At 69.4% G+C, this 57,671-nt stretch carries 40 protein-coding genes and 2 pseudogenes (1 of these 42 running past the window's edge); 26 read left to right on the top strand and 16 right to left on the bottom strand.

Features of this window, described 5'->3' with window-relative positions; all coding sequences use genetic code 11:
- Together LLH23_24055 and LLH23_24050 are read right to left on the bottom strand one after the other, a co-directional pair.
- Positions 1-500 carry the 5' portion of a hypothetical protein gene (locus tag LLH23_24055; GenBank protein ID MCE5241550.1) on the bottom strand. Its footprint begins 2,821 nt before the window's first position, so the window shows 500 of its 3,321 coding nt (coding positions 1-500); its start codon is at positions 498-500; its stop codon lies beyond the left edge, outside the window.
- A gap of 150 nt (positions 501-650) precedes the next feature.
- Complete coding sequence (locus tag LLH23_24050; GenBank protein MCE5241549.1) at positions 651-4,001, bottom strand: hypothetical protein; 3,351 nt, start codon at positions 3,999-4,001, stop codon at positions 651-653.
- Positions 4,002-4,166: 165 nt separating this feature from the next.
- Here LLH23_24050 and LLH23_24045 point away from each other — a divergent pair, with 165 nt between their 5' ends.
- Together LLH23_24045 and LLH23_24040 are read left to right on the top strand one after the other, a co-directional pair.
- Positions 4,167-7,982, top strand: a complete 3,816-nt coding sequence (locus tag LLH23_24045) for a DUF6067 family protein (protein ID MCE5241548.1) — start codon at positions 4,167-4,169, stop codon at positions 7,980-7,982.
- A 276-nt stretch (positions 7,983-8,258) separates the two neighbouring features.
- The gene (locus LLH23_24040; GenBank protein ID MCE5241547.1) at positions 8,259-11,036 is read left to right on the top strand and encodes a heparinase II/III-family protein; all 2,778 of its coding nucleotides are present in this window, start codon (positions 8,259-8,261) and stop codon (positions 11,034-11,036) included.
- Between the two features lie 69 nt (positions 11,037-11,105).
- Here LLH23_24040 and LLH23_24035 read toward each other — a convergent pair whose 3' ends face one another.
- Entirely contained in the window at positions 11,106-12,083 is a 978-nt protein-coding gene (locus LLH23_24035; GenBank protein MCE5241546.1) for a hypothetical protein, read from the bottom strand.
- A gap of 267 nt (positions 12,084-12,350) precedes the next feature.
- On the opposite strand from LLH23_24035, the gene LLH23_24030 reads away from it, so the two are divergent.
- From LLH23_24030 to LLH23_23990, 9 genes are all read left to right on the top strand, one after another.
- Positions 12,351-13,640, top strand: a complete 1,290-nt coding sequence (locus tag LLH23_24030) for a Gfo/Idh/MocA family oxidoreductase (protein MCE5241545.1) — start codon at positions 12,351-12,353, stop codon at positions 13,638-13,640.
- Between the two features lie 165 nt (positions 13,641-13,805).
- Positions 13,806-15,638: a carbohydrate binding domain-containing protein gene (locus LLH23_24025; protein MCE5241544.1), complete on the top strand. Its 1,833-nt coding sequence runs from the start codon at positions 13,806-13,808 to the stop codon at positions 15,636-15,638.
- Positions 15,639-15,732: 94 nt separating this feature from the next.
- Positions 15,733-17,043 (top strand): hypothetical protein, encoded by a 1,311-nt coding sequence (locus LLH23_24020; GenBank protein ID MCE5241543.1) that lies wholly within the window; start codon positions 15,733-15,735, stop codon positions 17,041-17,043.
- Positions 17,043-18,272, top strand: coding sequence for a lactate racemase domain-containing protein (locus LLH23_24015; GenBank protein ID MCE5241542.1), 1,230 nt, complete (start codon positions 17,043-17,045; stop codon positions 18,270-18,272). Before LLH23_24020 ends, LLH23_24015 begins: the two co-directional genes overlap by 1 nt.
- 33 nt (positions 18,273-18,305) lie before the next feature.
- Positions 18,306-19,166, top strand: a complete 861-nt coding sequence (locus tag LLH23_24010) for an AraC family transcriptional regulator (protein ID MCE5241541.1) — start codon at positions 18,306-18,308, stop codon at positions 19,164-19,166.
- A gap of 118 nt (positions 19,167-19,284) precedes the next feature.
- Positions 19,285-20,094 (top strand): hypothetical protein, encoded by an 810-nt coding sequence (locus LLH23_24005; GenBank protein MCE5241540.1) that lies wholly within the window; start codon positions 19,285-19,287, stop codon positions 20,092-20,094.
- Positions 20,095-20,099: 5 nt separating this feature from the next.
- Positions 20,100-21,167, top strand: coding sequence for a hypothetical protein (locus LLH23_24000; GenBank protein MCE5241539.1), 1,068 nt, complete (start codon positions 20,100-20,102; stop codon positions 21,165-21,167).
- Positions 21,168-21,227: 60 nt separating this feature from the next.
- Positions 21,228-21,983: a hypothetical protein gene (locus tag LLH23_23995; protein MCE5241538.1), complete on the top strand. Its 756-nt coding sequence runs from the start codon at positions 21,228-21,230 to the stop codon at positions 21,981-21,983.
- A 41-nt stretch (positions 21,984-22,024) separates the two neighbouring features.
- Positions 22,025-23,389: a radical SAM protein gene (locus LLH23_23990; GenBank protein ID MCE5241537.1), complete on the top strand. Its 1,365-nt coding sequence runs from the start codon at positions 22,025-22,027 to the stop codon at positions 23,387-23,389.
- A 12-nt stretch (positions 23,390-23,401) separates the two neighbouring features.
- Here the strand turns inward: LLH23_23990 and LLH23_23985 are convergent, their stop codons facing one another.
- Positions 23,402-24,196 (bottom strand): hypothetical protein, encoded by a 795-nt coding sequence (locus tag LLH23_23985; protein ID MCE5241536.1) that lies wholly within the window; start codon positions 24,194-24,196, stop codon positions 23,402-23,404.
- Between the two features lie 171 nt (positions 24,197-24,367).
- Complete coding sequence (locus LLH23_23980; GenBank protein ID MCE5241535.1) at positions 24,368-26,674, bottom strand: hypothetical protein; 2,307 nt, start codon at positions 26,672-26,674, stop codon at positions 24,368-24,370.
- A gap of 131 nt (positions 26,675-26,805) precedes the next feature.
- Between LLH23_23980 and LLH23_23975 the strand changes: the two genes are divergently transcribed.
- The 3 genes from LLH23_23975 to LLH23_23965 all read left to right on the top strand — a co-directional run bounded on the left by LLH23_23975 (position 26,806) and on the right by LLH23_23965 (position 35,132).
- Positions 26,806-28,584: a sugar phosphate isomerase gene (locus tag LLH23_23975; GenBank protein MCE5241534.1), complete on the top strand. Its 1,779-nt coding sequence runs from the start codon at positions 26,806-26,808 to the stop codon at positions 28,582-28,584.
- 30 nt (positions 28,585-28,614) lie between these two features.
- On the top strand, positions 28,615-30,465 hold the full coding sequence (locus tag LLH23_23970; GenBank protein ID MCE5241533.1) for a beta-N-acetylhexosaminidase: 1,851 nt from the start codon (positions 28,615-28,617) through the stop codon (positions 30,463-30,465).
- A gap of 80 nt (positions 30,466-30,545) precedes the next feature.
- Positions 30,546-35,132 (top strand): discoidin domain-containing protein, encoded by a 4,587-nt coding sequence (locus tag LLH23_23965; GenBank protein MCE5241532.1) that lies wholly within the window; start codon positions 30,546-30,548, stop codon positions 35,130-35,132.
- A gap of 18 nt (positions 35,133-35,150) precedes the next feature.
- Here the strand turns inward: LLH23_23965 and LLH23_23960 are convergent, their stop codons facing one another.
- The 11 genes and pseudogenes from LLH23_23960 to LLH23_23910 form a co-directional block, all read right to left on the bottom strand.
- Complete coding sequence (locus LLH23_23960) at positions 35,151-35,708, bottom strand: hypothetical protein (protein MCE5241531.1); 558 nt, start codon at positions 35,706-35,708, stop codon at positions 35,151-35,153.
- 77 nt (positions 35,709-35,785) lie between these two features.
- On the bottom strand, positions 35,786-36,592 hold the full coding sequence (locus LLH23_23955) for a hypothetical protein (GenBank protein ID MCE5241530.1): 807 nt from the start codon (positions 36,590-36,592) through the stop codon (positions 35,786-35,788).
- A gap of 118 nt (positions 36,593-36,710) precedes the next feature.
- Positions 36,711-37,244: a ubiquitin-conjugating enzyme E2 gene (locus LLH23_23950; protein ID MCE5241529.1), complete on the bottom strand. Its 534-nt coding sequence runs from the start codon at positions 37,242-37,244 to the stop codon at positions 36,711-36,713.
- 118 nt (positions 37,245-37,362) lie between these two features.
- A complete protein-coding gene (locus LLH23_23945) occupies positions 37,363-38,028 on the bottom strand; it encodes an HAD family phosphatase (GenBank protein ID MCE5241528.1) in 666 nt (221 codons plus the stop codon).
- 82 nt (positions 38,029-38,110) lie between these two features.
- Entirely contained in the window at positions 38,111-39,079 is a 969-nt protein-coding gene (locus LLH23_23940) for a hypothetical protein (protein MCE5241527.1), read from the bottom strand.
- A gap of 197 nt (positions 39,080-39,276) precedes the next feature.
- Positions 39,277-39,948 (bottom strand): 5'-nucleotidase C-terminal domain-containing protein, encoded by a 672-nt coding sequence (locus LLH23_23935; protein ID MCE5241526.1) that lies wholly within the window; start codon positions 39,946-39,948, stop codon positions 39,277-39,279.
- Positions 39,935-41,063 (bottom strand): peptide chain release factor 2 gene (gene prfB / locus LLH23_23930; GenBank protein ID MCE5241525.1). Its coding sequence is split into 2 segments (ribosomal slippage): positions 39,935-40,990 and positions 40,992-41,063, totalling 1,128 coding nucleotides; the frame shifts between segments, so codons are not numbered across the junction. Before prfB ends, LLH23_23935 begins: the two co-directional genes overlap by 14 nt.
- A gap of 218 nt (positions 41,064-41,281) precedes the next feature.
- Complete coding sequence (locus tag LLH23_23925; GenBank protein ID MCE5241524.1) at positions 41,282-41,977, bottom strand: SEC-C domain-containing protein; 696 nt, start codon at positions 41,975-41,977, stop codon at positions 41,282-41,284.
- Positions 41,978-42,424: 447 nt separating this feature from the next.
- Positions 42,425-43,318: pseudogene (locus LLH23_23920) on the bottom strand (preprotein translocase subunit SecA).
- Between the two features lie 636 nt (positions 43,319-43,954).
- Positions 43,955-45,124, bottom strand: a pseudogene (locus LLH23_23915) (preprotein translocase subunit SecA).
- A gap of 155 nt (positions 45,125-45,279) precedes the next feature.
- The gene (locus LLH23_23910) at positions 45,280-46,842 is read right to left on the bottom strand and encodes a hypothetical protein (GenBank protein MCE5241523.1); all 1,563 of its coding nucleotides are present in this window, start codon (positions 46,840-46,842) and stop codon (positions 45,280-45,282) included.
- A 422-nt stretch (positions 46,843-47,264) separates the two neighbouring features.
- Here LLH23_23910 and LLH23_23905 point away from each other — a divergent pair, with 422 nt between their 5' ends.
- The 12 genes from LLH23_23905 (at position 47,265) to LLH23_23850 (ending at position 57,621) form a co-directional block, all read left to right on the top strand.
- The gene (locus LLH23_23905) at positions 47,265-49,331 is read left to right on the top strand and encodes a hypothetical protein (GenBank protein ID MCE5241522.1); all 2,067 of its coding nucleotides are present in this window, start codon (positions 47,265-47,267) and stop codon (positions 49,329-49,331) included.
- A gap of 80 nt (positions 49,332-49,411) precedes the next feature.
- Complete coding sequence (locus tag LLH23_23900; protein ID MCE5241521.1) at positions 49,412-49,909, top strand: hypothetical protein; 498 nt, start codon at positions 49,412-49,414, stop codon at positions 49,907-49,909.
- 104 nt (positions 49,910-50,013) lie between these two features.
- Positions 50,014-50,985, top strand: a complete 972-nt coding sequence (locus LLH23_23895) for a phosphoglycerate dehydrogenase (protein MCE5241520.1) — start codon at positions 50,014-50,016, stop codon at positions 50,983-50,985.
- Positions 50,986-51,023: 38 nt separating this feature from the next.
- The gene (locus LLH23_23890; protein MCE5241519.1) at positions 51,024-52,058 is read left to right on the top strand and encodes a glycoside hydrolase; all 1,035 of its coding nucleotides are present in this window, start codon (positions 51,024-51,026) and stop codon (positions 52,056-52,058) included.
- A gap of 61 nt (positions 52,059-52,119) precedes the next feature.
- Positions 52,120-52,482: a response regulator gene (locus LLH23_23885; GenBank protein MCE5241518.1), complete on the top strand. Its 363-nt coding sequence runs from the start codon at positions 52,120-52,122 to the stop codon at positions 52,480-52,482.
- Positions 52,483-52,491: 9 nt separating this feature from the next.
- The gene (locus tag LLH23_23880; protein MCE5241517.1) at positions 52,492-52,866 is read left to right on the top strand and encodes a response regulator; all 375 of its coding nucleotides are present in this window, start codon (positions 52,492-52,494) and stop codon (positions 52,864-52,866) included.
- A 44-nt stretch (positions 52,867-52,910) separates the two neighbouring features.
- Positions 52,911-53,705, top strand: a complete 795-nt coding sequence (locus tag LLH23_23875) for a sugar phosphate isomerase/epimerase (GenBank protein ID MCE5241516.1) — start codon at positions 52,911-52,913, stop codon at positions 53,703-53,705.
- Positions 53,706-53,722: 17 nt separating this feature from the next.
- Entirely contained in the window at positions 53,723-54,583 is an 861-nt protein-coding gene (locus LLH23_23870; protein MCE5241515.1) for a hypothetical protein, read from the top strand.
- Between the two features lie 69 nt (positions 54,584-54,652).
- Positions 54,653-55,435 carry a sugar phosphate isomerase/epimerase gene (locus LLH23_23865; GenBank protein MCE5241514.1) on the top strand — a complete coding sequence of 261 codons (783 nt, stop codon included), beginning with the start codon at positions 54,653-54,655 and terminating at the stop codon, positions 55,433-55,435.
- Positions 55,436-55,503: 68 nt separating this feature from the next.
- The gene (locus LLH23_23860; protein ID MCE5241513.1) at positions 55,504-56,112 is read left to right on the top strand and encodes a hypothetical protein; all 609 of its coding nucleotides are present in this window, start codon (positions 55,504-55,506) and stop codon (positions 56,110-56,112) included.
- A 42-nt stretch (positions 56,113-56,154) separates the two neighbouring features.
- Positions 56,155-56,880, top strand: coding sequence for an amidohydrolase (locus tag LLH23_23855; protein ID MCE5241512.1), 726 nt, complete (start codon positions 56,155-56,157; stop codon positions 56,878-56,880).
- Entirely contained in the window at positions 56,881-57,621 is a 741-nt protein-coding gene (locus LLH23_23850) for an amidohydrolase (GenBank protein MCE5241511.1), read from the top strand.
- Positions 57,622-57,671: the final 50 nt, after the last annotated feature.

Here is a 57,671-nt window from a genome sequence, read left to right as displayed (position 1 = left end):
ACCACCGCGTCGCCGAAGCCCAGGTTGGCCCGGAGCATCTTGAGGGGGTCCTTCTCCGTCCCGGTCAGGACCAGTTGGTAGTCGGTCTTGTCCCCGTACATCTTGTCGAGCAGGAAGGCCGTCGCGTAGCCCTCCAGTTCGGGTTTGGGGCATAGCCATAGCTCGATGGTGAAGGCCCCCGTGGGCGACAGGGCGCGGTCGTTGGCGGCTATGGCGCAGTGGGCCTCGTCCTTGTCGGGCCAGCCGCGGAAGCTCTGCAGCCCCCCGCCGAAGCGCCCCTCGGCGTTCAGCCGCGCGCCTCGCAGCGTCAAGTCATGGCCCTTGCCGGAAGCGTCCTTCAGCTCCGTCCCCCGCTCAAACTGCCACAGGGCGATGACATGGGGGCCGGTGGCGTCCTCGCCCTGGTAGGCATGGCGCCAGTCCTCGACCAGTCGCGGCGCGGGCGCCTGGGCCAGCGCGAGGGTGCAGACGAGGAGGGACAGAGGCACGAGAGATCGCATGATATCACCCCGATGAGGGAGGTTGGCGACGCTTGTTGGTGGTGGGGTCAGCCCCCTGCGGCCCGGCTGACGCCGGCCCTGCGGGGACAGACCCCAACGTTCCGGGGACACACCCCTGCGGTCGGGCTGGCCCCGTAGTCAGTCTGCTGCCTACTTCACCCGACCCACCTGCGGCAGGCTCAGGCTGAAGGTGAGTCGCTCGCCCGTGCGGCCGAAGTACCCGCCCCACCCCACGCGCACCTCGCGGATCGCCCCCAGGTCCAGCTTGCCGTCCGGGTCCTTCGACCAGCCGGCCGCCCGGAAGGCGCTGAGGGGCACGAACATCTCATGCCGCCCGGCGACCCCCAGGAAGCACCCGGTGTTCGCCATGTAGTCGCCCCCATCCTCGTCCTGGAGGATGACCAGCAGTTCGGCCGTCGTACGCTGTCCTGCCGGGGCCCATGCCTCCAGGGCCAGGCACACCGCGCCGCTCATGTCCACTGCCTGCGGGTACTGGAAGCAGGCGAACAGGTGCGTATCCACGCCGCCCTCGGCGAGCGTCCCCGCGATCTCCCAGGCCGGGCTGTCCGGACCGCTGTGGGCTGCGTCCTGGGTCTGCTGTTGCTGCACCTTCGGGTTGCCGGCGAGCACAGGCACGACGGCCGGCAGGCGGGTGAAGTTCAGGCCGGGCAGGGCCTCACCTGTCGGTCGGTTACGCCGGGGGAGGCGGGCCTGCGGGAAGCGCAGCAGCGTCGCGCCATAGGGCTGCAGGCTCAGCGACAGCTTCGGCGCGGCCGGGGTCATCTGGCCGGTCACCGGGTCCCATTGCTCGCCGTCGCCGGTGGCGCAGACCGACACCTCGCCCGTCCACGACGCCGGGCTGTCATTGATGACGAAGTACACCTCCCGGCCGTCCAGGCGCCGGTGTGTAGCGCGGATCGGGCTGCCGGGGGCGGTCTGCACATCAGGCTCCAGCAGCCCCCCAAGCGCCAGCGACAGCAGCGCCTCGGAGCCGGGTGGCAGGTACACGCCCGCACCGCCGGCGGCATTCGTGACCACGCCGGGGCCCGTGGGCTGCCCGAACATCTCGCGGGCCAGCGCCTGCACCGCCGCTGACGGGAACTCGCTCTCGCTGTTGGTGGGCAGCGCCCCGAGGGCGACGACCGCTCCGCCCTGCCGCCAGAAGCGGGCGAGGTTCTCCCACGCCGCCATGGGCAGCGTGTCCACCCTGGGCAGCACCACCAGACGCCACTGCAGCGCCCCGTGTGTGAGCACGCCATCCCGTACCTGCGCGTCCGCCAGGGCCTGGCTGTCCACATACGTGAAGTCGCGGCCATCGGCATACAGGGCGCGAGAGGCGGCGAAGTACGCCTGCTCCACCTGTCGCGCGCCGCCGGCGTCCGTGGCCCACAGGTGCGAGGGGACCGTATGCCGCCACAGCGTCTCCGACGGGTACAGGACCGCCACGTCGGTGACCTGGTGGCCGCCGGTCAGCATCGTGCAGCAGCGGCCGATGTGCTCGTTCAGCCGCCGCAGTTGGGCGGAGGTCAGCCCGACGAACCTGTAGTAGCTGGTGATGACATTCACGCCGCCATAGATCAGGCGGTTGCAGGTCCCCCGGATCTGCTCCTCGGACACCACCACCGCCGGCCGGGTATCGCCGGCGGGCCGGTACTGCTGAGCATGGTCGGAGGTCTCGCACATGACGACCGTCTTGCCGGTCAGGTCGCCGGCGCTGGCCAGCAGGCGGGCGACATGCCACGGCACCTGTTCGGGCACGCTGGTCAGGCAATCCAGGCTCGGGGCGTCCAGCCGCCGGATGCAGCGGAAGAAGTCGCCATACAAACCGGGGTGGGCCGCGACCGACTCTTCGGCCAGCAGGTGCCCGCCCGACAGCACACCATGCCGATGGCACCACTCCTGTATCTGGCCGAAGAAGCTCTCCGACACCAATTCGCCCACGGTCTGCCAGTAGTCGTAGCGGGCCTTCAGCCCCCGCGAGCCGCAGTCGGCCACCAGCCCCGGGAGGAACGGGGCGAGTTCATAGCCCCGGCGCTTCGCGAACTCGGTCGGCAGGTTCGGCGACCACGGCAGCGGCCGGTAGGGCATCTTGCGCAGGAAGACGCTCATCAGTGACGGCTCATCGGTGAAGGTCGAGATGAACGTCTGCCCCAGGTCCTGGCCCAGACGGGCGGCGTACTGGTCGTGCGTGACCTGCAGGAAGCGCGCGGTCGGCTCGGGCATCAGCAGGTTGATGTAGGGGATCTTCTCATTGAGGCTCATCTGGGCGTGGGTGCCCTCGTACAGGCGGCCCTCAGTCAGGGCGAGGACGTGCCAGTCGCCCGCCGGAGCCTGCCAGGACAGCTTGCCCTCGGCGACGCTTCCGCCCAGGTCAACAGCGTGCGCCAGGTCCAGTTGCCCCTCGCGCACCGGGTAAGCCGCGGCGCTGACGAAGCGGCCGGGCGGGAGGTCGAGCTTCACCTCCCCCGCACCGGTCTCCACCTCCGCCACGAACAGCCCACGCGCTTCCCAGTCCGGGTGCAGCGCCGGCGGCGGGGGCAGGGCCGTCCGGTCCCGCCACTGCGGCACCGGCTTGCCCTCCATCGTGATCCCCCCGGCGGCGCCGGAGGGGTAGGCGCGCTCGTCATAGAGCCACAGCGCCATCCCGGCCTGCTTCGCCTGGGCGACCCCCCGCAAGAAGGCAGTCCACTTGTCCTCGCTGGACGGGTAGTCGGTGAAGGACACGTTGCTGACCACCCCGCCGAAGCCCTGGGATAGGAGCGTCTCGATGAGATCGTCCTGGGCGGGCAGATGGTCGGGCCAGTTGTGGATGATCTTGATGATCCGCGCACACGCCGGGGGATCGGCGAAACGCTCGGCGAGGGGGCGGTCGGGCTGGGGGTGTTTGGGCATGGTGCTCAGCGCCTTGGGAGGGAGTAGCGACAGGCTGGGGCCGGGGATGCCGCCCGGTCCGCCGCCGTCGAGCACGCGGACGGCGATCACGTTCTCCGCGCCGGCCCGCACCAGCGCCGCGGGCACGACGTAGCGTCGCATGGCCTGCACGGACCGGACGGTCAGCGGGGGGGCGCCGGGCCGACGGTCGGGCGTGGCCCCCACGAGTTGCCCATTGACGAACGTGCGGTCCTCGTCATCCACGCTGCCCAGCCGCAGCAGCAGGTCCTGCCCGGCCCAGGCGGCGGGGATCAGCACATGCAGCCGGTACCACGCCACCCCGTCATAGTCCGAGTACGTCATGCCGTTCCGGGGATGCGGGACTTCGCCGGGGCGCGGGTCGGTGATCCCCTGCGCCTCCCAGCCGCCGGGGGCACGGATCGTCCGCCAGTCCGCGTCAGCGAAGGCGAGGGCCTGCCAGCCCTCCTGCTCCCCGACGTCGGAGGGGTCGGTGTGGAAGAGCCACAGACCCTCCAGATTGCCGGGCTCCACGGCGAGCGCCAGGGGTGCCGCGCAGACCGGCAGGACAGCCATGGCCAGGAGCACAGGAGCCGGGAAGAGGCGTGTCATCGGCGAGAACCTCGGGTGATGCTGGCTGGCCCCCACTTCGCCGCAGCGGCGGCGATTCCTGTCCGTCCCGCCGTACGGGGCAGGAGGCGGCGACAGCCCCAACGGTGAACTCCGTGCAACGAAGCTGCTGTGAGCCGCCAGTCCCGACGACGGAGTCACTGCACCATGCCTCGGTTCGCCTGCCTCGCCCTGCTGTCGCTGACCCTCCTGCCCGCTGCCGTCTGCCTCGCCGCCCCGCAGGTGGCTGTGCCGATGTGCACCGCCCCGCCGGTCATGGATGGCGCGCTGTCCCCCGGCGAATGGGACGCCGCCTGCGGCCCCGGCGGGTTCACTCTCCCCGACGGCATGGCAGCCCCCGTCCAGGCCGAGATGTTCCTGACCTACGACGCCAACGCCCTGTACATTGCGGCGCGGCTGCCGATGCCACAGGGCCGGCGACCCCGGACGGCCGTGACCGAGCGCGACGGCGCCGTGTGGACCGACGACGCCTTTGAGATCTTCCTCGACCCGACCGGGAAGCGCGGCTCGTACTTCCAGCTCATCGTGACTGCCGCCGGCGTGCAGTACGACGCCATCAGGATGGACGCGGGCTTCAATGCCGCCTGGACCGCCCGGACTCGCATCGCCGCTGACGGCTGGACGCTGGAAGTGGCCGTACCGTTCGCGGCGCTGAAGGCTGACCTGCCGACGGACGGGCAGTCCTGGGCCGCCAACTTCGCCTGGGACTGCACCGCGCCCGGGCAGCGTGGCGGCAGTTGGTCGCCGATGCCCTCGGGCTTGCACCAGCCGGCGGGCTTCGGCACGCTCGTCTTCTCCCGCCAGGCGGCGCCGGTCGTGCTGCGGGGGCCGAAGGTGCTGAGCACGGCCCTGGAACTGCGCGGGCAATGGGGCCCTTCTGCTGCTCCCCTGCAGGCCGAGGCGACGCTGACCGCGATCCAGGGCGGGAAGACTGTGCCGGCGGGGACGGTGCGCGCCACCGGGGGGACGCAGCGCGAGCCGTTGCTGCTCACCGTGCCCCTCCCGCAGACACAGGGGCTGCCCACGGCTGGCGACTACCGCGTGACGGCGCAGGTCAGGGCCGGGGCGCAGGTGTTGTGGTCGGCGACGGCCGCGGCGACGGTCAAGCCGCCTCTGACCGTCGAGGTCGAGAAGTACTGGCTGAGCGGGAAGGTGGTTGCGCGGCTGTCCGGGCCGACGCTGAGCGCCGCGCCCGAGCAACTGACCGCCCAGGCCAAGCTCGTCAGTGCCGCCGGGCAGGCGGCCGGGGAGGCGACGGGGCAACTCTCGGCCGAGGGTGAAGCCAGCCTCACGCTGCCGGTGGCCGCGCTCGCCCCCGGCAAGTACGACCTGCAAGTGGTGGTGTCGGGCCCGGGGCGCGCTGAGCCCTACGCCGTGACTGTGGCCCTGGAGAAGCCCGAGAAGCCGGTATGGCTGGGCAGCCGGGCGGGGATCAGCGACGAGGTGCTGCCGCCGTGGACGCCGGTGCGGGCTACGGGGCAGCAAGTGGCGTGCTGGGGCCGCACGTACAAGTGGGGGGCGCTCCCCTTCCCCGCGTCGGCGCTGACGCGGCAGACGGAGGTGCTCTCCGGGCCGATCGCCCTGGTCGGCAGCGTGGGGGGCAAGCGGCTCGTGTGGAGCGGGGCGGGCTGCAAGGTGATGTCGGCCCGGCCGTCTATGGCGAAGCTCGCTGGGCGGGCGCAGGCGGGTAGCCTCACCTGCGACGGCACCGTGGTGGTCGAGTATGACGGCATGATCCGGTCGGACTTCAGGCTGACCCCCACCGGGCAGGCGTCCGTGGACAGCCTCGCCCTGGAGATCCCGCTGAAGGCGGAGTATGCCCGGTATCTGTACTGCTGGCCGGGGCGCTGGGGGAAGTCGAGCAACGCCGGGGCGCTGCCTGCCGAGGGCTACCGGGGGCCCTTCAAGCCGTTCTTCTGGCTGGGGGACGAGGCGCGCGGGTTGTGCTGGTTCTCCGAGTCGGACCGCAACTTCTTCAACGCCCGCGAGGAAGAGGTCATTGACATCCGCCGGGAGGGGCAGAGCGTCATCTTCCGGGTGAACCTCATCACGCAGCCGCAGACGCTGACCAAGCCCCTCGACTACACCTTCGGCTTGCAGGCGACCCCGGTGAAGGCGGCCCGACCCAGTGTCTGGGACCAGCGCGCCGGCGGCGGGGGGAACTACGGTATCGAGAGCCTGCCATTCTTCGCACCCACGGTGCTCACGTACCCCCTGCAGGGCAACCTGGAGTTGAAGCAGGGAACGTTCGAATGCTGGGTGCGGCCGCACTTCGATCCCTTCCCCCCGCGGGACCCCAGGGGAGCGAACGGCGCCCTGAATCGCAACTGCGTGGACTTCAGCTTCAGCAACGACGTGCATGTCGGCTACTACTGGAACATTGAGGACCGCAGCCTGCGGCTGTACTTCCGGCAGGGGCGCAGCCACCCGGTGCTGCTCGCCACGCGCGCACAGTGGAAGGTCGGTGAATGGCACCACATCGCCTTCACATGGGGAAGCGCCGCCCGGGCGTATCTCGACGGGAAGCTGGCGGGCGAACAGGTCTTCCAGGGCCTGCCGGCGGGGGAGCTGTCGCAGGCGACGATCACGCTCGGCCAGCCCCTCAGCGGCTTCGACTTCGACGAGGTGCGCGTCTCCTCGACCCCTCACACCACCTTCGATCTGACGCAACCCCTGCAGGCCGAGGCCGACACGCTGCTGCTGGACCACCTGGATGAGGCCTTCACCCCCAACGGGCGGCTGGCGACCCGACCGGTCAAGGGCGCAGGCGGCGTGGTGACCGACGGCGTCTTCGGGGAGGGCAAGTTCGGCCGGGCCCTGCTCATCCCGGGCACGGATCGCCCGACCACGTACCTCGACCACCTCCAGGGCCTGGGGGTGCGGACGCTCAAGTTCCACGAGCACTGGGCGATGGCCGAGAACCACCCCGTCGCCAAGCGGCCCGAGGAGCTGCACAAGCTCGTGGCGGGCTGCCACGCGCACAACCTGCAACTGCTGCTGTACTACGGCTACCTCATCAGCGACCGCGCGCCCGAGTACGACGCCTACCACGCCGACTGCATCGTGACCCCGGAGAGCCGCGAGAACTACTACGGTGAGTGGGTCTCCATCGTCTGCTACAACAGCGCCTGGCAGGACTTCATCTGCGACGGCCTGGACCGGCAGATGACCGAGTACGGCAACGACGGCGTCTACCTGGACGGCACCTCCGAGCCCTGGGGCTGCACCAACGCCGCCCACGGCTGCGGCTATGTCAGACCCGACGGGAGTGTCGGCAAGACCTACCCGGTCTTCGCGGTGCGCAACCTGATGAAGCGCATCCACACGATCGTGAAGCGGCACAACCCGCAGGGGCAGGTGGATGTGCACCAGTCCTCGTGCATGACCATCCCCACGCTGGCCTTCGCCACCAGCTACCTCGACGGCGAGCAGTTCCAGGGCCACCAACGCGGGCCGTTCGCGCTCGACATCCTGCCGCTGGATGCCTTCCGGTGTGAGTTCATGGGCCACCAGTGGGGCGTCCCGGCCGACTTCCTCGTCGCCACCACCGCCTACACGCGCGACGAGGCGATGGCCTTCAGCCTGCTGCACGATGTGCCGGTGCGCGGCTACACCGATGCTCTCGCCCCGCTCTGGCGCACTTTCGACCAGTTCGGGCGGGGCCAGGCTGACTGTGCCTGGCTGCCGTACTGGCGAAGCGAGCGCTTCGTGCGCACCAGTGGCCCGGACATCAAGGTCAGCCTCTACAACCGCCCCGGCCGGGGCTTCATCGCGGTCATCGCCAACGTCGGCCGCGCCGAGCAGGCCGCCGAGGTGACGTTCGACCTGGCCGCGCTGCGGCAGAAGGGCGCCCTGACGGCGCGCGATGTCCTGGGCGAGGCCAACCTGACGTTGCAGAACGGGCTGCTGGCCGCCCCGCTCAAGTCGCTGGGGTACATCGTGGTATGGGTCCGGGGGAAGTAGCGGCTGCGCTGCGCACGGTAGTGAGCCTTGGGTAAGCAGCCACATGCTGAGGCGTGGGTGCCGCACACCTGACGGCTCCCTCACCCCCGGCCCCTCTCCCAGGGGGAGAGGGGGGAGAGGCCTTCGGCCGGAGTCGTTCACCCCTCTCCCCCTGGGAGAGGGGCCGGGGGTGAGGGCCACCGGTGCATATCCGGTGCACCGTGAGCCACGACGCGGCACCCACGGCCTGTCTTCGTATTGCTGTAGACCTCATTGGTTAGGGGAGCATCAGGTAACATGACACCCATGGCAAGCCACACCCTCGCCTCCGCCGGTTGTCTGGCCGCGCTTTGCGGCGTGCTGCTGATGGCGCTGGCAGCGGCGCCCGCCCACGGCGCCGGGCAGGCAGTGGGCCTCAAGCACCCCGTGCTCAAGCACGACCTGGACCCGGCGCGGGCAGCCGAGTACGAGCGGGCCGTCGCGCGGGTCATGGCGATGAGCGAGGAGGAGATGCTCGCCTTCGTGCCCGACCGGCCCTTCTGCCGGTTCTGCTACTGCCCCCACTGCCACGCCGGCTACCCGGGCGACACCTTCACCTGGACGGTGGAGCGGCCGAACGAGCTGCAGTGCAAGCAGTGTGGCACGACGTACCCGAACGCGGCCTATCCCGATGACCAGGTGATGGCCGGGCCCAATGTGCTGGGCGAGAGCTTCAGCTACCCGTTCCAGGTGGACAAGCAGACCGGCATCCGCATCTTCCTGCCCGCGCACCTGCTGATGCACCGGCGCAACTGGATCGTGGGCCAGTGCCGGGCGCTCGGGATGGCCTACCAGGCAACCCAGAAGCCTGCCTACGCCTATCGGGCTGCCCTGATCCTCGACCGCATCGCCCAGGTCTACCCGCACTACCCGGTCATGGATCAGTGGATCACCACCTTCTACATCCGGAAGTCCCAGCAGCCCCCGTACCCCTCCGCGGGCGGCAAGTGGGGCCGGTGGGCGGAGGATGAGCTGCCCGGGGGTGTGCCCGAGGCCTATGACCTCGTCTACGACAGCCCCGAGTTCGACCGGCTCTCCGGGCAGCGCGGCTACGACGCGCGCGCGCGCTTCGAGAAGGACTTCCTGAAGGCGTGCTTCGCCTACGAGGACACCTTCGGCCCCGAGATCAACGCCGGGAACATCGCGCCCTCCTCGCTCATGACCGCCGTGGCGATGGGCAAAGTCATCAACGAGCCCCACTACGTCCACTGGGCGTACAACTGGCTCAAGGAGATCCTGTACGGCGGTTGCTTCTATGACGGCATGTGGAAGGAAGCCCCCTCGTACCACTACCAGACGATCAGTCGCGTCAATGCCGACTTCGTGGCGCTGACCGGCTACAGCGACCCGCCGGGCTTCGTGGACCCGGCCGATGGCAAGCACTTCGAGAACCTCGACCCGCTGAACGAAGCCCCCTTCATCGCCACGGCCCTGCACGCGCCGGAGGTGCTGGACCTCCCCAACGGCTGCTCGACGCCCGTACACGACACCTGGCCCGGGGAACGCCGCTCGCGGCCCCGGCAACAGACCGTCTCCAGCATCTGCCCCGGCTACGGGCACGCCTCGCTGGGGCGTGGCGAGGGGGCGGACCAGATGCAGGCGCAACTGCACTTCTCGGGCGCGTATGGCCATTCCCACCTGGATAGCCTCAACCTGTCGCTGTGGGCCAGGGAGCGGGAGATGCTCCCGGACCTGGGCTACAACCACACGCGGGCCCGGTGCTGGAACTCCTGCACCATCAGCCACAATCTCGTCGCCATTGACCGGCAGAGCCAGAACAGCGCGAAGTCGGATGGCGACCTGCTGTGGTTCTTCCCCGACACCGCGGGCGTCTCGGCCGTCGAGGCCGACGGCCGCCGGGCCTATGCGGCGGTGAAGGACCTACAGGCCTACCGGCGGCTACTGGTCATGGTGCCCGTCTCCGCCCGTGACGCCTACGTGGTGGACCTGTTCCGGGTCAGGGGCGGCCGCACGCATGACTGGCTGCTGCACGGTGACGCCGACACCGACACCACAGCCGCCTGCAGCCTGCCGCTCAAGCCCCGGGAAGGCAGCCTGCTCGAACCCGGTGAGACCTGGCAGGAGCCGCGCGACGAGCAATCGCAGTACAACCCGTACGGTCTGATCCGCGAGGTGGGGGAGGGGCAAGCTGCCACCCCGTGCGATGTGACCTTCACCTACCCCGAGCCCCCCGGGCGCGGCGTACGCGCCCACGTCGTCGGTGGCGTTCCCGCGCAGGTATACCTGGGGCGCAGCCCGTCCGTCCGGCGCAGCAAGAGCGACTCCGCCCAGTCCTTCGCGTTCTGGATGCCGCAGTTGGTCGTCCGCCGTCAAGCCGGGGACACACTCACCAGCCTCTTCGCCGTCGTGGAAGAGCCCTATGCCGGCAAGCCCTTCCTCGGCAGCGTGCAGCCCCTGGCGCTGGCTCCGGCGGACGACTTCGCGACCGCGCTGCAGGTGACGCATGGGGACTGTGTGGACACCATCATCAGCACCTCGGACGAGGCCCCGTACCCCGAGCGGGTCACGGCGACCGGTGTGCGGTTGCGGGGACGGCTGGGGATCGTGCGCCGACAGGCCGGGAAGGTGATCGGCGCCTGGCTCCTCGAGGGCGAGTCACTGGCCGGCGAGGGCTTCGGTGTCACCTGCCAGACGGCGGCGTACAGCGGGGCGATCGAGGCGGCGCCGCGCCGGGCCGCGGGGCAAGGGGTGAATGGCTTCGTGACGGCGGCGACGCTGCCCGTGGGCGACACCCTCAAAGGCGGCTGGATGATCGTGACCCATCCGGGAGGCTACACCCACGGGTACGAGATCGCCGAGGTGAGGCGACAGGGCGACAAGAGCCTGATCGTGCTCGCGCGCGACCATGGTCTGACGCTGGTCGGCGACCAGACGAAGGAGGTCTTCTTCCCCCGCCGGACCTTCACCGGCCGCAACACCTTCCGCATCAGCACCGCCGCCGGTGTGAACCATGCCGAAGGCGCGGTGTGGCAGATGAAGCTCGGCTGCCCGGTGCAGATCGAGTTGCCACGGTAGCGTCCCTGCCCTGAGAACAGCAACGGGGCCGCCTCGGCGGCCCCGTTGCGCTGCGTGCAGAGGGTGCGGCTACCAGCGCGGGACGCGCAGGTAGGTCCGCAGCCACTCCGGGTCAATCCGCGGATGCAGGTCGGTGTTGGTGGTCAGGTAGCCGATAAAGTAGTGGTCGTCGAATACCCGGGGCGGGCGGGTCGCATACGGGTTCCACGGGCTGTCGGGGGCGTAGCGGCTGCCCCACGAGCCCTCCGGGTTCCAGATGCACTCGTCCGACCAACGGCTGCCCCACCGCCCCTCGCGGTTCGTGATGGACTCCGGGTCGTCGGTGTCGCGGCTGATGACGCCCAGGAAGGTGTCGTCGGCCCCGATGATCACCGCACCCAGCACATCCGGATCGGACGGAGTGAAGGCGCGCAGGATCAGCGCCACCAGCGGCAGATAGCGCCAGTGGCCGTCATTGTGCCGACCGGACGGCCGGTCGTGGCCATCGTGTCGGGGCGCCGGGCACTGCGGCTGCGGCGGCGCGAAGCCACGGTGGTCGTAGGAGCGGCTGCGTTCGTCACGGGCGGGCGTCTGGCCGGGCCCGTGGCCGCTGGGGGCGTTGGGCTTCGGCTGGCTGTAGCCGGGCGCGTTGCCGGCGGGCGTCTGGCCGGGCCCATGGCCGCTCGGGGTGCTGGGCTTCGGCTGGCTGTAGCCGGGGGCGTTGCCGGCGGGCGTCTGGCCGGGCCCATGGCCGCTCGGGGCGTTGGGCTTCGGCTGGCCGTAGCCGGGAGCATTGCCGCCCTGGCCGAAGGGGCCCGTTGCCGGTGTGCCGGGGGCGTTGCCCGAGGCAGCCGGGCCGTTGCCCTGCGGCCGCTGCGGGGTCGGGGTCGTCTTGCCCCAGCCGCGGTTCGCTGCGGCCTGATTGGCCGGCTGGCTGTGGCTCTGCGCCATCGTCGCGGTCGGCGGCGTGTTCCGGGCGCCCTGGCGGGGCTTGCCAGCGGGGGCGGCCGAGACCACGACGGCCAGACAGAGGGCTGTGAGTACCAGCATGGTGCGTAGCGTCTTCATGTGACTCGGTCCTTTCGTGGGCTGGCCATGGTCTGGCTGCGCGGTGTCTGCGGTCTCTCATGGTCAGGCTTCGTGGCTACTATCAATCATAGTAGACGCACGGGGCTCCGAGCACATTCCGGAGAATCTCGCCGCCCGCGGGTGTGCCGAGTGGGGCACGTCGGTCCGCACCGACCCTGGCGCGGAGGGAATACTGCCCCGGCCCGCGAACAACACCCCCAGCAAGCTGGCCGGACGTCACGCCCGGCCTCGTCAGGGAGCAGACCGATGAAGATCAAGGTTGGCCTTTGTGGAGCCGGGCAGTTCGGGACGTGCTTCGTGCCCGTGTTCCAGCGGCACCCGGATGTCGCCGAAGTGTACCTGGCCGACGTCATACCCGACCGTCTGGCCAAGGAAGCGGCACGCTTCGGCGTGACCAAGACCTTCGACTCGCTGGAGGCCCTGTGCCGCAGCGACTGCGATTGTGTGGCGCTGTTCACCCAGCGCTGGCTGCACGGCCCTCAGGCCGTCCATGCGCTCAAGGCCGGCAAGCATGTCTACAGCGCCGTGCCGGCGGGCGTCACGCTGGAGGAGTTGGACGAGCTGGTGGACACGGTCAAGTCCACCGGGCTGATCTACATGCTGGGGGAGACGAGCTACTACCGGGCACAGACGACGTTCTGCCGCGACAAGTTCGCGGCCGGGAAGTTCGGCGAGTTCGTCTATGGCGAGGGGCAGTACCACCATGACATGGCCCACTTCTACGCCTCGTACATGCACAGCGGCGGCGATGCCTGGAAGCCGACTGCCAGCTTCCCGCCGATGCTCTACCCGACGCACTCCACGGCCTTCGTCCTCGGCGTCACGTTCCGGCGCATGACCGAGGTGTGCTGCTTTGGCCAGGTGGACCTGGACCACCACGACGACGGCGTCTTCCGCGCCGAGACGAGCCTGTGGGGCAATGTGTTCAGCAACGAGTCGGCGCTCTTCCGCACTTCCGACGGGGGCATGGCGCGGGTCAATGAGTTCCGCCGCGTCGGCGCCGGCGACGGGCGCATGACCATCATGGGCACCCGCGCGGCCTATGAGGAACAGCCGGGCCAGGGCGTCTTCACCTGGCTCGACTTCCCCGAGGACTTCGGGCGGGCGAGCGACATCCGGTACCGCGAGGCCGCCAAGCTCGTGCCGCTGCGGCGTGAGGATGTCAGCGGTATCCGCGTGTTCGACGGGGTGGAAGTGACGGAGGAGAACCTGGGCGACCTGCCACGCGAGTACCTGGGCAAGAAGTTCCTGGGCCTCTCGCACGCCCAGCCATGGTGGCAGCTGCCCGTGGAGTTCGCCGGCGTGCCCAACGGCCACGATGGCACCCATGTCTTCCTGGTCAACGACTTCGTGCGCTCGGTCGTGGCGCAGAAGCTCCCGCCCAACCATGTGTGGCAGGCGGCCCGGTACGACGCCCCGGGGATCGTGGCCCACGAATCGGCGAAGCGTGACGGGGAGCGGATGACGATCCCCGACTTCGGCATGCCGCCCGCTGACTGGGCGGTGCTCGATACCACCCGGCCGCTGCAGCCTTAGGCGCGTGTCCCGCCGTTCCGTCTCATCCGCCAGTAGCGCGGGCGGCCTCGCCCGCGTGCGACGACGGTGGGCAGGCGAGGCCGCCTGCCCTACGGGGGAGGGTCGGCCTCTTCGGGGACGCAACACTGGGCGGGCGTCTGGTCATATGACAAGGAGTGCAAAGCAATGCGTTGGATGGAGATGTCAGTGTGGGGGATGCTGGTGGTGGCGATGTGTGCAGCCCAACCGCTGAAGGAATGGACGCTGGCGAACCCCGGCTTTGAGCAGGGCCTGCAAGGCTGGGCCCTCGTGAAGCCCGCGAACGCCGCGAGCGACACGGCCGTTGGCCACACGGGCGCGGCCTCGCTGAAGCTCAGCGCCGAGGACCAGTCGCACCCGTTCGTGGCTCAGTCGGTGAAGGACCTGCAGGGCGGCGCGAAGTACGCACTGCGTGTCTGGGCGCGCGGTGTGAAGGGCGGCCAGACGAAGGCTGTTCTGAAGATCGAGTACTACAACGCCCAGGGCGCGAACACGAAGGGGCAGTACTCGGACGCCGTAACGCTCGACAGCGAGGAGTGGCGGCAGCTCTCCCTGGAGGCTACCGCCGACCCCGACACCGTGCGTGCCAGCCTGCTGCTGCGCCTGATGTCGCCGGGCGAGGCCTGGTTCGACGATGTCAGTTTCGTGATGACCGAGGCGCCGGCGCCGGTAACCACCAATCCGGTGCGTATCGCGGTCGCCGCGGGGCAGGCCACCACGGCGAAGCTCGATGTGCGTCTGCGCGACGCCTGGGACCAACAGCAGCCGCAAGCGGCGCTGACCGGCGGAGCGGGCGGCGCCCTGCCGGCTGCCTCCGCCCAGGCCGAAGCCCGGCCTGATGGCGTGCTGGTGGTGACGGCCACCATCCCCGCGCTGCCGGCCGGCGACTATGCGCTCAAGCTGACCTTCGGCTCGGGCGCGGGGGCCGTCAAGGTGTTCGCCTACGACGTGCGCCGCTCCGCCAACATGACCGAGGACGGGACGCTGCTGGTGGGGGGCAAGCCATTCTTCCCCATCGGCGCCTACCATGTCGGGGTGAACGAGTACCCGCTGCTCACCGAGAACGGCTTCAACGCCGTGCAGGGCGGGAACCCGACGGCGCTGGAGGACTTCCGCAAGCTCCTGGACGAGGGCCTGCGCACCGGGATCATGATGGACGTGCCCTTCTACACCGGGGGCAAGGTGGCCGCCAACCTGCCCAACACGCTGGCCAAGGTCGCGGCCTTCAAGACCCATCCGGCGGTGCTGAACTGGAAAATCATTGACGAGCCGGACCTGCGGCCCGACGTCATGGACGAGGTCGCCAACGCCTACCGGGAGATCCGCGCGCTGGACGGCGCCCACCCGGTGCTGCTGACCATCGCCAGCCCACCCAGCTTCCCCTTCTGGGTCAACTTCTGCGACATGCTGCAGGTGGACCCGTACCCGTTGCCCCGCAACCCGCTGACCCAGGTGTCCGACACCGTCAAGGCCGCGAAGGCGGTGCTGCGGCCGTGGCAGCACCTGACGGCGGTGCTGCAGTGCGGCTGGGTCATGGATCGCGACAAGCCCGCCAACCAGCCGACCTACGAGCAGGCGCTGTCCATGGTCTACCTGGCGCTCATCAACGGGGCCAAGGGCATCAGTTGGTACTCCGTGCACGATCCCGGCTGGGACTTGACCAAGACCCCGCTGTGGGCGCGGATGAAGGAGCTGAACGCGGAGACGGCGCTGGCGGGCAAGCTGGTCACCACCGGCCGGCCACTGCCGCCCGTCACCGTGGACAACAAGGACGTCCAGGCCGCCGCGTGGCAGGCGGAAGTGCAGACCCGGGTACTCGTCACCAACCCGACCGCGCAGCCGCAGACGGTTACGTTGAAGCTGGCGCAGGACGTGACCCAGTGCCGACGGCTGCAGGGCGTCGGCGAGGTCGAGGTGGCCGATCACACGCTGAAGGTGTCGCTGCCGGCGTACGGCAGCGCCACGCTGGCGGCCCAGTAGCCGCCGCCTGCCGCCAAGGAGGTCCGTTCGCTACCGACGGCCAACTCTGGCCGCCGGTAGCTGCTGCTTACTGAATGCTGTACAGGAGAGTGCCATGCCCCAACTGACCGCTGGAGCCGCCCAGGTGGACATCACGCCCGGCCTGGGCTGCCATCTGATCGGCTACTTCAACGACCGCATCGCCGCCAACATCATGGACCCGCTGCATGCCAAGGCCATCGCGGTGTCCAACGGCGACACGACCCTGGGGTTCGTGATCTGCGACCTCATTGTGGTACCCACGAAGGTCGTGGACGCCGCCAAGGCTCTCATCACCGAGCGCACGGGGATCGCGCCCGAGAACGTCCTCATCGCCGGCACGCACACCCACACCGGGCCGGCCATCTCCGGCGCGCTGGGCACGCCGGCCGAAGAGGGCTATGCCGAATGGGTCGCCTCCCGCATCGCCGATGCCTTCGCCCTGGCGCTCAAGCGCCTGCAGCCGGCCCAGATGGCCCATGCCGCCGGGTCGTGTCCCGGCGAGGTCCACAACCGGCGCTGGCACATGAAGGACGGCACGGTGCGGATGAACCCGGGGCACCAGAACCCGGACGCCTTGCGCCCCGCCGGCCCGACCGACCCGCAACTGGGGCTGCTGGTCCTGCGCACCCCCGAGGGCGCGCCCATCGCCGCGCTGGGCAACCTGAGCCTGCACTACGTGGGCGTGCGCGAGGACCACAACGTGATCTGCGCCGACTACTTCGCCGCCTTCGGCCGGTCGCTGAACCGCTGCGCGGGGGCGCAGTTCGTCTGCCCCCTGGCCAACGGCACCTTCGGCGATGTGAACAACATTGACGCCGCCAACCCGGCGCGGGTGAGCCAGGGCATCACGTTCGAGATCGAGCGTGTGGCCAACGTCGTGGCCGCCGAGGCCTGGCGGATCTGGAGCGGCCTGCGCGAGGACGACTTCCGCGACGACGTGCCGCTGGGGGCGCGGCTGGCGCACGTGAACTTCCCCGCCCGCACCCCGACCGCCGAGGAGCTGGCGGCCGCCCGAACGGTCTACGAGAGCGGCGAGAAGTGGGAGGACGCCGAGTGGATCTACGCGCGCGAGCTGGTGCTGCTGGCGGACGAGCCCAGCGAATGGCCCGTGCCCATCCACAGCCTGCGCCTGGGCGACCTGGCCATTGTCGGCCTGCCGGGCGAGGTGTTCACCGAGATTGGCCTGGACATCAAGGCCCGCTCGCCGTTCGCCCAGACGATGAACATCGGCATCGCCAACGGCACCGTGGGCTATGTGGCCACGGACAAGGCGCTCGACGAGGGCAGCTACGAGACGCGGCTGTGCCGGCACGTGCGCGCCCCGCAGGGCACCGGCAAGCTGTGGGCCGACACCGCCGTGGCCGGACTGGAGGCACTGCGCTGATGGCGAAGAGAGGCCAGACGGTGCGCCTGCGCGTCGGGTCGGCGACCCATGACAGCGAATGCGACTTCGCGCTGCCGGCGAACTGGACCGTCACCGTGTGCCCGATGCGCGACCGCCCGGCGATGGCCGAGGCGGACGTGCAGCGGGCCCTCGCGCACCCCGTGGGCGCTGAGCCGATCTCCGTCGCCGCGCGCGGGGCGCGGACCGCCACGCTGCTGGTGGACGACTTCCGGCGCCCCACGCCCGCCGAGTGGCTGTGCCGTCGCGTCCTGGACGAGCTGCAGGAAGCCGGCATCCCGCCCCGGCAGGTCAGCATCGTCCTGGGCAACGGCGCCCACCGGACGATGAACCGGCGGGAAGTGCGCCGGCGCCTGGGGACGCTGTGCGACACGGTCGGGCAGGTTGTATCGCACGATGCCTACAGCCCGCGCGTGACATACATGGGCCTCACCTCGGCCGGCACGCCCGTACTCGTGAATGAGGTCGCGGCCGCCGCTGACTTCTCGGTGACGATCTCGTGCGTCTATCCGCATCGGCTGGTGGCCTGGGCCGGGGGGGCGAAGATGGTGCTGCCGGGCATCTGCCATGTCTCGACGACCCACTTCCACCACGGGCGGCTTACCGGGGGGCCCTGGGGCGGTCCGCCCCGCGAGAACGCTTCCCGTCGCGACATCGAGGAGGCCGCCGCGCTGTTCGGCCTCAACGTGTCCCTGTGCGCCGTCATCAACTCCCGCAAGGAGATGTGTGGCCTTTACGCCGGGGACCCGACCAAGGCCCACCGCGCCGCCATCGCGCTGGCCCGCAAGGTGGGGGACACGCCGATGGCCGAGGCCCACCCGGACCTCATCATCTGCAACGGCTACCCGCTGGATGCCGATGCCACGCAGTACAGCAAAGTCCAGGCGCCCGCGCTGCAGTTCGGCTGCCCGATGCTGCTGCTGAGCGACTTCGCCGACCCCAGCATCTTCCACGGGCTGTACCACGGGCCGCTCAAGGAGTTCAAGAAGCGCCCGCCGCTGCAGCCGGCGCCGCGCACGGACGAGCTGCTGATGAAGGCGCCGGTGTTCTTCTACTCGCCGCAGTATGGCCGGGGCTTCGTCCCGCCGAACCGCGACTGGTACTGCGACAACGACTGGGACCGGCTCATGGCGGCGATGGCCCGGCGCTTCAGGCGCGCGAAGGTGGCGGTCTTCCCCGTCGCGCCGCTGCAGATACCCAGGATCGTGTAGCCCGCCACACCGGCCAGTCGCAGACGGAAGACCATGCCGACCAGCCAGAGTCCCTTCCATTCCGCTCCCCTGCCGCACGTGGGCTTTGCCGGCGCGCTGTCGTTTGCGTTCTATTGGGCGACACGCATGACGGTCCCGCCGGGTTGGACGCTGCAGCCTGGTCGGCGCGACCATGCCGTGCTATGGCTCATCACCGAGGGCACGCTGCATCTGCGGACGCCGGAGGGCGAGAGCGACTGCGGGCCGGGAACGCTTGTGCTCTTCCCCCCGGGGTGCTCGCCACAGGCCGAGAACCGCTCCGACCGGCCGGCCACGCGCCATGTGCTCAGCTTCCAGATGCACGTGTGGGGCGAAGTGGACTTCTTCCGGCTCTATCGCGTGCCGACGGTCTACACGGTCGCCGACCTCGCCGCGCTCGTGGCCCCGTGGGACGAACTGGTCGCGCAACTGCGGGGGCGCGAGGGCGTCGTGACCCTCGGCGCCGAGGGCTGGGCGCGCGTGCTGGTGGATCGCTGGCTCAGCGAGCTGGGGGCCGCCGGGGAGCTGCGCCCGGCCGGTGCAGCCGATGAGCGCCTGACCGCCGCACTGGCGGCCGTGGATGCCGACCTGCGCGGCGGCTGGACCGTCGCGCGGCTGGCCGAGCTGATGCACCTGAGCCCCGTGCGCGTGCGGCAGATCTTCGGCGAAGCCCTCGGCGTGCCCCCGATGCGCTACGTCACGCTCCGCCGCCTGGCGCAGGCCCGCGCGCTGCTCGCCCACACCGACCTGACCTCGGTCGAGATCGCCGAACGCTGCGGCTTCCCCGACCCGCGCCATTTCAGCCGCGTGTTCACCCGCCACACGGGTCTGCGGCCGACGCGTTACCGCGAGCAGATGAGGCTGCAGGACGACTGACGGGGTGCTATCGTCCCGTCCCACCACAACTATCGCCGCGGCCATTTCGGCCCCGGGACGCGCGGCGTATACTCCCACCGTGAACACTGCCACCAGGCACAGACTGGGAGGATCTACCGTGACAACTCAGGAGTTCAAAGACCTCGCCCGGAGCATGGGTGTGGACCTGATCGGCGTGGCGCCGGTCGAGCGGTTCGCGCTCTTTGCCCCGGAGGCCAGCCCGCTGGCCATCCAGCCCCAGACGCGCTCAGTCATCGTGCTGGCCTTCAGCATCCCGCGCGGGTCGCTGCAAGGGATGGAGGTGGGCACGGCCGGCTACACCCTCAACATGGGCATCCCCGGCTCCGTGGCGCTGGAGACGACCTACCAGCTCTGCCGGCGACTGGAGAACGAGGGCTGGGAAGCCACGCCGATATTCCACCAGGCCGGCGACATGCGCGCCCAGGGCGTCAGTGTCGGACCTGACAAGCCCGAGCCAAACGTCATCCTGGAGTTCGACTACGCGGCCCACGCCGCCGGGCTGGGCGAGATCGGGCGCGGCAAGTGGCTGCTGACCCCGGAGTTCGGTCCCCGGCAGATGCTGACGATCATCCTCACCGATGCCGAGTTCGAGGTCGACGCGCCCTTCGCCGGCAGCGTCTGTGACCACTGCGGTGCCTGCGCAGTGGCCTGTCCGGCCGCCGCGCTCAATGCCTCCGAGCTGCATCGCGCTCCGCTGTGTGCCGGTGAAGCCGGCTGGTACCCGCTGCGGATCGAGAACTGCCGCGTGTGCAAGACCGGCATCAGCCGCCTGCCGTACTCCACCGGCTCGGAGCCGTTCCGGCTGGGCGCGGCGTGCGGCCGGGCCTGCGTGGCGCACCTGGAAGACAGCGGCAAGCTCACCCGCAAGTTCGCCTCGCCCTTCCGCCCGGCGAAAGAGGAGGCGTGAGGCCCATGCTGACCAAGGAAGCCCTGCGTGAGTACGCCCTGAACGTCGTCGGCGTGGACAAGCTCGGGGTGGCGAACATCGAGCGCTTCGATGGCGCCCCGCCCGACATGCACCCGCGCAACATCATGCCCAAAGCGCGCTCCGTCGTCGCCTTCGTCAAGCGCATCATCCGCGGCACGCATCGCGGCGTGGACGAGGGGACGCACTACCCGTCGTACCACATCTTCAGCTATGCCGGGCTCAACCACATGCTCGGGGTGGCCAACTACCGGCTGGCGCGGTTTGTCGAGCAGCACGGCCATGACGCCTGCTCGCTCAGCGGCATTGCGACCCAACGCGAGTTCGGGCCGGCCGCGCCCTCGCCCGGCCCCGGTTTGCCGGCACGCGAAGTCGTGGTGCAGCACCGCATCGCCGCGACCCTGGCAGGCCTGGGCGAGATGGGCTGGTCGAAGGTCTTCATGACCCGCGAGTTCGGCCCCCGGCAGCGCCTTGGCCTGCTGCTCACCGATGCCGAGTTGGAGCCCGACCCCATCGAGACCGGCGTGCTCTGCGACCGCTGCAAGCGCTGTGTCGCCGAGTGCCCGGCAGGCGCCATCGCGGCGGACCAGGCCGTCGCCATTGAGGTCGAGGGCCACCGGATCGAGTGGAACGACCTGGACCTGGGGAAGTGCAAGCTGACGCACTTCGGCCTCAACAAGGCCAGCGGTCCGTTCTTCGCCAAGCGCTTCCCCGGTGTGCGCATGGCGATTGGCGAGCAGGAAGTCACGTGGCTGGAGGCGTGGGACCTGGGCCGGACGATGTTCCCGACCATGCCGGCGCTGCAGGCCCTGTCGGCCCACCCTGTGGCAGCCTGCGGCGCGCGCGGCTGCATCATCGGCTGCCTCAAACACGTCGAGAAGAAGGGAACCGTCGCGAACAAGTTCAATACTCGTCCGGTGTTCAGCGAGTCGAAGCCGTGGCGCCTCGACGAGGAGCCGGCGCACCGCGCCGCCGATCACAAGGGACTCGTCTACGACCCGGACGCACCCGCCCCCGAACCGCCGCCGGCCCGGAAGGACGAGGGCTGGTACTGAGGCGCGCGGTCCGGGTGACGGCCGCCTGCCGGGCGGCCCGAAGGAAGGCCTGAGAACGTCATGCTGGAACCCAAGCCCGGCGCGGCGGCATCGTCCGCCGCGCCGTCGTCCGGTCTGCCGGCCGAAGTCATCTGCGACGGGCAGTACCCCCACCACCTCCAGGGCATTGCCGGGAACGCGGTAGACACACTGTACTGGAGCTTTACCGATGTCCTGGTGAAGACCGACCTGCAGGGGCAGGTGCTGGCGCGGGTGGAGGTCCCGACCCACCACGGGGACCTGTGCCTGGCCGGCGACAAGCTGTACGTCGCCTGGTCGAACCAGTTCAACCGGCCGGGCGCGGACTCCAAGGTCTACGTCTACGACGCGGCGGACCTGTCCCTGGAGCGCATCGTGCCCGTGCCGGAGGCGACCTTCGGGGCCGGGGGCGTCGAGGCCCACGACGGCCACTTCTTCATCATCGGCGGCCTGCCCCAGGGCTACGAAGAGAACTACGCGTACGAGTACGACGGCGACCTGCGCTACCTGCGCACCCACGTGCTCCCGAGCGGCTACACCAACCTGGGCATCCAGACGGTCTGCAACCACGACGACCACTGGTGGTTCGGCTGCTACACCGTCGAGGGCAAGAAGGGCCTGCTGAAGGCCGACGGGGACTTCACGCTGGTGGGCATCTACGACGTGTCCCCGGCCATTGGGCTGATCGGGTGGGGCCCGGGGCGCTTCTGGATGGCCGAGCACTTCGGCGAGCAGTGGCACGCCAGGGTAGTGCCGATGGCGCCCGATGAGAAGCTGGGGCTGGTCGCCGCACACTGACAGGGGCGGCCTGCCGCCGCCGCATAACAGGAGATCACCGCATGTACAACCTCCAGCCACGCCATTTGTACGCGATGGACTGGGCGCTGCAGGATGACCGCAACGTCCGGCGTCTGGAGCGTCTGGTCGCCGGCCTGGGCCGCAGCATGTCCGAAGTGCAGGTGCTCACCCCCGAGGACCTGCCGCAGGCCATCCGCGACAGTGGCTGGATCGGCGAAGTCCGTCAGGGCGCCTACCGCGACGTGGGCGACCCGGACTTCCTGTTCACGGCCTTCAAGTGGCTCACGCCCGAGCAGCGGGCTGAAGTGGCGAAGACCGAACTGTACCAGCGGTGCGTGGAGGCGCACGCCGCCTACGGCGACTGCAAGCAGTGGTTCACCGGCGGGCGCATCCTGGCGATGCTGGGGGCCGCGCCGTTCTTCCACTACGAGCTGCGCGACAAGTGGAACCCCGCGCACGTATGCTGGAGCCTGCACGACCTGCACTCCGCCTGGGGCTGCGCCCATCGCTGCTCGTACTGCCAGCGCGGCTCGGTGTACGTGGTGAACCTCAACGTCGAGGAATTTGTGGACAAGGTCGGCGAGTTCGTGGACCAGACGCCCTGGCAGAAGACCTTCCGGTACGATGTGGAGCAGGATGTCTTCGCCCTCGAGCCCGAGTACGGGGCCTGCGAGCTGCTGGTGCGCGACTTCGCCCGCCGTGACGACCGCTACCTGATCCTGTTCACCAAGAGCGCCAACACCGACTTCCTGGCGTCGCTGCCGCACAACGGGCACACGATGATGCTGTGGACCCTGTCCACCCACACCGCCAGCCGCCGGTATGAGGACAAGACCGGGACAATGGAGGAGCGCATCGAGGCTGCCCGCCGCCTGCAGGAGGCCGGCTACACCATCCGCTTCAAGCTCAAGCCGATCATCCCGCACCTGGGCTGGCGCGAGGAGACGACGCAGATGTTCGAGACCCTCTACTCGCGCGTCAAGCCCGACAACCTGAGCATGGAAATGGTGTTTGTGGACAGCGTGGCCGAGCTGGACGAGACGATGGGCAAGGACACGCTCGAGCCCGCCTTCGTCGCCGCCGCCGAGCAGGCCGAGGCGGAGCGCGGCACCTGCTGGCAGCACGTGGTGGATGGCGAGAAGCCCTTCCCCTTCGAGGTGAAAGAGGAGGTCTATCGCCACGTCATCGCCGAGTCGCGTCGCCTGAGCCCCGAGACGCCGGTGACGCTGTGCGCCGAGACCCAGCGCATGTGGGAGGCGCTGGCCGACCTGCTGGATGGCAACCCGTGGAACTACCCGTGCAACTGCGGCCCGCACTGCACGCCACAGCGGCGCCAGATCGAGCAGGTCGGGGGCCCCGACGCCGAGCGCATCGCCCGGGCAGCCGCTTCCGGGGCCATCGGCTAGCGCACAGGCCGCCTACCGCCCCGTCGTCGTGCCGTAGGCCCAGTGCAGGTACTGCTGCACCCACTGGGCCTGCGGGCGATGGTCCTCCCGGTCCAGCCAGCCGCTCTGCAGGATGACGAAGCCCTCGATCAAGCCGCTGCGCGCGAAGGCGACGGCCTTCTGGAACTGCGCCTCCAGCACGTCCATCGGCATCGGCCCGCCCGTGCCGCCGTAGTCATGCAGGAACAGCCCCAGCAGGATGGGCTTGCCGGTCAGGCGGCCGATCCGCTCCAGCTCGGCGCTCATCCGCACCTGCCAGTCGTACGTGTTCCCCACCCAGACCCACAGGTTGATGGCATCGAGGTACGGCAGGTAGGGGAGCAGGTCGGCCTGGTCCTGCCACGTGTAGCGGACCACGGTCAGGCGCAGCGCGTCATTCTCGCTCTTGAGCGCGTCGTAGACCGCGCGCGTCTCCTCGGGGGTCATCTTGGCGCTGGGGCCGTGGAAGTCCAGGTAGTCGTCAATCAGCCCGCCAACGATGTTCGGGCGCGTGCGCGACAGGGCGCTCACCTGCCGCGCGGTCTCGGCATACGCGCCGTGCTGCAGGCCGCAGATGATGCGCTCGCAGCCGGCCAGCGGGTCGAGATGCTCCGGGGTGAGCGTGCCTCGGTCGTGGTTGCTGTTCATGAACACGACATTGGGCGTCCCCAGGTATGCGGCGGCTGTCTCCAGGCTGCAGTACGACCGTCCCACGAACGGCACTTCGCCAGGCACGTCACCGGCGATCATGTAGCCCCACGTCCAGGCCTTGCTCTGCAGGGATGACATAAGCGAACCTCTCTGTCTGTGTTGCGGCTGCGGTACGTGCCCGATCCATGCCAGTAGCGCGGGCGGCCTCGCTTCCGTTCGTCAGTAGCGCGGGCGGCCTCGCCCGCGCGGATCAGGGCCGGGGCAGGCGAGGCCGCCTGCCCTACTGCTGCTGGTCGGCTGTCGCCCGTGCTACTTGACCACGACGGCCGCCGCCTCGCCTGGCTGCAGCGTCAGCACCGACCGGCCCGCCACTGTCGTCGGCGCCGGGCCAAGCAGCGACTTCGCCCCCGGCGTCTCTATCCGCCTCGCATTCAACTCGTCGTAGTTGACCAGCACATACAGGCGGCCTCGCGGTGACTGCCAGGCCCACTGGCGCATCGTCGAGGTCCCCGTGTTGAAGGGCGAGACCTCGAAGCTCTGGTCCCCGACCTTGACCGTGCGGGTGCGTTCGGGGACGGTGTCCAGCTTGAGGCCCTCGATGCGCGTGCCGCCCTGGACGTACGGCTCCAGCAGCGCGATCTCGCGCAGGCCCTGGCGCAGGGCGTTCAGGTACTCCCCGTCCAGCGACTCGATCCCCACCCACAGCACCGCGCCCGCCCCGCCACTGGCGGCGGTCACCAGCAGATTGGTGCGCAGTTCCTGGGCCGTGGGGAAGACCGGCGGCACGGCCAGGTCCGAAGCCAGCACGAAGGGGATGACGGGGGCCTTCGTGTTCTCGCAGGTGGAGCGGATGGGATCGGCGTAGGCCAGCCCCACCGTGTAGATCATAGGCGCGTGGAAGGCCACGTCGGGCTCGAACTGGCGGATGTCCATGCCGCGCCTGGCGGTCCAGTCGTCGTACTGCGGCCCGCACAGCCCCACCTGCACCCTCGGGTTGGCCGCGTGGATGGCGGCGCAGTGGTTCTTGACGATCTGCCCGTTCTGGGCCGCCCGGAAGCGCCCCCAGGCATCGTCGGGCAGTTCCTGGATCTGCCTGGGCGACAGGGCGGCCACCTGCTCAGGCGGCAACTTCGCCCACGCCGCGAACGCCTTGCGGCATCGCTCGCAGAAGCAGCAGTTGAACACCGGCGGCTCGAAGTTGATGATGAGCCGCGTCGTGTCGCGCTCGATGCGCGCGCGGTACGTCTCGCACAGGCTCGACCACCAGGGCTCGGCCCGCTCGGCCTGCGCCTGCGGGCACATCAGGCGCGAGGGGCCCTTCGGCTCTTCGTACACCAGGGGGAAGCCCTCTCCGCCCTTCTGGCTGTAGCCGTCCCAGAGCCATTCCCACGTGTGGAACCCCTGGCGCTCCAGCTCCTGGTCAATCGGGTGGCACTCGCGCTGGTGGCTGGCCAGCGCCAGCCCACCCTCGATCCCGGCATAGGCGAGACTGTCGAGCACCGCCTGCCGCTCCTGGCGCGTGGGCAGGCGCAGGGCGTCGGTGTGCTGGGCATAGAGCGGGAACGACGGGACGCGGCTGAGCTTCCCCTCGGCGCGGGGCTCCAGTTGGGCGGGCAGCTCGTGCCACGGCCCCGGCTTGCCCGCGCACTCGGTCTGCCAGCGCCACGTGAACGTGCGCGGGCAGCCCGCCCCCGGCTGCACGTAGATGAAGTGGTAGGCCGTCCATTCCGGGCCGGTGGGCTTCAGCCGGGCCGTGAGTTGCTCGGCGCGGATCGGCAGCCGCCACCGCAGGGCCGCCGCGCCGTCGCGGGTGGCGCGCTCGGGCTTGATATCCACCGCTTCCGGGATCGTCTCGCGGCTGCACACCACCGGCCCGCGCACCGTCACCTGCGGCGGGGTCTCGACGATCAGGACCGGCTCCTTCACCTCGTCCTTACGCCCCCAGAAGAACATCGCGGCCGGGTTGACCGCGCCGGGCAGCAGGTGCAGCGTGTTGTCCGGCCGCCGCTGGGCAGGATACCACATGAGCTGCAGCGGAGAGCCGTCGTCCGGCGGTGTGGGGCGCTGCTTCACCGCTGCCTCGGAGATGGCGTCGGGGCTGATTTCCTCCAGCACCAGGTCGTCGAACCAGGCGTAACCGGGCGCCTCCCACAGCTTGCACTGCAGGCGGCCCCAACTGGCATCGGGGCGGGTGCGGAAGGTGACCGTGCAGGTCTGCCAGTCCTGCGTGCCGCCCAGATACGGGCTCACGTGCCAGGAGGCCGGGGCCTCGACGCCGTTCTCGTACAGAATCACGTAGGCACGCCCGCGCGCCTGCACGTTCACGCGCATCACCCTGAACTGCAGGCGGTAGCAGGTGGAGGGCTTCAGGGGCAGGCGCGGCCCGTAGATCCAGGTGGCCCGGCCGCCGGCCTCCTTGACTTCCAGGCGGATTGAGTGGCCGCCAGCGGGCTCGGAGGCGTCCCAGGCCCCGCTGACGGCGCCCCGGGTGGCCGAGAAGCTCCACCCGATCGGCTGGCCCCCCTGGGCTTGCTCGAAGCCTTCCTGCCAGGCCGTCTGCCCCACGGCGAGAGTCAGGGAGGAGAACAGACACAGAACGCTGAAGCTGCGCCACATTGTGGAGTCCCTCGGGGTGGTGGTTGGCGAGGCCGAGACGGGTCTGGCCGCCACTTCGCGCCGGGGGCCCTGCGGACCTCCGGCCTGGTCGCGCGCCGGGGATGACAGCGTTGCCGATGAGGAGCAGAGACATGGATGACTATCGCCGCCAGGCCGAGCACTTCCTGACCCAGGAGACGCAGTTCCACCTGGGGATGCTGCCGACCGAGCAGTCCCACCCCCGGACCCGCGGGCTGGCCGAGACGCTGCAGGAGGACTGCGCGGCCGGGGTGCGGCTGCTGCAGGGGGTGGATCAGGATGTCGCGGCCCTGGCGCACCGGGTATTGGCCGGCGACGCCGTGGCACAACTGGTAGACGCGCTGACCGAGGCCATCGCCGGCGGTCACCGCGTGTGCTTCTCCGGTTGTGGCGCCACGGGACGCCTGAGCATCATGCTCGAAGCCATGTGGCGGCACTTCTGGCTGAACCTGGCGCAGCAACAGCCCACGCAGGCGGCCCTGGCGGCGAAGCTGGGCGATCAGGTCGTCAGCATCATGACCGGCGGCGACTACGCCTTGATCCGCTCGGTCGAGGGCTTCGAGGACTACCTCAGCTTCGGGCAGCAGCAGGTCATCGAGGCGGGGCTGAGCGCGGGCGATGTGCTGGTGGCCATCAGCGAGGGCGGCGAGACCTCCACGGTCAACGGCACGCTGCTGGAGGCGGGGGAGAGAGGGCAGCGCCGCTTCTTCGTCTTCAACAACCCGGCGGACATCCTCAGCGCCCATATCGAGCGCTCGCGCCGCGTCATCGAGGACCCCGGCGTCACCGTGCTCGACCTCGCCACCGGCCCCATGGGTGTCGCGGGCTCGACGCGGATGCAGGCGACGACGGCAGAGCTGCTCGCCGTCGGCTGCGCGCTGGAGCAGGCCCTGCTGCGCCTGCTGCCGCAGGTCCTGCCCGCTGCGGCCCTGGAGGCCCTGCCGGCGGCGTGGCTACAGCCCGTGGACAGCGCGGCCCGGTTCGCAGCGTTGCTGGATGATCTGGCCGCTCCCGAGGCCGTGGCTGCCATCGCCGCGTGGGTGGACCTGGAGCACGGCCTGTACGCCGCCGGAGGGCGCATCACGTACTATGCCGGCGACTGCCTCCTGGACATCTTCACGGACACCACTGAGCGCGCGCCCACGTTCATGCTGCCGCCCTTCCGCAAGTCCGATGATCTCGTCTCCCCGCCGTCGTGGGCCTTCGTCAAGGACCCGGTGCGGGCGACGCCGGAGGCCTGGCGGCATGTGCTGGGGCGCGAGTCGCGCTGCCTGGACTGGACCCCGGCCCGCTATGGGGCCCTCGGGGCCTCCCTGCGGATTGTCTCCAACCCGCCGGCCCTGAGCGGCGCCGAACTGCTGAAGTTCCTCATCGGCTGCGAGCCCGACCCCTCCCGCACCGATGTCGAGCCGAACGCCGCCATGCGGGTGCTGTTGTCCCATGAGACGACGGCGCCAGGCGCAGGGGTGTGGCAGGCGGCCTTCGCCGAGGCGGCGGAGCCCTTCGGCCGCAAGCTGGCTGTCACCATCGGAGAAGCCGGAGCGGACCTGGGCGGGGTCGAACAGGCGCTGCACGTGCCCTGCCGCCTGACAGCCACGCCGCTGGGCCTGTGGGACCGCCTCGCCGCCAAGCTGGTGCTGAACACGGTCTCGACCGCCACCATGGGCCGCCTGGGGCGGCTGGTGAGCAACTGGATGGCGAACGTCGAGTGCTCGAACAAGAAGCTCATTGACCGCGGCACGCGGCTCGTGTCCGAGCTGACCGGAGTGGACTACGAGACGGCCTGTGTCGAGCTGCATCGCACCATCGCCGAGCAGCAGGCGAACGCCCGGCCCGGGCAGGCGCGCACCTCCCCGGTGGCCGAGACCGTGCGCCGCCTGGGGCGCGTGTAGCCGACCCCATCCGTGCCGACAGGAGAAACCATGTCTACCGAGAACCCCTCCCTGACCTGGAGCCCCGAGGGAACGCCCACCGAGGCGGTCGCGATGCTGCGCTGCCTGGGCGAGGAGTACCCGCTGTACGAGACCGCCGCCGCGACCGTGCGCCTGATCCACGAGCCCGACCGCCCCGGCTATGCCATCGAGCGGGCCGGGGGCGTGGCCACCGTGCGCTATGGCCCGCTGTCGCAGGCCGGCCGGGCGCTCGGGTCGCTGCTGGCGGGGCTGGATGATGACACCGGCTCCGCGCCGGCCTTCACCACGCTGGGCATTCTGCTGGACTGCGGCCACAACTGCACCGTGACCTCGGGGCACTTCCGCACGTGGCTGCGCCGGCTCGTGCTGCTCGGCTATGACACCGCCATGGTCTACACCGAGGCCGGGTACCGCCTGCCGGATGAGCCGGCCTTCGGCTACCAGCGCGGCTCATACACACTCGCCGAGATGCGTGAGCTGGATGAGTACGCCGCGACGCTCGGGATCGAGATGATCGGCAGCATCCAGGCGCTGGGGCACCTGGAGCAGGCGCTCAAGTGGCCGCCCTATTCCGGTGTCCGCGACACGGAGCATACGCTGCTGGTGGGCGACCCGGGCACGGCGGTGCTCGTGGACAAGATGGTCGGCTTCTGGGCCAAGGCCTTCCGCAGCCGGCGGCTGCACGTGGGCATGGACGAGACGTATGACCTGGGGCGCGGGCGCTACCTGGACAAGCACGGTTACCGGCGCGGGCTGGAGACCTACGCCGAGCACCTACAACTCGTGGCGCGGACCTGCGAGCGGCATGGCGTGCGCCCCATGGTATGGTCCGATGTGCTCTTCCGCCTGGCCGGTGGGACGACCCACTACGACCAGAAGAGCCGCATCCCCGATGAGGTGCGTGCCGCGCTGCCACGCAACGTGGACCTGGCGTACTGGGACTACTACAGCCCCGACCCGCAGCACTACCGCGACCGCATCGAGGCCCATCGCGCCCTGGGCTATGAACCCGTGATGGCCTCGGGCATCTGGAGTTGGCCGACGCCGTGGCATGACTGGCGGCGCACCGAGCAGTTCGGCGGCGCGTGCGTGACCGCGTGCCGCGAGGCCGGCCTGCGTGAGATGACCTTCGCCCTGTGGTCCGATGACGGGGCGTTCTGGGACGTGGACTCCTCGCTGGCCGGGGTGGCCCTGATGGCCGAACAGTGTCATGGCGACGGGACGGTGGATGAGGCGGTCCTCGCGCGGCGCTTCGCGGCCGTGTGCGGGTCGGACCTGGCGGCCCACCGCGAGGCCTCGCGCCTCAACGACCGGCTGCAGGTGTGCAGCGTCCTGTGGGACGATCCGCTGCAGGCGATGTACCTGCGGCACGCCGCCAAGGACGGCACGGACGCCTTGCGCGAGGCGGCGGAGCACTACCGCGCAGTGGCGGCAGCCCTCGCGCCCCATGCCGGCGACACAGCTGCGGGCGACCTCGGTCATGCCGCGCTGGTGGCGCGGTTCCTGGCGGCCAAGACGGCCCTGGCAGCGAAGCTGTTCGACGCCCACGATGCGCGCGACCGAGCGGCCTTGCAGCCGCTGGTCGGTGAGGCGACGGCCCTCGCCGAGCTGGCTGAGGACCTGGGCGCCTCCTTCCGCCGGCGGTGGCTGGCGTGTTGCCAGCCCTTCGGCCTGGAGGTCATCCAGATCCGCTTCGCCGGGCAGACGGTGCGCTACCGCGAGCTGGCCCAACGCCTCGGGGAGTTCCTCGCGGGCGAGATCAAGGGGGTCGCCGAACTGGACGAGGCGGCCCGGGGCGTCTACCTGCCCGAGCGCTCCCTGAGCTACCGGGCGCTGGCCAGCGGGGCGCGGGTGTTCTGACGCGCGCGGTGTGCCGGTGAGCCATGCGGGTTGGAGGACGAACCCGCCCACGCGGAGTGACTTGGTCGGAGGGTGAACCCATGAAGACGCAACAGCTCCTGGCAGCTTTCGGGCTGCTGATAGTGGTAGCCCTGCCTGCCCAGGCGCAGCAGCTCATCGCCTCGGGAGGGCTGAAGTTGGGCCTCGGGCCCGACGGTGCCGTGACCAGTCTCTCTGTGGGCGACAAGCCCTGGCCACTGACGCAGGGGGCGCTGTCCGGCTTGCTCCTGCGCGACGCGGCCGCTGACGGGCAGTTCGTGGCGGCCGGTGGCGCGGTCGCGACCGCCGAGGGTGGGCTGCGCCAGGCCGGCACGAACGCCGCGCTCAAGCTGGACTTCGCGGCCACCTACCGCGCCCGCCCCGGCGCCGTGGAAGTGCAGGGCTTCGTACACGACCTGTCGGGCCAGGACCGCGCGATCACCGTGCGCTTCGCCCTGCCGGTCCAGGCGGCCGGCGGCGTGTGGTGGCAGGACCTCCTCAACCAGGAGCCCATTGCCGGTGGGAGCTATGCCAACCTGCACCACACCGGCGTCGGGGCCACCGGGAACACCTCGGCCTTCCCCTGGGGCGCGATCTCGGCCGCGCCGGGGGAACTGTGCCTCGGCGTGCCGATGGACCGCTTCGTCGTGCACCGCCTCGCCTACGACGGGGCTGCGCAGTGCTTCACGCTGGACTTCGACTTCGGCCTTAGCCCGCTGACGAAGGCCTTCCCCTCGCGGGCTGACTTCTCGCTTGTCATCTACACCCCCGACGCGCGCACCGTCGCCGGCGCGCGGCAGGGCTTCCGCGCGGCTACGGCCGCCTACTACGCCCTCTTCCCCGAGGCTTTCGCGCGCCGGAGCGAGAAGGAAGGCCTCTGGATGCCCTTCACCGACATCGCCAGGGTGCAGGACCCCGAGGACTTCAACTTCGCCTTCCAGGAGGGCGCCTCGAACATCCCGTGGGACGAGGCCCACGGGATCTACAGCTTCCGCTACATCTCCCCGCACTGGGCCATGCTGTGGATGCCCGAGCGGCAGGAGAAGCCGACGCCGGAGTTCGTGCAGCAGAAGCTGGCCGAGGACCTCAAGTCCGACAACCCCGCCACGCGCAAGGCCGCCCAGATCATCATGAACTGCGCCGGGCGCAACGCCCAGGGCGGGCTGCAATACACCGTCGGTCAGGCCCACTGGGCGCCGCACAAGACCGGCTACCTGGGCTGGTATGCCATGTGTCCGGCCAACGCCGACCCGGACCTGGGGCAACTGGGTAAGGGCCCGACGACCGGCACCGAGACCATGGCGTCGGTGGACCGCGACCTCGCTACCTACAACAAGCCGGGCTCGTTCCTGGATGGGTTCTACTTTGACGGGGTGGATGAGCGGCCGCTGGACAACTACGCCGCCGAGCAGTTCGCGTTTGCCTCAGCACCCCTGACCTTCAGCCCCGACACGAAGCGCCCGATCCTGTGCGGGGCCTTCAGCTCGTACAAGTTTCTGCAGCGGGTCGCGGACAAGATGCATGCCTCCGGGCGGCTCGTGATGGCCAACGGCATCCCCTCGCAGTTCCCCTTCTCGCTGCAGTACCTCGACCTGGGCGGCTCCGAGCAAGAGCCCTCCATCGAGAGCCCGCCGGTCCGTCTGAGCTACCTGACCTACGCGCGGGCCCTGATGTACCACAAGCCCCTGGTGCTGCTGTACAAGCCGCGCCTGGAGGAGCGCTTCGACCGCGACCTGACGCCGTATCTCGTGGACTACATGCACGCCTGCCTGCCGTACGCGGCCGAGCCCAGCCTGTTCATGATCTTCAGCAACACGGACCCCAGCTTCTACTACAACTTCTGGGAGCGGCCCGACTGGTACAATAAGTATCGTTCGCTCTTCATCGCATACGCCCCGCTGGTCAAGCGGCTGGCGCTGGCCGGCTGGGAGCCGGTCACGGGCGCCGCCGCCAGCGACCCGAGCATCGTCGTCGAGCGCTTCGGCAAGTTGGTTCCGCACCTGGTCGCCTACAACCCCGCCCGCGAGGGCGCCCCGATCACCTTCGACCTCGATGTGGACCCGCCGACCCCGCCGCGGCCTGCGGAGGGCGGCCCGCGTCTGGAGGGCATGCCGCTGCGGCCCCTCACCGGCGCAGTCAACCTCGTGGACGGAACAGCGGTGCCCCTCACCCGGCGCGAAGGGGGCGGCGCGCGCGTACGCCTGACCCTGGCGCCGCGACGGGCGGCCGTGCTGGCCTTCGCGTCGGCGAACCAGCAACTGGCCTCCTTCGACCTGGGCGAAGCCGCGCGCTATGGCGCCATCGCGCAGTCGCGCCTGCGGGAGCGCCTGAACCCCACGGTGGCGATCAACTTCGAGACCGATCCCGGCGACACCGGCACCCCGACGGGCTTCGCTCCGTACCGCGAGGGGGAGGTCGTCTTCGCCTCCGACACCAAGACGGTGCATTCGGCCCCCCGCGCCACGCGGGTGACGATGGCCGGCAAGGCCCGCGCGGTGCAGTCGGTCAACCTGCCCGTCAAGGGCGGGCGCAAGGTCCATTTCTCGCTCTGGGGCAAGGCCGAACTTCCGACACCGGGGTCGCTGAGCTTCTACATCCGCTGGAAGGACGCCGCCGGCAAGGACACCCCGGCCGTGAATAGCCCCTCGATCAGCGCCACGGGCGACTGGCAGCAGATCGAGCTGGACGCGACCGCCCCGGACAATGCGGCCTCGGTCATGTTCGCCCTCGTCGGCACCCACCAGGGCGAGGGCACAGGCACGCTCTGGTTCGATGACCCGAGCATCGTCACCGTGGGCGACGATGGGAAGCAGACGACGCTGCTGCCGGTGGCGCCCGTCGCGCCGTCGGCGGCCGATGAGAAGCTGACGACGGCGCTGCAGCAACGGGCCGACCAGTTGCGGCAGCTTGCGGCCTCGGCGCCCCGGACCGCCGACGCGACGCTGTGCGGGCAGGTGCTGAATCAGGCCGGACAACTGGATCAGCAGGTCGCCGGTGTGCGCCGCGACACGCCCGACTACGGGGGCATTGCCTCGGCCCTGGAGGCGAGCGCGGGTCGTCTGCGGCGGGCGGGCGGGATCCTCGCCGGCTGGCAGATGACCCTCACCGGCGGCGGCCAGGTCGCGCTGGGCGAGCAGGCGGCGTTCCAGGTGACGGTCCAGGCCGGGCCCGTGGCGCTGCAGGAGGTCCAGGTCAGCCTGGCCGCTGGCGGCCTCGGCCCGGGAGCATTCAGCCTGGCGCCGCGCCAGACGCGGACGCTGCAGTTCGTCGTCAGCCCCCAGGGGGGCGTGGGCAGCGGGGAGCGCGTCGGCGCAATCGCCCGCGCCCGGGTCGCCGGGGGCCAGACGCTCAGCCTTGAGCGCGACGCCTCCTACACCGTGGTCTCGCCCTGCGAAAGCTCACTGACGGACGAGGGGCAGGATGAGACGGGACGGGTGCGTCGGCTGCTGCTCGTGGCCCGCAACACACGGCGTGAGCGGCCGCTGGCAGTGCGCGTGGCCGTGACCGCCCCGCCGGGCTTCAGCTCCTCGGTCACTACCGAGACGGTCGAGATGAAGGCGGGAGCGGAGCTGAAGCTGCCGATCGTCCTGACCGCCGGCGCCGACCTGCAGACCGGCTGGCGCGAGACGACCGTCAAGGTGTCCTGGGAAGGCGGCGAGCAGGACCACCAGTATGCCCAACTCTATATGCCTGCGGCCGCGAACCTGCTCAAGAACGCGGGCTTTGAGGAAACGCAGGGCGCGACGGCTGCCAACTGGCGCGCCTACGGCAAGGGCGGCTACGTGCTGGACCCGCAGGTGAAGCATGGGGGGCAGCAGGCCATCCGGGCCACCGGCGCCGACGCCGGTGCGGTGCAGGCGATCGTGCTCAACCAGACCGTCGCGCGGCCGCTGGTGCTGCGCGGCTGGAGCAAGCATGAGAAGCCAGGGGGCGGCGCCGAGCAGGTGATGACCATCGGCCAGACGGAGCAGGCGCCGACCCCGAGCGCCGCCCGCTCGTCCGACTACGCGCTCTACGTGGACCTGCACTATGTGGGCGGGGGCGCTCTATATGGGCAAGTCGCGACCTTCGACCGCAACGCTGCGGGGTGGCAGTTCGCCGAGAAGGTCATCCATGTGAGCAAGCCCGTCAAGGACGCGACGCTCTACCTGCTGCACCGCAACCAGCCGGGCACGGCCTGGTTCGACGATGTCTTCCTGGCCGAAGCCGACCCCGACCTGGCGCTGCTGCCGGGGGTCCAGGTGACCGCGGACAGCAGTTACAGCGGCTACACGACGGCGCCCCTCACCGATGGCGTGACCGACACCGAGGGCGTGGCGTGGGACAAGGCCGCCTGGGCCTCCGCGGACAGCAAGGGGGAGCACTGGGTGGAGTTGACCTTCCCGCAGGAAGTCACCCTCAAGACGGTGCTCATCTACTGGGCGATTGATCTGGCGAACACCTGGACCTCGCGCAGCTACGCGGTGCAGGCCTTCGTGGACGGGGCATGGCGCGACGTGGCGACCGTGGCCGGTCAGGGCGGCCGCGACATGTCCGTGCACAGCTTCCCGCCGGTGGAGACGAGTCGTCTGCGCCTGCTGCAGGCCCCCGGCGGCGGCAACGCGGCCCGTCCGAACATCCTGTGGCTGCGGGAGATCGAGGTTCTGTAGGGCGCACGTCTCTCCCCGCTACTGCGCGGGCCCCAGCAGCGCCAGCCAAGTCAGGCAGGCATTGAGCGCGAACTGCCCGAGGGCGAGGCCGATGCCTGCACGGACGGCCACGGACATGCGACGCCGCTCGGGTGCACCGAGGGCCTGACCGGGCTCACTGCGCAGGTACTGGCGCAGTTGCAGGGCCATCGCGAGGCTCAGCAGGCCGAAGAGCAGACTGAACGGCTGCCCCGTCACGGCCATGGGCAACCCGTGCACGACCAGCAACAGCAGGTTGCCGACCAGGGCGATGAGCGAGAACCAGAGCGTCAGGCGGTAGAAGGCGTAGTCGAACGCGGGGGGCGGCGTAGGTTCGGGCTCGAGACGGACCTCGAGGGCCCCGCCCTCCGGCGCCGGGCGCAGCAGGTAACGCCGCAGCCCCAGTGCCGCCACCTCCGGGCAGCCGTACGTCGTGCAGCGGCCATTGTCCACCCAGCACTCCAGGTGGTGGGGAATGTGGCAGGAGGGACAGACGATCACTTGCTCATGGTCGTGCAGCGGGGACCGGCAATAGGGGCACAGTCTGCCGGCTTCCACCGGGAGGGTCCAGTGGGGCTGTCCGGGACGAAGCTCGGAGTCCGCGTCCATATGTACCGCCCCTGGCCGACGCGCCGCTAGCCGCCGGACGGGTGCGCCATGGCAATGACCAGGTAGACCACCCAGGCCACGACGGCCACGATGGCGATGACGATGGCGGCGATGGCCTTGCCGCGAGCGTCGCCGGCGCGCGACTGCATCCGGTTGACGTCACCGAGCACCGCGAGCGCCATGAAGAGCCCCACGAGCCCCACGGGAAGGCACAGGCAGAACAGGCCAATGATCGCCAGGTACAACGCGTTGTTCGCCCGCGCCGTCAGCTCATTAGCGCGCAGGTAGTCCAGGCCCGGCACCTGGCCGCCGGTGGGGGAGAGGGTCGAGGGCATGGCCGGCGTCGGCCCCGTCGGCATGGGCGCCGCCCCGGCCGCGCCCCGGCAGCCGTATGTCGTGCAACCCCGGTTCTCCGTCCAGCAGTCGGCATGGTGCGGCAGCTTGCAGGCCGGGCAGGCGATGACCTGCTCATCAGGCTTGATCGGGAAGCGGCAGTACGGACAGGTCTTGCCGACTTCCTCGCGCGTGGCCTGATGCGGCGCCCCCGGCGCCCCGCCGGAGGGCGCCGCCGGGGCGGGCGCGGCGGCCGGCTCCGCCTCGACCTGGATGTCATCATAGTCATGGCGCGGCTGCTGCTGGGGGAAGGGCTGATAGGGCGGCGGCGCTGGCGCTGCAGGCCGGGGAGCCGGAGCGGGAGCAGGCGTGCTGGCAGGCGGCGGCGTGCCGGGCGGCGCTCCCGGGGGCCGCACGGGCAGGCCGAATATCTGCTCGCCGCACTTCGGACAGAAGCGCCCCTGTACGCGGATGTTCTGTTGGCAATAGGGACAGCGCATAGGGCAGGGATCGGGGGTCAGGGATCAGGGGCCCGGGCTGGGAGATCGGCGCGTGGTGGCCAGAGGGCTGGGGACAGCCGTCCCCGATGCCCGGTCCCCAGTGCCCAGTCCCCAACTCCTACCCCAACTGAATGTCCAGATCATCTTCGGGCTCGGCCCCGAAGTCGTGCAGTTCGATGTCCAGGTCAATCTCCGGCTGGTACAGGTCGCGGTTGTCCACCGGCAGGAAGCGGGCGTTCTGCGTCGCCCACTGCGCGGCCACGGCGTTCAGCGGGCTCTTGGGGTTGTAGTCCTGGTACATGATCATCTGGCCGATCTTGATGATGATGTCAGCCAGAGTCTCCCCGGCGGCCCAGAAGTCGCCGATGCAGATGTAGCTGCCGAAGTTCGGATGGAAGATCGGCGTCTCCAGCACGCACTTGGGCTTCTCGCGCGGGTAGTCGCGGTGCAGGTAGATGCGCGCGCGGTGGCGGTCGCGCGGCTTGGGGCGGTTCGTGGCCGGGTCCAGCTCCAGCCCCCGCACCCGGTACTCGATCACGTACTCCTCCGGCGGATCGCCCTGCACCGGCGTGACGGTGATGAAGGGATGGCCCGCAAACTCATCGCGGATGGACTGGTAATCGCTGTAGATGCGGCGCAGGCGTGCATTCATGGCAACAACTCCGGACACAAAGCATACACAAGGGTCGGTCAGTCTGCAAGGGGACGCTGTCGCGTGGGTGGGTTCGTCCTCGAACCCACATCCCTTGCGGGTTCGGGGACGAACCCGCCTACGCGCCCACCAGCCGCCGGACTTCCCCCAGAGCGATCTCCGCCAGCGAGTCCACCACCAGGTCCGCCCCCGTCAGTTCCCCCCGCGTCACGCTGGTCGTGACAGCGATGCAGGCCATGCCGGCGCGCTTGGCGGCCATCACCCCCGCCGGGGCATCCTCGAAGACGACACAGGCCGCCGGGTCGAGGCCCAGCCGCTCCGCCGTCCGCAGGTAGATCTGCGGGTCAGGCTTCTTGCGGTCCACGTCGTCGCCGGTGATGACGGCATCGAACCACGCGAGCTGCAGGCCCGTGCCCTCAATGACGGGGAACTGCTTGGCCTTCTGCCCCGAGGTGGCGATGGCGAGCCGTGCGTCGGGGTCCTGCCGGGCGGCGGCTACCAACTCCAGCACCCCCGGCGCCGCCGGCAGCGGCTCATCCTGCAGCAGCCGGAAGAAGCACTCCGCCCGGCGGTCCACGGCCGCCTGGGTGTCAATGGTCACGCCGTACTGCTCCGCCACCCCCTCTACATATCGCTCATCTCCGGTCCCGACGAAGGGCCGGAAGTCCTCGGGCTGCACCGTCACGCCGTACAGCTCCCGGAACATGAGCACGCTGGCGCGGGCGTTGAGAGCCTCCGTGTCGGCGACGACGCCGTCTACGTCGAAGATGAGGGCGTAGGCCATGGTCTCTCCGGGGGCGCGTGGGCCGGGACATCCTGGACCGGCCAGACGGGCGGTCCTGGAAGTCCCGCCCCACGCGGCAGTGTTAGCGGTACCGCACGTCCGCCAGGAAGATGCCCGAGGGTGTGCTGTGCTCGGCGACGGCGGTGTCCGTGCTGGCCGCCTCGTCCGCCCAGTCCACGTCCATCTTGTACTCGTGCGACGAGTAGTATGAGATCAGCCCGCGGCCCGGGCCGTCGTCCAGCCAGCCGGCGTACGAGGTGTCCCCGCCACTGGGCAAGGCACGAATGTACTGCAGATCGTGCCCGTCCTCCAGCACGAACACGTCAGCGCGCAGGTTGCGCCGCCCTGGCTCATCCCAGCGCCGCCCGACGATCACGCAGGCCTCCTCCAGCCGCTTGAGCATGGGTCCCTGCAGGCGGATCGGCAGGCGCCGGACTGACGCGAACTCCGTGTATGGCGGCTCAGCGACGCACAGCGCCGGGACACAGCCCTGCCAGTCTTCGCGCACCAGCGCCCAGAGCCGGCCCTCGGCGTCGAAGTCGAAGGAGACCTCGTTACCCCATATCGGGAACGGCGCGACCTGCTCCCAGCCGACGCCATCGGCCGAGCGCAGCAGCACGGCCGAGGTGTGGCGGTAAGCCGCACCGTAGATCCAGTCGCCATGCGGGCGGACGCTCCACAGCCAGTAGCCCTCGGGCACCCCCTGCAGCGGCTGGACCGGACCGAAGGTGCGGCCGTCGGCGGCGATGGAGACGAACGACTGCAGCGGGCCCTCCTGTCGCCGCCCGCCGCAGTACGCGAGCGCCGCGCCCTGCCAGGTGGCGAGCTTCGGGTCGCGCAGGTCCATGTCCGGGTGGGTCAGCGTGGCGAGGGGCGTCCAGGTCTCGCCGTCGCCCGAGCCGATGATGCGGATCCTGCCCTCCCAACTGACGTGCGTCACCCCCGAGCGGAAGCAGACCAACACCTGGTCCTCGTAGCGAGTGATGCCGGTGAAGGCGCAGTGGGTGCCGTCGGCATAGATGCGGCGGGCGCGGACGAGACGCAGTTCCATGGCAGGTCCTCCCGGGAGCTGGTGAGAGGGAGGCTATTCGCTGCACGCGGCCCGTCGGCCTGCCTGCGGACACGACAACGGCGACCCGAGAGGGTCGCCGTGTCCCGGGCAGGCGAGCCGCCTGCCCTACTCATGTGGTGCGGCGCAGTCCAACCTACGCGCGCCAGTAGCGCGGGCGGCCTCGCCCGCGCGTCTGGTCAGGGCGCCGTGCTGATCCGGCCGGTGCCTGTGTACGACACGTTGCCCTGCTGGCTGGCGAAGCCGGCGATGGCGTCGGCGAGGCTGGTGTCGCCCTGCCGCGTGATGGCGTCCTTGGTGAAGATCTTGAAGTAGCCCGAACCGCCCTTGGCCAGCGACAGGGGCATGGCGACGGTGTAGTTGGCCGCATCGGACAACGCGGCCCCACCGACCTGCACGCTCCGCACGCGCTGGTGCTGCGGCGCGCTGGTGCTGTACTGGAAGGTCAGCCCGGCGACTTGCAGGAAGGCGTTGTTGGGCAGCGGCGCCGTGCGAACCGAGTGCTCCAGCGCGGCCCGCACCTGGGCGCCGGTGAGACGCGAGACCGCCCAGACCTCATCGGGGTTGGCCAGCAGTGTGGCCACCCGCTCCTTGGTCAGCGGACCCGGCGCGAGCGTTCCGGGGCGGAAGCTGATCGCACCGACGAAGGCGATATCCGCCCCGCCGGCGGCCTGCACCGCATCCGCGGCCAAGTCGCCGAAGCTGGTCTCCTGGCAATCGCAGGAGGCCGCGGACAGCGCCGTGGAGTTCTGCCCCTCGGCCAGCGCCGGTCGGGGCAGGACATACACCGCCACCAGCCCCGCTGCCACCAACAGGATCACTGCGGCCCCCAGTGCCCTAAGCTTCGTCATCTGAGTCACCGCTCTCTCCTACCCGCATCTGTAGGTAGGCCCGGATGAAATCGTCCAGGTCTCCGTCCAGCACCGCCTGCACATTGGCGGTCTCATGGTTGGTGCGATGGTCCTTGACCATCGTGTACGGCTGCATCACGTAAGAGCGAATCTGACTGCCGAAATCTATCTTGGACTGCTCGCCGCGCAGAGCCGCCAACTGCTGGCGGCGCTTCTGGCGCTCCAGTTCGAACAGCTTGGCCCGCAGCACCCCCATCGCCGTGCGGCGGTTGGCGTGCTGAGACCGCTCATTCTGGCATGATACCACAATGCCGGTCGGCAAGTGCGTGATTCTCACTGCCGAGTCGGTCTTGTTGACATGCTGGCCGCCGGCGCTGCCCGCCCGGTAGGTGTCCACCCGCAGGTCCTCGGCGGGGATGTCCACCTCGACATCTTCGCCGATCTCGGGGATGACATCCACCGAGGCGAAGCTGGTGTGGCGGCGCTTGGCCTGGTCGAAAGGCGACAGCCGCACCAGCCGGTGCACGCCCTGCTCGGCCTTCAGGTAGCCGTAGGCCATGTTGCCGACGACGCGGGCGGTGACGCTGCTGAAGCCGGCCGCCTCGCCCTCCACGAACGAGAGCAACTCGAAGCCATAGCGCCGGCCCTCGGCCCACATCTGGTACATGCGCAGCAGCATGTCGGCCCAGTCACACGCCTCGGTGCCACCGGCCCCGGCGTTGATGGAAAGGATCGCGTTGCTGCTGTCGTACCGGCCGCCCAGGATGGCCTGGAACTCCAGGTCATTCACCTGGCGCTGCAGCTTCTCGACATCGGCCTCGATCTCGCCCGTGAGGCTCTCATCGCCCTCGGCGACCCCGAGTTCGGCCAACTCGCCGAGGTCCCCAAGCTGACCGATGATGCCCTCCCAGGGCGCCAGGAAGTCCTGGAGCCGCGAGATCTTCTGCATGTGCTTCTGGGCCTCGTCCGGGCTATCCCAGAAGCCCTCCTTCTGTGTGACTTGTTCCAGCTCAGTTAGTTCCTGCCGTTTTCCGGCCAGGTCAAAGACGATCCCCCATTTCCTTGAGGGTACCGAGCATGGAGGTGATCTGGTCGTGCAGTTCCGTGAGTGCCATACCTGATTAGAGTCCCTTCGGCAATGGGTGTTGCTTCGCCATCGTCCCCGACGACGGGGGGAGGGCCATGGTGAAGGGGAGGGGAGAGCGCAGGTGACGGGGGCTTCCGCCCCCGCCTAGAGTGAGCCGCGCCTCCGGCGCTAACGGCCGAATCCCGAATCCCGAATCCCGAATCCCCAATCCCCAATCCCCAATCCCCAATCCCCAATCCCGCCTCCCTAGTCCTTCATGCAGCACACCTTGTACTTCTTGCCGCTGCCGCAGGGGCAGGGGGCGTTGCGCGGGATCTTCTGCTCGCCGCGGGTGACCGTCCGCACCGGGCCGGCGTCGGGCAGTTCGGCCGTCTGGGTCTGCAGGCCGCGCAGCATGAATCCGTCCATCTCCGCCGCCTCGGTGCCGCTGAAGGCCTTCTGGGTCGTCCGCTGGGCGATGATCGCCATCAGGTGGTCGAACAGCTCCGAGGCCTCTCGCTGGTACTCGATCAGCGGGTCGCGCTGGGCGTGGCCGCGCAGGTGGATACCCTCGCGCAACTCGTCCATGTTCAGCAGGTGCGCCATCCAGGCCTTGTCCACCGAGGTGAGCAGCCAGTAGCGCTCCATGCGCCGGAAGTCCTTGAGGCCGATGGGGCTCTCGTCCTCGTCGGGCTCCTCGCGGACGAGGTCGCGCAGCTGCCGGGCGAGGTCGGTCGCATCGGCCGTAGAAGCGCCAGCATCCTGCTGGCCTGTCGGCTGGAAGCCGGCGCTCCCACGGCTCAGGTCGTTCATCCGCCCGTGCGCCAGGGCTATGGGAGCGGTGCCGTAGACCTTGCTCAGCTCCTGCAGGAAGCCGATGGGGTCAGCGGGGCGGGTCTCCAGGTGCGTCGCCGCCAGTTCCGACACGACCTGCCGCACCGCCTCCTCGTCCAGCAGCGGCATCGGCGCGGCGTCCTTGTTCTTCTTGTCGCGCTCCTGGCGCTCGATCATCAGGTTCGTCACCAGGAGCGTCTGGCGGGTCGCCAGTTCGACCGGGTCGTCCGCCTGCTGCAGCGCGTCCAGCGCCATCCGCGATACGAGGTCATGCAGATAGTAGTCGAGGTACTCCAGCAGTTGCAGCACGTCGGCGTCGGTCGGCTGGGCGATGGAGCCGAAGTGGCGGGTGGCCTTCTCGATCTCCAGGTCTACGCGCACGTGCTCGCGGGCGATGTAGACCTGGCGCACCATGTCCCGCACTGCGTCGTGCAGGTCGGGGGCCGGGATGGCCAGCAGGCCCTCGCGCCCCAGGTCGTCGGCGATGCCCTCGTACCTCTCCTCCAGCACACGCACCAGGTCGCCCAGCCGCCAGTCCGCGAGGGGCTGGTCCTGCGGGCAGTACTCCGCGAGGGCCTCATCCACGGCCTTGCGGACCTCTTCCTGCAGCAGCGTCTTGGCCGTCTCCTGGTCCACGTTGCGGCGGAGGCTGCCGTGGGGGAGGGCTGCCTGGCGGAGGTAGTCGGCCACGTCCTCGCCGGTCTCAGCCATGATGCGCAGGTCGCGCTCGGCCAGCGCGATGGCGATGCCGGTGCCGCCACGGCGCCGCCGGCTCTGCTGCTTCCCCTCGTCCTCAGGCGGGGTGGAGAACACGCGCACCAGGTCGCGGTACAGCTCCTCGAGTTGCCAATCATCGGGCGAGCGGGCGGGGTTGGCGCGCTGGTTCAGGTAGTTCTGGGCGGTGTCGTCCACCATGCGCAGGATGACCTGCTGGACGTTCTCGCCGTTGAGCACGCGGCGGCGCTGAGCGTAGATGACCGAGCGCTGCTGGTTCATCACGTCGTCGTATTCCAGCGTGTGCTTCCGGTAGCCGAAGTTGCGGATCTCGACCTTCTCCTGGGCGCGCTCGATGGCCCGCGAGACCAGCCGGGCCTCGATGGCCTCCTCTTCCGGCCAGGAGTTCATGGCGAAGCTGAAGCGCTCCGGGCCGAAGAGCTGCATCAGCTCATCCTGCAGTGACACGTAGAAGCGCGAGCTGCCGGGGTCGCCCTGGCGGCCCGACCGACCGCGGAGCTGGTTGTCAATGCGCCGGCTCTCATGGCGCTCCGTGCCGATGACGTGCAGCCCGCCGACGCCCTTGACGTACTCGTAGCGCTCCGGGTAGATGCTTGTCCCCTTGGCGGGGTTGCGTCCGCCGAGGACGATGTCTACGCCACGGCCGGCCATGTTGGTGGCGATGGTGACCATGCCGGCCTCGCCGGCGCGGGCGATGATCGTGCCCTCCGCCTCATGGCGCTTGGCGTTGAGCACATTGAGCTGACTCTCGTGGCTCTCGTCGCCGGGCTTCATGCCCTGGGTGGCCATCTCGGTCAGGCGCTCGAGGTAACGCGCCCGCTGCTCCGGCGGCGTCTCGGTGTGGATGATGCCCTGGGCCACCAGCAGGTACTCCAGGTTCGCCGGGTCGGCGATGGTCTCGGGGAGGCCGAAGTGGCCCACGATGTCGCCGAGGGTGACATCAATCGTCTCGCTCTCATCGCGGCCGCGCTTGCGCTTGCCCTTGCCGGTCGGGGCCGCCGAGGTGCGGCGCCGCAGGAAGCGGGCCTGCTCGACGAGACGACCCATGGGCTGGTGCAGCGCCGCGCGGAAGGCGTCCCGCTGGTCGCGATCGAGCTGCTTGCCGGCGTCGTTGACCCTGTGCAGCAGAATCTGCACCAACACGTGCGCCTGCAGCCAGTCCTGAGCCAGGCGGCTCGCGAGGTGCTCGGACACTTCGACCGACCGCGTGCCGACCAGCACCGGCTGCTCGCGTACGTGGCAGGAGATGATCTCGTTGACGATGCCCCGGTACTTGGCCTCCTCGGTCTTGAAGACCACGTCCGCGTGGTCCTTGCGCACCACCGGGCGGTTGGTCGGAATGGTCAGCACCCGGCAGCCGTAGATCTTGGTGAACTCATGCTCTTCGGACCGCGCCGTACCCGTCATGCCCGCCAGCTTCTTGTACATGCGGAAGAAGTTCTGGTAGGTGATGGTGGCGACGGTCTGGCGCACGCGCGGGGCGTAGACCTTCTCCTTGGCCTCGATAGCCTGGTGGAGGCCGTCGGCATAGCGCCGGCCGGGCTGCAGGTGGCCGGTGAACTCGTCCACGATCACGACTTCGCCGTTCTGGACGATGTACTTCACGTCGCGCTCGTAAAGCTTGTGGGCCTTCAGGGCGTTGTCAATGAGCTGGGCCAACTCGATGTTCTCGGGGTCCACCAGCGCGCCGTCGAGGTGCAGTTCCTTCTCGACGAACTCCTGCCCGGCTTCCGTCAGGGCGGCCTGATGGTCCTTCTTGTCCCAGTTGTAGAGCGGGTCCTCTTCGTCGTTGGCCCGCAGGACCTTGCGGGTGATCTCATCGGCGCGGCGGTAGTTCTGCCCCTCCTGCTCGGTCTGGCCGGAGATGATCAGCGGCACCCGGGCCTCGTCAATGAGGATGCTGTCCGCCTCGTCCACGATGGCGTAGTACAGCTCCCGCTGGCACAGGTGGTTGGGGTTGACCGCCATGTTGTCGCGCAGGTAGTCAAAGCCCAGTTCGCTGTTCTCGACATAGGTGATGTCCCGCAGATACATTGCGCGGCGCTCGGCATCCGTCATGGCGTGCTGGATGTAGCCCACGCTCATGCCCAGGAACTCGAAGATCTGGCCCATCCACTGGGCCTGCCAGCGCACCAGGAAGTCGTTGGTGGACACCAGGTGGGCGCCCCGGCCCGGCAGGGCGTTGAGGTACAGCGGCAGCGTCGCGGTCAGGGTCTTACCCTCACCGGTCTTCATCTCGGCGATGCGACCCTCGTGCAGGGCCATGCCGCCGATGAGCTGCACGTCATAGTGTCGCTCCCCCAGTATCCGCCGCGCGGCCTCACGGCAAGCCGCGAAGGCCTCCGGGAGCAGGTCCTCTACCGTCTCGCCCCTGGCGAGGCGGGCGCGGAACTCGGCCGTCTTGCCGGCCAACTGCTCGTCCGACAGCGCCTGCATCGCCGGCTCGTGGGCGTTGACGTCCGCCACGCGGCGGCGCAGTCGCGCCACCTCGCGTTCGTTGGGGTCGATTATCTTCTTGACTGAGTCCAGAGCAAAGGCCATGTATGCGTTCCTCGATCAGACTGCGACGAATCACAACCGCGCGCACCGCGAGAGCACCCGGCGATGCGCGTGCAGCGTGTTCTCACTCCATTATAGTGAACAACTCCAGGCAGGGAAAGGTTTGCCGGGGTGAACGGGAAACGCCCGCGCGGCGGTCATGGGGCGGGGGGCGTCGTCTCCGGGCCAGGGTCCGGGACCGGCTCGGGTAGCGGCGGCATCTCCTCGAGTCGCACCAGCGGGGTCGAGTCCACGGGGCGGGTGCCGCCCGTCAGGCCGTTGAGGTCCACGCCGACCGTCACGGCCTGGTGCGCGTAGCTGTACTGCAGGCTCCAGGTCAGGCAGTGCACACGGTGGCTGATCTTGACGCTATAGTCCCGGATCTCGGAGCGGTCGAAGTCATAGTGGCCATACAGCTCCAGGCGGTTGAGCCGGTCGAGTTGCAGGTCGAGGCTGCCGAAGCCCTCGTTGTCCGAGTACACGTCATCGAAGTAGAAGGGGCTCTCGCCGGTGCTCTCGTGGTGCACCGTCCACAGCGCGCCGGCGACGCGCTCGCTCAGGCGGCGACCCACCCCGGCCTCCAGCCGCCAGTCTGTCAGGTGGTCGCCGGTGCTGTAGAACGTCTGGTACAGGTCAGTGGCAGCCCACCATCCGTCGTGCTTCTGGCGGCGCTCGGGCATCGGCGAGTAGTGCAGCGCCAGCCCTGCCCGCGACGCCTCCCGCGTGGTCTCATGCTCATGGTACTCGGCCAGGTAGCCGGCGAAGATCTCCGCGTCCAGCGGCGAGGTGTCCGTCGTGGTGGGCTGCAGATGGTGCAGGTAGCGCAGTTCGGGCAGATAGTCCACGCGGCTTCGTTGGTCGAAGTCCCACACCTCTTGCTGGCGGCGGACGAGACTGGCCGTGAACAGCCCCTGGTCACCCTCATTGCTGATGGTCAGGCCCGCCGGGAACCGTAGGGTCGTGCCCACATGGACATAGGCATCGAAGACCCACGGGTTGCCCTCCCACTCCATGTGCTTGCTGGGGGACACGTAGAGCCCGTCGTACGACGAGTACTGCGGGAGTGGTATGATCAGGTCGCCGCGGGCCGACTCGCCCATGGGTAGGGTCAGGTCCGCCGGCATGACGAGCCGGTTGCCGTAGAGGGTCAGGTGGCCCCGCTCGATGCGCAGTTCCTGCTTGGTGAGGTTGTAGGTGAGCTTGCGGGCGCCGATGGAATAGTGGGGACGCGCGCGGTCGCACGTGGTTACGCGCCCCTCGATGACGAAGATGATCTCCCCCTCGCGGCAGACCCTGTCCCCCAGCAGGTAACCGCGCACCGTATTGCCCGGGTACTGCTTGCTCTCGCTGCGGATCTCCGCTGCCCCGTTCTCCATCACGAACTGGTCGGTCTTGACGTTGATCCGTACCGAATCGCCCTTCAGGGCCCCCTGTTGGGACAGCAGCTTGATGCCGCCATGCGCCACCAGGATGCCGTTGGCGAGGTCCCCCTCCACCTCGTCAGCCGTCATCGCCAGCGTGGGCGCGCCGGGCCGGTCGCTCTGCGCGGTGATCTGCACCTGCCCCTGCACCGCCACCGTGCGCATCTCCCCGTCGTACTCCACCCGCTCGCCATGCACCTTGATGATGACGCGGGTCGGGGGGGCAGTCGCGGGCTGGTCCTCGGCATAGGTCGCCGCGGACAGCAGGCACATCGTGATGAGGAGAATCAGAAATCGCACCGCTGAAGTCCATTCGACTGCCGGCGGGTGGGCTATGGCTGAGGCTACGGTGGATCCGCGGAGGCTATGAAACAACAACGGCGAGTATAGCACAATCGCGAAGTGAAGCCAATCGGAGGCGGGACCGGAGACGGGGACACGGCAACGGCGTCCTCACCCCGCAGACTGCTGCGCAGTCTGAGCCCCTCTCCCTCGCCCGCCTTCGCCCTGCGGGCTACGGCAGGCTCCGGAGAGGGAACCGGGCAGCTCGCTTTGTGGCTTCGAGGCCACGAAGCGGGCGCCGGGCTCCCCTCTCCGGCGCGCAGTCGTATCGCGCGCGGGAGAGGGGAAGGGGTGAGGACGCCGTTGCCGTTACCTTCGCCCCTTCACCCTCAACCCTCCCCCGTTGCCTTTCTCGCCGGCTTCATCTATGCTGGACCTACATGAACCCCCCACCGCTGTCCACCATGCTGCTGTTCGTGATCGGCACCTATCTGGCCACGTACGGGCCGGGGCGGTTGCTGGTGCAGCTCTGCGGCGTCCGTGTCGGCTCTTTCCCGGAACGTCTTGGGATCAGTTGCGCGGTGGGGGCGGTTGTCGTGAGTTGGCTGGGTTATGTGGCGGTCATGGCTGGGGCGCCGTGGCTGGCCGTGGCCACCGGTTGGGCCGCCATGGCCCTCGGGCTCGCCATGGTCGTCCGGGGGCTGACGTGGGGCCGTGAGCAGTGCGACCTGACCCGTGCCAACCGGGTGGTGCTGGTGCTGGCGATGGCCATCGGCCTGGCCTTCGCTGCCGGGATGGACTACTGGCAGATCGCCTACCATGCCGACGGCAGCCTCTCCGGGCGGCTCGTGTGGCCCGACCTGCTATACCGCAACGCCGTCATGAGCCGCCTCATGGTATGCGACGGCCCGCCGGATTGGCCCTGGCTGGCCGGCGAGCCGATGAAGGGCATGTCGCTGCTCCGCTTCACGGCGCTGATGCCGGTGATGAAGGCCGTGGGCGTCGCGGCGACCCACTACCAGATCGCGGCGCTGTGGTTGGGCCTGTTTGGGGTGCCCGTGAGCGCCTGCGCGGCCCTGGCGCTGTTCCGGGCGCTGGGGGCGAGCCAGGCGGTGGCCGCCTGGGCCGTGGTGCTGACCGGCTTCCTGGGCAATCCCCGCTGGCTGCTGAACGAGCGGTTCGCCCATTCGCCCGCCCTGCACTGGGCCGGCACCGATGTCTTCGCCGTCAGCGTCCCCGTGCTGTTCGCCATGCTGGCTCTGATTGCACTCTCTCTCCGTTGTAGGGCGGGGGCGTGTACCCCGCCGGACGGCGGGGACACGGGCGGGGTACGAACCTCCGCCCTACAATGGGGCTCTCTGTGGCTCGCTGTGTTCATGCTGGCTTCCGGACTCGGCCACGCGCCCTGGAAGGGGCTGTCGGTCTACGCCGCCGTGCCGCTGTTCTTCGCTTTGAGCCTGCTGCGGCGGGAGGGGCGGCGGACCGCCGCCATCCTGACCGTGGGGGCGCTGGGCGGTCTTGTCGTGCTCAAGACGCTGATGGGCAGCGGCACCGCCGGCGGGTCGCTGCTGTCGGCCCTGGGGCCCTCACCCACGATCCGCAACCTGAGCTGGGCCTTCCCATTCTTGTCCGAGCCCCTGCGGCCGTTGCTGGCGGATCTGGGCCCGGCGGCACTGCTGAAGCTCGTCAAGTTCGTCTGCGTCTACGCTGTGGCGGTGGGGTTCTACCTGTGGGGCAGCATGTGGGTGCGCATGGTCATCGCGCCGAACGCCTACCGCTTCCCGTGGGCCCGCCTGAAGGAGCCGGTGTGGGCGTTCGGTCTGTGCCTCGTGATCGCGGGCGTCATGCTCTCCACCGTCGTCAACTTCAACCGGCTGGCCTACGAGGGCGCGCAGTATGACGTGTTCCGGATGCTGTGGCCGGCGCTGCTGCTGGCGAACCTGGCGGTCGCCTACCTGCTGGTGGAGAAGTGGCCCTATCTGAGGCGCGGGTGGGGCCTGTTGCTGCTGCTCGTGCTGATCTTCTACGGCTCGTGGGAGAACTGCCAACTCGTCCTGTGGAGCCGCGCCGGGCTGCCGGTCAGCGTCATCGGCGCCGACGACATGGCGTCCCTGCGCTACGTGGCCGAACACGCCGCGCCCCGGGACATCGCCTTCATCAACCCGCACGTCCGGGCGACGGGCCCGTCGTCCCCGCAGACAGAGATCATGGGGCACGGCTGGGGCTATGCGTCCGGGCTGCTGCCGGTGCGCGTGTGGCTGGACAACGAGGACATGGCCCGCAAGTTCGGCCAGGAGACGATGTGGGACGGGCGGTGGGCCGAGGCGGAGCGCGCGATGGGCGGCCCCCCTGAGGGCTTCCGCAGCTTCGTGGCGACCCATGGAATCGGGTGGGTCATCGCGCAGAGCCCCGCGCTGGCGCAGACCGCCCGGGCCGCCGGCCTGACCGAGGCCTTCCACAGTGGCGGGGTGGCCGTCTTCCGCCAGGCGCCCGCGCCCGCCCCGTAGGCACCGTGCGGCAAAGATGCTACAATGGCCGCGGACGAGAAGCCCCGTCCGCTGTCTGGCTTTCCGGAGATGATTGCTTCGTGCGTCGTTGGTCCCTTCCGCTGACTGCTCTGCCGTTGCTGCTGCTGGCAGTGTCCTGCCATCGCCCCGCTCCCCCGGCGACGGGTGAGCCCAGCCACATCCGCATCGAGCCCAGCCGCGCCCCGGATGATCCCCTGCGCAACAAGCCCGTTCCTGGCGTCGCCACCGCCCGGGAAGTGGGGATCCTCTTCTACCCCGGCGCCACAGTACAGGCGAGTTCGCTCGTTCGCGACGCCCGAGGCATTACCGCCGTGGTGAAGCTGTCCACGCGCGACGCGTACGTGGATGTGGCTCGGTTCTACCAGGCGAAGTACGTCGGCCTCGCGCAGGTGACCAACCTCGACAGCAAGGAGGGCCGCTCCCTGGCCCTGACCTGGCGGGCTCCCGGCGCGACCTTCACGGTGGACATCAAGCAGGACCTGGCCGGCAAGCAGACGCTTATCCACCTGGTGCGGCTCACCGGGGCGAAGTCTGCGCCCACGCCGAAGAAGCGGTGACGGTCGTCTCCGCCTCCCCCTGGGGGTGAGACGCAGACAGGAAGAGACTCGCGAGTCCCGGGCGACGACGTGCCCCCGCCCGTTACTGACCAGAGAGGCCATCCATGACCGGTAAGGTGCTGATCACGGCGGGCGCGTTCCGCCGCCTGAACAACGACGGGGTCGCGTGCCTGGAGAGCAAGGGCCTGACGGTCCAGCTTCCCCAGGGCTCCGGCCCGATGGATGAGGAGCGGCTCATCGCGGAGTTGGAGGGCTGCGTGGCAGTCGTCGCCGGGATGGAGCCCTACACCGAGCGCGTCTTCGCGGCCCGGCCGGAGCTGCGGGTCATTGCCCGCTGGGGCATCGGCTATGACAGCGTGGATGTCGCGGCCGCCACGCGCCACGGCGTCATGCTCGTGAACACCCCCGGCGTCGTGACCGAGGCCGTGGCCGACATGACCTTGGCCCTGATGCTCGGCATCGCCCGGCGGCTGCCGTACGGCGACCGGTCGGTGCGCGCAGGCGAATGGCCGACGATCTTCAGCGGGCAGGTCTTCGGCAAGGTCCTCGGCGTCGTGGGCCTCGGGCAGATCGGGCAGGCGGTCATCCGCCGCGCCCGGGGCTTCTCGATGCGCATCCTGGGCCACGATCCGTACTGCGAGGACGGGCTGTGCGAGCGCCTCATCATCGAGGAGCCGACGCTGGAGGAGCTGCTCGCCGAGAGCGACTTCGTGACCCTGCACTGCACGATGTGCCCAGACACGCGGCATCTGATCAATCGCGAGCGCCTGCGCCTGATGAAGCCCACGGCCTACCTCATCAACGCCGGGCGGGGCGGGCTCGTGGATCAGGCGGCGCTGGCCGAGGCGCTGCGCGAGGGCTGGATCGCGGGAGCGGCGGTGGATGTGCTCGACCCCGAGCCGCCCGATCCGAACGATCCGCTGCTGCAACTGGACAACATCGTCTTCATGCCGCACGTCTCGTCCTTCACCTACGACACCGTCGCCAAGGTGAACGAGCGTGTGTGCGAGAACCTGTTTGAGGCGCTGTCCGGTCAGCGGCCCCGGTTCCTGGTCAATGCCGAGATGCTGACCTGAGCGCGCCAGTTCCACAGCCGCGAAGGGGAAAGACAGTCATGCCCGTGCGCAGGATCGTCATCTCGAACACCGACGGCGTGTATGAGTGCTTCCCGTGCCTGACGCTGACGCGGGCGGGCACGCTGATCACCGTATACCGCGAGAGCGACTCGCACACCGCCGCGGCGTTCTCACACCTGGTGCTGCGGCGCAGCACCGACCAGGGCGAGACGTGGTCCGAGCGCCAGGTGCTCGCCGAGAGCGTGCAGCGCGACGGCGTCTTGCACAAGTGGAACTGCCCGCGTATCGGCCAGCTCGACGACGGCCGCCTGTGGGTGCTGTGCGATGGCTACGACGTCCCGCCCGGGGAGGCGCGCACGGTAGACTCGCGCGTTCACTTCTGGTGGAGTGACGACGACGGCCTGACGTGGTCCGGACCCGAGGCCACCAGCATCTTCGGCATCGTCCCGGACAAGTTGGTGGTGACCAACCGCGGCACCTGGCTGGTGGCCGCGCACATCCACGAGACCCGACACGGGTTCATTGTCCAGTTCGTCTTCCGGTCCGAGGACCAGGGCCGGACGTGGGAGCCCATCGTGGTCTGCGATCAGGAAGGGCTGAACCCGTGCGAGGCCGGCATCGTCCAACTACCGGATGACGGCACGCTGGTCTGCTACATGCGGGAGAACTCCGGGCGCGGCTGGCCGGGACCCAAGTGCCTCTCCCATGACGACGGCCGGACCTGGCAGGGGCCGTACCTGACCGACATCATCGGCTGCCACCGGCCGGTGGTGGGCCTGCTGCCCAGCGGCAACATCATGGTCACCCACCGGCACACGTGCCGGGGCCGCATCGGCAGCGCCCGGAACTTCTTCGCGTACCGGGAGAGTCCCGACAGCGCCCGGTGCACCGACCCCTCGCAAGGCGGCGGGATCATCCTGCCGCTGGACCACGACCGCTGGGAGGCGCCGGACCAGGGCTACTCAGGCTGGGCCGCCCTGCCCGACGGGCGCCTCGTGGTCGTCAACTACATCCGGGATGATGGCCCGATGGCCCAGATCCGCGGGTACTTCCTGAGCGAACAGGATTTCTGACGGCGACGCCGAAATGAGGGAACGACGGTCGCCGTGAACGCTGCGCTCCCGAGGCGAAGAGATGAAGGACAAGCGCGTCCTGGTTGTAGATGACGAGGCGGCCATTGTCAGGTTGGTGGCGCTGATCGTGCGCGAGTTGGGGTGCCAGGTGGACACAGCCGGCAATGGCGCCGAAGCGCTCCAGAAGATCAGGCAGACGAAGCCTGACGCCGCCATCGTGGACTTGATCATGCCGGTGATGACGGGTGAGGAGCTGATCCAGGAGATCCAGGGCGACCCGGATCTCGCGGATATCGCGATCATCCTGCTGAGCACCCGGCAGAGCGCCCGGGGCTACAAGAGGGATGCGTTCCCACTGATCCCCAAGCCGTTTGAGCCGGCTCAGGTCAAGCAGACTCTGCGGGATGTGCTGGGCGAAGGGTAGGTTGCGGTCATGGCCAAGCCGGTAGTGCTCATCGTCGAAGACGAGCGTCCCATTGCGACTCTGTTGGCGAAGCTGGTCGAGGGGTGCGGCGCGGACACCGCCGTCGCCTACAACGGCAGCGAGGCGCTGCGGTGGATGATGGATCGGCGCCCCGACCTGGTGCTGCTCGACCTCATCATGCCCCTGGTGAGCGGGGAGGAAGTGCTGGAGCAGATGGCCAGCGACCCGCACCTCGCCACGGTGCCGGTCATCGTCATCACGACCAGGGACATGATGCCCGAGACCGCGCACCGGGAGCATCTCTTCATCCAGAAACCCTTTGCGCCGGCGGAAGTCAGACAGCACGTGTGTAAGGCGCTCAAGCTGACGCCTCCCGCGAACTGAGGCGGTACGCCCGCCCGACCACTCGTCGCCAAGAGAGCTTCCCGATGGACATTGCCCGCATCTCCTCGTGCACCTACCCTGTCCGCGAGTTGGACCCCGCAGCCGCCTTCGCGATCATGGCTGCGGCCGGCCTGCGCAAGGTAGACCTGTGGGGCAACATGCCGCAGTTCTCGCTGATCTCCGTAGCCTGCAGTCTCGATGAGTTGCTGGCCAAGGCGCAGGCCGCAGGCGTGCAGATCGCGAACCTGGGCAGCTACCCCGGCCGGGCTTTCGCCAGCGAGAACCCGCTGGTGCGGGCCGCCGAGGTGAAGGCCCTGGAGACGACGCTGTGCGCGGCGAAGGCCCTCGGGGCCCGCTCTATTCGCATCATCCCGGGCAGCGGGGAGGATCCCGCGCAGATTGACCGAATTGCCCCGTGCTTCGCCGCGGCGGCGCCACTGGCCGAGCAGCTCGGCGTGTACATGGGCATGGAGAACCACGCCGGCAGCCTCGCCGGGTCGCCCCGTGACGCCAGGCGCCTGTGCGAGGCGGTCGGCTCGAAGCACTTCGGGGTGCTCTATGAGCCGGCCAACCTGATGCACGGCGGCGTAGACTACCGCGAGGCGTTCGACCTCTTCCACGAGCACATCGTGCACATTCACATCAAGGACGGACAGGTTAGCGATCAGGGCTTCGCGCGCACCCACCTCGGGGACGGGGACATTGACTACCGCTGGGTCATTGACAGCCTCGAGAGCATCGGCTACAAGGGCGATTACGCTCTTGAATACGAGATCTGCGACCTGGAGGCGATCGAGACGGGGCTGCCGCGCTGGGTGACGTACTTCCAGGGGCTGTAGATGAAGGCAGGTGGGACATGGCCAAGAAGTGCCCGCACTGCGGGGAGGTCAGCGACGCCGATAACATCTGCACCTGGTGTAACAAGTCCCTGGTCGCCGAGAAGCCACCCGCGGCAGCGCCCGCGGGTGGGGGCGCGCAGCCCGCTGCGCCGCCCGGGGCCCCACCGGCCTCGGCCAAGCCCGTCGGGGCCGCGCCCGCACCGACGCGACGCCCCCTGCCCACCGTCGAGCAGCCGCGGCCACTGTGGCCCTACTATGCCGGCGCGGGTGTGGCGGTCGTGGTGGTGGTGCTCGTCGCGCAGTTCCTCGGCATGAAGACCGCCGCCGGACCGCCGCCCGACCCGGCCGACTGGGCCAGCAAGCAGAGCATGACCAAGCTGCTCTCGATGTCGGTTCCGGGCAACTACAAGTTCACGACCTCGGGCTCGTCGGGCAGCTACGAGCAGATGACGGTCAAGGCCACGAAGCTGTGTCGCGTGCACGTGGAGGGCAGTGGCACCAAGGGCGCGATGAGCGACGTTGCCTCGGCCATGGCCCGGACCATGGGGACCGAGGGGGGCTCCTCGGTGGCGGCCCGCGGCGAGGGCAAGTTCCACGCCACACAGGGGGAGCTGCAGAAGAAGAGAGACCCGAAGTACGCAGAGTCGGGGGACATGGACGCCTGGAGCTTCGCCGGGATGCCCGCCGCCTACTCGGAGTACACGACGGTCAAGAAGGTCGGCCTCTTTGCCGTCAAGATGAAGGGGTGGCGCATCTCGTGCACGGGGGGGGACTTTGGCTACCAGGTCTGGGCGGAGGCTCCTGCGGCACAATGGGACAAGTTCAAGCCCATCGCCAAGAAGATCCTGGTGAGCGCCAAGACCAACGCTGGGGGCTAACTCTGTAACGAACGGGCGGCCCTTCCACCCACCGTCACTGCACTCGGGCCCCCGGGAGAGAAGATACGGATGAAGCTGGGTTGTTCGACGTTGCTCTTCGCTGGACACGACTTTGACACGGCCATCGCCGCCCTCGGCGAGGCCGGGTATGACGCAGTGGAATTGGGCGCCATCCCCGGGATGGGCGAGCACCTGAAGCCGGGGGAAGCCCCCGAGGTCTACCAGGCCATGCGGGCGAAGCTGGATGCTGCCGGCCTGGCCCTGGAGTCCGTGGGGTGCAGTGGCGCGCTGGGCACCGACCGCTTCGAGCCGCTGGCGGAAGCCGCCCGGGCCATGGGCGCGCCGTACATGACGCTGGGCACCGGCGGCACCTCCGACAATGAGGCCTCGTGGGAGACGGTGGTGGCGCAGCTCCGCGAGGCGCTACCGGTCTGCGAGCGCACCGGCATCAAGCTGTCGGTGAAGCCGCACGTGCGGTCGGCGGTGTACAATGTCGCCACCGCTCGCCGCATGCTCGACGAACTGCAGAGCGAGTGGATCGGCCTGAACATGGACAACACGCACCTGCAGCGTGTGGGGGAGGACCCGATCCAGGCCGTGCACGAGCTGCGCGACCGGATCTGCACCGCGCGCATTCGGGACTACCTGTCGGATGACCTGAGCATCGGGCCACTCGAGAACCAGATACCGGGCAAGGGCATGGCGGACGTGCCGGGGTACTACCAGGCGCTCACCGAGGTGCCCGGGTTGCAGTACGTGGTGCTGGAGATGGTGGGCACCAGGGACCTGCCGCTGCCCGAAGTGCAACGGGTCGTGGGCGAGGCGCTCGTGGCTCTGAGGAGCTACCAGTAGCCGCCCGGCCTGCCGTGGCGGGCCTCAGTCCCGCGCCGAGATCATCGTCGTGTCAGAGGGAGCCGCTCTTGTCTGATCTGCAGATGCGCCCCCTGGGCGCACCCGAAGTGAGCAGTCTGCGCAATGTCTTGGCTTTCGGCGTTCTGTCGCATGTGCTGGACCTGATCACGACCGATTTCCGCGACCCGCAACTGTCACACGAGGGGAACCCTTTCTACCTGTTTGCCGAGCACCTGGGGTACGGGGGCTGGCCCTTACTGGTGGTTACGAAGGTGCTGGTGGTGGGGGCCCTGGGCGTGGCCTTCTGGTGGTACCTGGGCATTCGCCACCATTACCTGCCCGACAAGGTCGTGCGCAGTCCGCGGTCGCTGATCTGGTACGGCATGTGGGACCGCAAGCCGTACCCCAAGTCCCTGTGGGCGCGGCTGTTCAACCGGCGCAAGCTCAAGTACCTGGGCGTCGTGTTGGCGGGGCTGGCGCTGCCGGCCAGTGGCGCCGCCGCCCTGTTCATCTCGGTGGACAACGTGCTGTTCGGGCTGGGGCGGCCCCTCCCGCTGCCGCTGGCCGGCCGGCTGCTGCTGCTCACCATCGCTCTCGTCTTCATCTGGTGGTACTGGGCGTACTGGCACTACTACAAGCGCCTGGTCAGACTGGGCGTCATCCGCAACGGCGGCTAACGTCCCCTCCAAGCCGACACAACACTGACGCGACCTCCGCACATGCTCATTGATGCCAACACCTGCTTCGGGCTCTGCCCGCGCGACACCCGCGACCTGTCGCTGACCACGCTCCTGGGGCTGCTGGAGCGCCACCATGTGGATCAGGCGCTCACCCACAGCCTGCGGGGGGTGGAGTATGACTTCCTCAGCGGCAACGAGGAAACGCTCCAGGCCTGCCGGGAGCACCCGGCGCTGCTGCCGGTGGCGACCGTCCATCCCGGACGGCATCTGCACTGCCACGACGAGGTCCTCCGCTGCGCGGACGACGGCTTCGTCGCCGTCCGGTTCTTCCCCGACGTGCAGGGCTGGCCGATCATCTTCCAGCCCTTCCTGGACCTGTGCGAGCTGATCGCCGAGGTCGGCCTGCCGATCGTCCTCCCGGCCGGCCCGCCCGGGCAGCAGACGGTCATCGGCGAGCGCCTCGGGCCGCTGGGAGGCAATGTGCTGCTGATCGGGTCGGGCTACGGGGTGAATGCCGAGACGGCCTCGGTGCTGGCGCGCTGGCCCGGCTTCTACAGCGAGTCGCACATGTACGACACGCCGGGCACGCTGGAGTACGTGGGGCAGGTGGCCGGCTTCGATCGGCTGGTGTTCGGGAGCAACATCCCGGACCGGAACTTCGCGGCGGCCTACCAGCAGGGGGCCTGTGCCGCGCTCAGCCCCGGGCAGCGCGCGGACTTCTTCGCCGGCAATGTGCTGCGGTTCCTGGGCCGCGAGGGCGAGTAGATGACCAAGATTGATGTCCATGGCCACTATGGCCACTGGAACTTCCCGATCCCGGGCACCCGACGCGTGGACCAGTTGCTGGCCCTGTGTGAGCAGCACGACATCGCCCATGTCGCGTGCTCGTCGGTGCTGGCGCTGTGTTACAGCATGGAGGAGGGCAACGCGGAGATCGCCACCGACTTCGCCGGCCACCCGGGGTTGCTCGCCTACGTCTATGTGAACGCCAACTTCCTGGCCCGGTCGGTGGCGGAGATGGATCGCTACCTGTCACTGCCGAACTTCGTGGGCGTGAAGATCCACTCCTCATACTCGGCGGTGCACAACGCCGACCCCAAGATGCAGGACCTGATGGCCGAGATCGCCCGGCGGGCGCGGCTGGTGAAGATCCACAGCGGCGGCCCGGACGTGACCGGCGTCCTGTCCCGTTGGGCCGAGCAGTACCCGCACGTCAACTTCATCATCGCCCACGCCCTCGGCAGCGCCGTGGCCGAGGCGGCGCAGGTGGCGCAGCGCCACCCCAATGTGTACCTGGAGTTCTGCAGCAGTTGGGCCGGCGCGGGCAAGATCACGCGGGCGCTGGACCTCTGCGGCGCCGGGCAGTTGCTCTATGGCTCGGACATGGACCTCATTGATCCCGCCTTCGTCATCGGGCAGTATGAGAACTCGGGGCTGAGCGAGGCGGAACTGCAGGCCATCTACTGGGACAACCCGCGTCGCGTGCTGGGGCTCGACGGGGCCTAGTGAACCGTGTGTGAGTAGTGCAACGCTGAGGCGTGGGTGCCGCGTCGTGT

It is taken from the genome of bacterium (assembly GCA_021372615.1).
Lineage (GTDB): Bacteria > Armatimonadota > Zipacnadia > Zipacnadales > UBA11051 > JAJFUB01.
Note: the sequence above shows the minus strand (reverse complement) of the source record. Positions and strands in the feature narration are given on the sequence as shown.

Bases quoted from the DNA above. Each gene is read 5' to 3' on its own strand.
- LLH23_24050 (MCE5241549.1), bottom strand. From the start codon at position 4,001: ATGACACGCCTCTTCCCGGCTCCTGTGCTCCTGGCCATGGCTGTCCTG.
- LLH23_24045 (MCE5241548.1), top strand. From the start codon at position 4,167: ATGCCTCGGTTCGCCTGCCTCGCCCTGCTGTCGCTGACCCTCCTGCCC.
- LLH23_24040 (MCE5241547.1), top strand. From the start codon at position 8,259: ATGACACCCATGGCAAGCCACACCCTCGCCTCCGCCGGTTGTCTGGCC.
- LLH23_24035 (MCE5241546.1), bottom strand. From the start codon at position 12,083: ATGAAGACGCTACGCACCATGCTGGTACTCACAGCCCTCTGTCTGGCC.
- LLH23_24030 (MCE5241545.1), top strand. From the start codon at position 12,351: ATGAAGATCAAGGTTGGCCTTTGTGGAGCCGGGCAGTTCGGGACGTGC.
- LLH23_24025 (MCE5241544.1), top strand. From the start codon at position 13,806: ATGCGTTGGATGGAGATGTCAGTGTGGGGGATGCTGGTGGTGGCGATG.
- LLH23_24020 (MCE5241543.1), top strand. From the start codon at position 15,733: ATGCCCCAACTGACCGCTGGAGCCGCCCAGGTGGACATCACGCCCGGC.
- LLH23_24015 (MCE5241542.1), top strand. From the start codon at position 17,043: ATGGCGAAGAGAGGCCAGACGGTGCGCCTGCGCGTCGGGTCGGCGACC.
- LLH23_24010 (MCE5241541.1), top strand. From the start codon at position 18,306: ATGCCGACCAGCCAGAGTCCCTTCCATTCCGCTCCCCTGCCGCACGTG.
- LLH23_24000 (MCE5241539.1), top strand. From the start codon at position 20,100: ATGCTGACCAAGGAAGCCCTGCGTGAGTACGCCCTGAACGTCGTCGGC.
- LLH23_23995 (MCE5241538.1), top strand. From the start codon at position 21,228: ATGCTGGAACCCAAGCCCGGCGCGGCGGCATCGTCCGCCGCGCCGTCG.
- LLH23_23990 (MCE5241537.1), top strand. From the start codon at position 22,025: ATGTACAACCTCCAGCCACGCCATTTGTACGCGATGGACTGGGCGCTG.
- LLH23_23985 (MCE5241536.1), bottom strand. From the start codon at position 24,196: ATGTCATCCCTGCAGAGCAAGGCCTGGACGTGGGGCTACATGATCGCC.
- LLH23_23980 (MCE5241535.1), bottom strand. From the start codon at position 26,674: ATGTGGCGCAGCTTCAGCGTTCTGTGTCTGTTCTCCTCCCTGACTCTC.
- LLH23_23975 (MCE5241534.1), top strand. From the start codon at position 26,806: ATGGATGACTATCGCCGCCAGGCCGAGCACTTCCTGACCCAGGAGACG.
- LLH23_23970 (MCE5241533.1), top strand. From the start codon at position 28,615: ATGTCTACCGAGAACCCCTCCCTGACCTGGAGCCCCGAGGGAACGCCC.
- LLH23_23965 (MCE5241532.1), top strand. From the start codon at position 30,546: ATGAAGACGCAACAGCTCCTGGCAGCTTTCGGGCTGCTGATAGTGGTA.
- LLH23_23955 (MCE5241530.1), bottom strand. From the start codon at position 36,592: ATGCGCTGTCCCTATTGCCAACAGAACATCCGCGTACAGGGGCGCTTC.
- LLH23_23950 (MCE5241529.1), bottom strand. From the start codon at position 37,244: ATGAATGCACGCCTGCGCCGCATCTACAGCGATTACCAGTCCATCCGC.
- LLH23_23945 (MCE5241528.1), bottom strand. From the start codon at position 38,028: ATGGCCTACGCCCTCATCTTCGACGTAGACGGCGTCGTCGCCGACACG.
- LLH23_23940 (MCE5241527.1), bottom strand. From the start codon at position 39,079: ATGGAACTGCGTCTCGTCCGCGCCCGCCGCATCTATGCCGACGGCACC.
- LLH23_23935 (MCE5241526.1), bottom strand. From the start codon at position 39,948: ATGACGAAGCTTAGGGCACTGGGGGCCGCAGTGATCCTGTTGGTGGCA.
- LLH23_23925 (MCE5241524.1), bottom strand. From the start codon at position 41,977: ATGCCGCTGCTGGACGAGGAGGCGGTGCGGCAGGTCGTGTCGGAACTG.
- LLH23_23905 (MCE5241522.1), top strand. From the start codon at position 47,265: ATGAACCCCCCACCGCTGTCCACCATGCTGCTGTTCGTGATCGGCACC.
- LLH23_23895 (MCE5241520.1), top strand. From the start codon at position 50,014: ATGACCGGTAAGGTGCTGATCACGGCGGGCGCGTTCCGCCGCCTGAAC.
- LLH23_23890 (MCE5241519.1), top strand. From the start codon at position 51,024: ATGCCCGTGCGCAGGATCGTCATCTCGAACACCGACGGCGTGTATGAG.
- LLH23_23885 (MCE5241518.1), top strand. From the start codon at position 52,120: ATGAAGGACAAGCGCGTCCTGGTTGTAGATGACGAGGCGGCCATTGTC.
- LLH23_23880 (MCE5241517.1), top strand. From the start codon at position 52,492: ATGGCCAAGCCGGTAGTGCTCATCGTCGAAGACGAGCGTCCCATTGCG.
- LLH23_23875 (MCE5241516.1), top strand. From the start codon at position 52,911: ATGGACATTGCCCGCATCTCCTCGTGCACCTACCCTGTCCGCGAGTTG.
- LLH23_23870 (MCE5241515.1), top strand. From the start codon at position 53,723: ATGGCCAAGAAGTGCCCGCACTGCGGGGAGGTCAGCGACGCCGATAAC.
- LLH23_23865 (MCE5241514.1), top strand. From the start codon at position 54,653: ATGAAGCTGGGTTGTTCGACGTTGCTCTTCGCTGGACACGACTTTGAC.
- LLH23_23855 (MCE5241512.1), top strand. From the start codon at position 56,155: ATGCTCATTGATGCCAACACCTGCTTCGGGCTCTGCCCGCGCGACACC.
- LLH23_23850 (MCE5241511.1), top strand. From the start codon at position 56,881: ATGACCAAGATTGATGTCCATGGCCACTATGGCCACTGGAACTTCCCG.